At 71.1% G+C, this 56,929-nt stretch carries 50 protein-coding genes, 1 tRNA gene and 1 pseudogene (1 of these 52 running past the window's edge); 36 read left to right on the top strand and 16 right to left on the bottom strand.

Annotated elements, in window-relative coordinates; translation table 11 throughout:
• Positions 1-13 precede the first annotated feature (13 nt).
• From dnaN to FOF48_RS27940, 8 genes and pseudogenes are all read left to right on the top strand, one after another.
• Positions 14-1,120 carry a DNA polymerase III subunit beta gene (gene dnaN / locus FOF48_RS27975; RefSeq protein ID WP_143906410.1) on the top strand — a complete coding sequence of 369 codons (1,107 nt, stop codon included), beginning with the start codon at positions 14-16 and terminating at the stop codon, positions 1,118-1,120.
• Positions 1,121-1,231: 111 nt separating this feature from the next.
• Positions 1,232-2,425, top strand: a complete 1,194-nt coding sequence (locus FOF48_RS27970) for a hypothetical protein (RefSeq protein ID WP_255442752.1) — start codon at positions 1,232-1,234, stop codon at positions 2,423-2,425.
• Positions 2,426-2,504: 79 nt separating this feature from the next.
• Positions 2,505-3,248 (top strand): hypothetical protein, encoded by a 744-nt coding sequence (locus FOF48_RS27965; protein ID WP_143906406.1) that lies wholly within the window; start codon positions 2,505-2,507, stop codon positions 3,246-3,248.
• Entirely contained in the window at positions 3,241-4,308 is a 1,068-nt protein-coding gene (locus FOF48_RS27960) for a site-2 protease family protein (RefSeq protein WP_143906404.1), read from the top strand. The genes FOF48_RS27965 and FOF48_RS27960 overlap by 8 nt, the downstream gene beginning before the upstream one ends.
• Positions 4,309-4,508: 200 nt before the next feature.
• A pseudogene (locus FOF48_RS27955) lies at positions 4,509-5,905 on the top strand (hypothetical protein).
• A gap of 10 nt (positions 5,906-5,915) precedes the next feature.
• Positions 5,916-7,403, top strand: a complete 1,488-nt coding sequence (locus FOF48_RS37605; protein ID WP_143906402.1) for a hypothetical protein — start codon at positions 5,916-5,918, stop codon at positions 7,401-7,403.
• A 14-nt stretch (positions 7,404-7,417) separates the two neighbouring features.
• Positions 7,418-7,885 (top strand): hypothetical protein, encoded by a 468-nt coding sequence (locus FOF48_RS27945; protein WP_143906400.1) that lies wholly within the window; start codon positions 7,418-7,420, stop codon positions 7,883-7,885.
• 125 nt (positions 7,886-8,010) lie between these two features.
• Positions 8,011-9,141, top strand: a complete 1,131-nt coding sequence (locus tag FOF48_RS27940) for a DNA replication/repair protein RecF (RefSeq protein ID WP_143906398.1) — start codon at positions 8,011-8,013, stop codon at positions 9,139-9,141.
• Here the strand turns inward: FOF48_RS27940 and FOF48_RS27935 are convergent, their stop codons facing one another.
• Positions 9,142-9,486 (bottom strand): hypothetical protein, encoded by a 345-nt coding sequence (locus tag FOF48_RS27935; protein WP_328700843.1) that lies wholly within the window; start codon positions 9,484-9,486, stop codon positions 9,142-9,144.
• Positions 9,487-9,887: 401 nt separating this feature from the next.
• Here FOF48_RS27935 and FOF48_RS27930 point away from each other — a divergent pair, with 401 nt between their 5' ends.
• From FOF48_RS27930 to FOF48_RS27875, 12 genes are all read left to right on the top strand, one after another.
• Complete coding sequence (locus tag FOF48_RS27930) at positions 9,888-10,397, top strand: hypothetical protein (protein WP_143906395.1); 510 nt, start codon at positions 9,888-9,890, stop codon at positions 10,395-10,397.
• A complete protein-coding gene (locus tag FOF48_RS27925) occupies positions 10,394-11,185 on the top strand; it encodes an ABC transporter permease (protein ID WP_143906393.1) in 792 nt (263 codons plus the stop codon). The genes FOF48_RS27930 and FOF48_RS27925 overlap by 4 nt, the downstream gene beginning before the upstream one ends.
• A gap of 14 nt (positions 11,186-11,199) precedes the next feature.
• On the top strand, positions 11,200-12,030 hold the full coding sequence (locus FOF48_RS27920; protein WP_143906392.1) for an ABC transporter ATP-binding protein: 831 nt from the start codon (positions 11,200-11,202) through the stop codon (positions 12,028-12,030).
• Positions 12,027-13,226, top strand: coding sequence for an MlaD family protein (locus FOF48_RS27915; RefSeq protein ID WP_143906390.1), 1,200 nt, complete (start codon positions 12,027-12,029; stop codon positions 13,224-13,226). The genes FOF48_RS27920 and FOF48_RS27915 overlap by 4 nt, the downstream gene beginning before the upstream one ends.
• Positions 13,227-13,423: 197 nt before the next feature.
• Entirely contained in the window at positions 13,424-14,323 is a 900-nt protein-coding gene (locus FOF48_RS27910) for a zinc metalloprotease (protein ID WP_143906388.1), read from the top strand.
• Positions 14,324-14,513: 190 nt separating this feature from the next.
• Positions 14,514-15,413, top strand: coding sequence for a zinc metalloprotease (locus FOF48_RS27905; protein ID WP_143906386.1), 900 nt, complete (start codon positions 14,514-14,516; stop codon positions 15,411-15,413).
• A gap of 184 nt (positions 15,414-15,597) precedes the next feature.
• Positions 15,598-16,758: an alanine--glyoxylate aminotransferase family protein gene (locus FOF48_RS27900; RefSeq protein WP_143906384.1), complete on the top strand. Its 1,161-nt coding sequence runs from the start codon at positions 15,598-15,600 to the stop codon at positions 16,756-16,758.
• A gap of 254 nt (positions 16,759-17,012) precedes the next feature.
• Positions 17,013-17,642, top strand: a complete 630-nt coding sequence (locus FOF48_RS27895; RefSeq protein WP_143906382.1) for a TIGR02265 family protein — start codon at positions 17,013-17,015, stop codon at positions 17,640-17,642.
• 288 nt (positions 17,643-17,930) lie between these two features.
• Positions 17,931-19,559 (top strand): ATP-binding protein, encoded by a 1,629-nt coding sequence (locus tag FOF48_RS27890; RefSeq protein ID WP_143906380.1) that lies wholly within the window; start codon positions 17,931-17,933, stop codon positions 19,557-19,559.
• Positions 19,556-19,933 (top strand): response regulator, encoded by a 378-nt coding sequence (locus FOF48_RS27885; RefSeq protein ID WP_143906378.1) that lies wholly within the window; start codon positions 19,556-19,558, stop codon positions 19,931-19,933. Before FOF48_RS27890 ends, FOF48_RS27885 begins: the two co-directional genes overlap by 4 nt.
• A gap of 107 nt (positions 19,934-20,040) precedes the next feature.
• Entirely contained in the window at positions 20,041-22,200 is a 2,160-nt protein-coding gene (locus FOF48_RS27880) for a cation:proton antiporter (protein ID WP_143906376.1), read from the top strand.
• Positions 22,201-22,205: 5 nt separating this feature from the next.
• Positions 22,206-23,024, top strand: a complete 819-nt coding sequence (locus FOF48_RS27875) for a helix-turn-helix domain-containing protein (protein ID WP_143906374.1) — start codon at positions 22,206-22,208, stop codon at positions 23,022-23,024.
• A 458-nt stretch (positions 23,025-23,482) separates the two neighbouring features.
• Here FOF48_RS27875 and FOF48_RS27870 read toward each other — a convergent pair whose 3' ends face one another.
• The gene (locus FOF48_RS27870; protein WP_143906372.1) at positions 23,483-24,235 is read right to left on the bottom strand and encodes a GNAT family N-acetyltransferase; all 753 of its coding nucleotides are present in this window, start codon (positions 24,233-24,235) and stop codon (positions 23,483-23,485) included.
• A gap of 106 nt (positions 24,236-24,341) precedes the next feature.
• Between FOF48_RS27870 and FOF48_RS27865 the strand changes: the two genes are divergently transcribed.
• Together FOF48_RS27865 and gyrB are read left to right on the top strand one after the other, a co-directional pair.
• Positions 24,342-24,797 (top strand): hypothetical protein, encoded by a 456-nt coding sequence (locus tag FOF48_RS27865; protein WP_143906370.1) that lies wholly within the window; start codon positions 24,342-24,344, stop codon positions 24,795-24,797.
• 121 nt (positions 24,798-24,918) lie between these two features.
• The gene (gyrB, locus tag FOF48_RS27860) at positions 24,919-27,372 is read left to right on the top strand and encodes a DNA topoisomerase (ATP-hydrolyzing) subunit B (RefSeq protein ID WP_143906368.1); all 2,454 of its coding nucleotides are present in this window, start codon (positions 24,919-24,921) and stop codon (positions 27,370-27,372) included.
• A gap of 142 nt (positions 27,373-27,514) precedes the next feature.
• Here gyrB and FOF48_RS27855 read toward each other — a convergent pair whose 3' ends face one another.
• The gene (locus FOF48_RS27855) at positions 27,515-28,072 is read right to left on the bottom strand and encodes a hypothetical protein (RefSeq protein WP_143906366.1); all 558 of its coding nucleotides are present in this window, start codon (positions 28,070-28,072) and stop codon (positions 27,515-27,517) included.
• A 162-nt stretch (positions 28,073-28,234) separates the two neighbouring features.
• Entirely contained in the window at positions 28,235-31,078 is a 2,844-nt protein-coding gene (locus FOF48_RS27850; RefSeq protein ID WP_143906364.1) for a serine/threonine-protein kinase, read from the bottom strand.
• 299 nt (positions 31,079-31,377) lie between these two features.
• On the opposite strand from FOF48_RS27850, the gene FOF48_RS27845 reads away from it, so the two are divergent.
• From FOF48_RS27845 to FOF48_RS27835, 3 genes are all read left to right on the top strand, one after another.
• Complete coding sequence (locus FOF48_RS27845) at positions 31,378-32,787, top strand: hypothetical protein (RefSeq protein WP_255442750.1); 1,410 nt, start codon at positions 31,378-31,380, stop codon at positions 32,785-32,787.
• On the top strand, positions 32,784-33,905 hold the full coding sequence (locus tag FOF48_RS27840; RefSeq protein ID WP_255442749.1) for a metallophosphoesterase: 1,122 nt from the start codon (positions 32,784-32,786) through the stop codon (positions 33,903-33,905). The genes FOF48_RS27845 and FOF48_RS27840 overlap by 4 nt, the downstream gene beginning before the upstream one ends.
• A 122-nt stretch (positions 33,906-34,027) precedes the next feature.
• Positions 34,028-34,525, top strand: a complete 498-nt coding sequence (locus FOF48_RS27835; protein WP_143906362.1) for a hypothetical protein — start codon at positions 34,028-34,030, stop codon at positions 34,523-34,525.
• Positions 34,526-34,714: 189 nt separating this feature from the next.
• Here the strand turns inward: FOF48_RS27835 and FOF48_RS27830 are convergent, their stop codons facing one another.
• Both FOF48_RS27830 and FOF48_RS27825 read right to left on the bottom strand, forming a co-directional pair.
• Positions 34,715-35,932, bottom strand: a complete 1,218-nt coding sequence (locus FOF48_RS27830) for a glycosyltransferase family 87 protein (protein ID WP_186002099.1) — start codon at positions 35,930-35,932, stop codon at positions 34,715-34,717.
• Between the two features lie 61 nt (positions 35,933-35,993).
• Positions 35,994-37,385, bottom strand: coding sequence for an NAD(P)/FAD-dependent oxidoreductase (locus tag FOF48_RS27825; RefSeq protein WP_143906360.1), 1,392 nt, complete (start codon positions 37,383-37,385; stop codon positions 35,994-35,996).
• Between the two features lie 455 nt (positions 37,386-37,840).
• Here FOF48_RS27825 and FOF48_RS27820 point away from each other — a divergent pair, with 455 nt between their 5' ends.
• The 5 genes from FOF48_RS27820 (at position 37,841) to FOF48_RS27800 (ending at position 41,320) form a co-directional block, all read left to right on the top strand.
• A complete protein-coding gene (locus tag FOF48_RS27820) occupies positions 37,841-38,260 on the top strand; it encodes a ribosome-binding factor A (protein WP_143906358.1) in 420 nt (139 codons plus the stop codon).
• Positions 38,257-39,414 carry an RtcB family protein gene (locus FOF48_RS27815; RefSeq protein ID WP_143906356.1) on the top strand — a complete coding sequence of 386 codons (1,158 nt, stop codon included), beginning with the start codon at positions 38,257-38,259 and terminating at the stop codon, positions 39,412-39,414. The genes FOF48_RS27820 and FOF48_RS27815 overlap by 4 nt, the downstream gene beginning before the upstream one ends.
• 168 nt (positions 39,415-39,582) lie before the next feature.
• Positions 39,583-39,656: transfer RNA gene (locus FOF48_RS27810), tRNA-Gln, on the top strand.
• Between the two features lie 56 nt (positions 39,657-39,712).
• Positions 39,713-40,243 (top strand): non-proteolytic archaemetzincin-like protein, encoded by a 531-nt coding sequence (locus FOF48_RS27805; RefSeq protein ID WP_143906354.1) that lies wholly within the window; start codon positions 39,713-39,715, stop codon positions 40,241-40,243.
• A gap of 120 nt (positions 40,244-40,363) precedes the next feature.
• Entirely contained in the window at positions 40,364-41,320 is a 957-nt protein-coding gene (locus FOF48_RS27800; protein WP_328700846.1) for a hypothetical protein, read from the top strand.
• A 110-nt stretch (positions 41,321-41,430) separates the two neighbouring features.
• On the opposite strand, the gene FOF48_RS27795 is transcribed toward FOF48_RS27800, so the two are convergent.
• The 3 genes from FOF48_RS27795 to FOF48_RS27785 all read right to left on the bottom strand — a co-directional run bounded on the left by FOF48_RS27795 (position 41,431) and on the right by FOF48_RS27785 (position 42,971).
• A complete protein-coding gene (locus tag FOF48_RS27795) occupies positions 41,431-41,862 on the bottom strand; it encodes a DUF3592 domain-containing protein (protein WP_143906350.1) in 432 nt (143 codons plus the stop codon).
• Positions 41,863-41,941: 79 nt separating this feature from the next.
• Positions 41,942-42,493, bottom strand: a complete 552-nt coding sequence (locus FOF48_RS27790; protein ID WP_143906349.1) for a DUF3592 domain-containing protein — start codon at positions 42,491-42,493, stop codon at positions 41,942-41,944.
• 7 nt (positions 42,494-42,500) lie between these two features.
• On the bottom strand, positions 42,501-42,971 hold the full coding sequence (locus tag FOF48_RS27785) for a DUF3592 domain-containing protein (RefSeq protein WP_143906347.1): 471 nt from the start codon (positions 42,969-42,971) through the stop codon (positions 42,501-42,503).
• A gap of 165 nt (positions 42,972-43,136) precedes the next feature.
• Here FOF48_RS27785 and FOF48_RS27780 point away from each other — a divergent pair, with 165 nt between their 5' ends.
• Entirely contained in the window at positions 43,137-43,616 is a 480-nt protein-coding gene (locus FOF48_RS27780; protein WP_186002103.1) for an ankyrin repeat domain-containing protein, read from the top strand.
• 88 nt (positions 43,617-43,704) lie between these two features.
• Here FOF48_RS27780 and FOF48_RS27775 read toward each other — a convergent pair whose 3' ends face one another.
• Positions 43,705-45,915: a (Fe-S)-binding protein gene (locus FOF48_RS27775; RefSeq protein WP_143906343.1), complete on the bottom strand. Its 2,211-nt coding sequence runs from the start codon at positions 45,913-45,915 to the stop codon at positions 43,705-43,707.
• A gap of 475 nt (positions 45,916-46,390) precedes the next feature.
• Here FOF48_RS27775 and FOF48_RS36595 point away from each other — a divergent pair, with 475 nt between their 5' ends.
• From FOF48_RS36595 to FOF48_RS27760, 4 genes are all read left to right on the top strand, one after another.
• Positions 46,391-46,555 (top strand): hypothetical protein, encoded by a 165-nt coding sequence (locus FOF48_RS36595; RefSeq protein WP_161664823.1) that lies wholly within the window; start codon positions 46,391-46,393, stop codon positions 46,553-46,555.
• Positions 46,556-47,036: 481 nt separating this feature from the next.
• Positions 47,037-48,392 (top strand): VWA domain-containing protein, encoded by a 1,356-nt coding sequence (locus tag FOF48_RS27770; protein WP_143906341.1) that lies wholly within the window; start codon positions 47,037-47,039, stop codon positions 48,390-48,392.
• A 164-nt stretch (positions 48,393-48,556) separates the two neighbouring features.
• Complete coding sequence (locus FOF48_RS27765) at positions 48,557-50,872, top strand: protein-disulfide reductase DsbD (protein ID WP_143906338.1); 2,316 nt, start codon at positions 48,557-48,559, stop codon at positions 50,870-50,872.
• A gap of 64 nt (positions 50,873-50,936) precedes the next feature.
• Positions 50,937-51,524 carry a thioredoxin family protein gene (locus tag FOF48_RS27760; RefSeq protein WP_143906336.1) on the top strand — a complete coding sequence of 196 codons (588 nt, stop codon included), beginning with the start codon at positions 50,937-50,939 and terminating at the stop codon, positions 51,522-51,524.
• Positions 51,525-51,583: 59 nt separating this feature from the next.
• On the opposite strand, the gene FOF48_RS27755 is transcribed toward FOF48_RS27760, so the two are convergent.
• Complete coding sequence (locus tag FOF48_RS27755; RefSeq protein ID WP_143906334.1) at positions 51,584-52,576, bottom strand: oxygenase MpaB family protein; 993 nt, start codon at positions 52,574-52,576, stop codon at positions 51,584-51,586.
• A 190-nt stretch (positions 52,577-52,766) separates the two neighbouring features.
• Here FOF48_RS27755 and FOF48_RS27750 point away from each other — a divergent pair, with 190 nt between their 5' ends.
• Positions 52,767-53,003: a hypothetical protein gene (locus FOF48_RS27750; protein WP_143906332.1), complete on the top strand. Its 237-nt coding sequence runs from the start codon at positions 52,767-52,769 to the stop codon at positions 53,001-53,003.
• Positions 53,004-53,119: 116 nt separating this feature from the next.
• On the opposite strand, the gene FOF48_RS27745 is transcribed toward FOF48_RS27750, so the two are convergent.
• The 5 genes from FOF48_RS27745 to FOF48_RS27725 all read right to left on the bottom strand — a co-directional run.
• Positions 53,120-53,845, bottom strand: coding sequence for a phytanoyl-CoA dioxygenase family protein (locus FOF48_RS27745; protein ID WP_255442748.1), 726 nt, complete (start codon positions 53,843-53,845; stop codon positions 53,120-53,122).
• Between the two features lie 81 nt (positions 53,846-53,926).
• Entirely contained in the window at positions 53,927-54,841 is a 915-nt protein-coding gene (locus tag FOF48_RS27740; protein ID WP_143906329.1) for a S1C family serine protease, read from the bottom strand.
• A 12-nt stretch (positions 54,842-54,853) separates the two neighbouring features.
• Positions 54,854-55,744 carry a S1C family serine protease gene (locus FOF48_RS27735; protein ID WP_143906327.1) on the bottom strand — a complete coding sequence of 297 codons (891 nt, stop codon included), beginning with the start codon at positions 55,742-55,744 and terminating at the stop codon, positions 54,854-54,856.
• Positions 55,745-55,881: 137 nt separating this feature from the next.
• Positions 55,882-56,736 carry an ROK family protein gene (locus tag FOF48_RS27730; RefSeq protein ID WP_143906326.1) on the bottom strand — a complete coding sequence of 285 codons (855 nt, stop codon included), beginning with the start codon at positions 56,734-56,736 and terminating at the stop codon, positions 55,882-55,884.
• On the bottom strand, positions 56,733-56,929 hold the final stretch of the coding sequence (locus tag FOF48_RS27725; RefSeq protein ID WP_143906324.1) for a glycosyltransferase. It continues 997 nt past the right edge of the window; 197 of the gene's 1,194 nt are visible here — the last part of the coding sequence; its start codon lies off the right edge, out of view; the stop codon is at positions 56,733-56,735. Before FOF48_RS27725 ends, FOF48_RS27730 begins: the two co-directional genes overlap by 4 nt.

Here is a 56,929-nt window from a genome sequence, read left to right as displayed (position 1 = left end):
AAGGACGCCCACGATGGAATTCCGCATCGCCTCCGACGAGCTGAAGAAGGCCCTCTATCGCGCCCAGGGCATCGTGGAGCGCAAGACGACGATGCCCATCCTCGCCAACGTGCTCCTCACGGCGAACAAGGGCAGCATCACGGTCACGGCCTTCGACCTGGACATCGGCATCGTGTCCGAGCACTCGGCGGACGTGTCCAAGCCGGGCGCGGTCACCCTGAGCGCGAAGTACGTCTTCGACATCGTGCAGAACCTCCCGGACGCGGAGGTGACGCTCAAGAAGCTGGCGAACAACTACGTCGACATCTCCTCCGGCTCCGCGCACTTCAAGATCGTCGGCATGGCCGCCGAGGAGTACCCGAAGCTGCCCAAGGAGGAGAACGCGCCGCTGGTGCAGATCTCCGGCAACACGCTGCTGGAGATGATCAAGAAGACCCAGTTCGCCATCTCCAGCGACGAGACGCGCTACATCCTCAACGGCGTCTTCTTCGAGCCCCAGGCCAGCGGCAAGGTGCGCATGGTGGCCACGGACGGTCACCGGCTGTCGCTCATCGAGCGGGAGATGAACGGCGACTTCAAGTTGAAGAGCGGCGTCATCATCCCGCGCAAGGGCCTGATGGAGCTCAAGCGCCTGCTGGACGAGGCCCCGGACGCCGAGTGCCATCTGGGCTTCGCGGAGAACTCGGCGCTGTTCAAGAAGCCGGGCCTCACCATGGTGATGCGCCTCATCGACGGGCAGTTCCCGGAGTACCAGCGCGTCATCCCCAAGGAGGGCGAGAAGGTCGTCCTCGTGCCCAAGGTGCGCCTGCTGGAGGGCCTCAAGCGCATCGCGCTCTTGTCCGCGGACAAGAGCAACGCCATCCGCATCGGGCTGGAGAAGGGCAAGCTGCTCATCACCGCCAGCAACCCGGACCTGGGCGAGGCGCGCGACGCGCTGGACGTGGACTACAAGGGCAACGACATCACCATCGGCTTCAACGCCCGCTACCTGATGGACGTGCTGGGCGTCACCGACACGGACGAGGTCAGCTTCGAGCTGGGGGACGAGCACAGCCCGGGCGTGCTGCATGGCCCCGGCGACCGCAGCTTCACCGCCGTGGTCATGCCCATGCGCGTCTGAGCCGGACCTCCGTCCACCTTCCCACGCCGCACCTGAAGCACCGTTCCACGTTCGACGCTCCGCGCCATGGGGAGGCCTGCGCCCGGCGCGGGGTCTCCCTATGATGGGGGCGTGGCCACCCGTCCAGACGACCTGAGAGCGCGGCTGGAGGACCGGGCGGACCTCCTGGAGGCCACGCGCCTGCGCTACCGCGCGCTCAAGGGCGTGCTGGAGTCCTTCTTCTGGAAGGACCGGCTGCGCAACCACTTCGAATTGTTGCGGGAGGTGGCGGCGTCCCAGCCGGAGGTGGACGCGACGCTGAGCGCGCTGAAGCGCCGCGCGGAGGCGGAGGCCTGGCCGCGCGACGCCGGGCCCGTCCGGTTGATGAACGAGGTGGCGCGCCTGCGCGAGGCGGTGGCGCGCGCGGCGGAGCGGCGGCTGTCCATGCAGGAGGCCGTCCCGGCCACGCTGGGGGAGGTGTTGCTGCGCCTGGAGACGGAGGTGCTGGACGCGGCGCCGCTGCTGGGCGGAAGGGTCTGGGCCCAGGCGGTGGAGCTGTTGCCGCGCAACCTGCCGGAGCTGCGGGCCGCGTGCGCGGCGGGCGAGGTGTTCGAGCGGGTGTTCAAGCGGCCCGTGGCGGAAGGGGCGCCGGCCTTCTCCGAGGACGAGGCGCGGGAGCTGGCCCGGGCGCTGCCGCTGGGCGCCGCGGCGCTGGTGTCGCTGTGGGAGCGGCTGGAGCGCTATGACACGCGGGGCCGGGTGAAGGACTTCCTCCAGCGGCGCATGCGCCGTGCGCCGACGCGGGTGGCGCGCAGCGGGCCGGAGCTGCTGTTGCACGCGGCCTTCTGGCACGACGTGGCGCGGGTGCGCGTGCGCGCGGTGCTGGAGGCGGAGCTGGCGCCGGTGGTGCCTCGCGAGGCGGAGCTGCCGGCGCTCCTGTCGTGGCGGGCCGCGCGCACGGAGGACCCGGCGCTGCGCCTGGCGGCGAGGGACGTCTTCACGGAGGGTCGCGCGGGGCTGGTGGAGGCCGCGGAGGCGCTGGCGGCGCTGTCGCGCGAGAGGCCCCGGGGCGCCTGGAGCGAGGAGATGGCGTGGGCGCGGCTGGAGCAGGCGGCGCTGCGGGCCCGCACGGAGGAGGGGCCGGAGGCGGAGGCCCTGCGCGACGCCCTGCGCCTCTTCGTGTTGCTGCGCGGACAGGCGAGCACGCCCGCGCGGCTGTTCTCTCCGGAGCACGCGAAGCCGGCCGGGGGGGACGTGGCTCGGGCTGGGGACCTGGTCGCGCTGGTCCAGGCGGCGCGTCACGCGGCCCTGCGGAATGGTGGCTAAAACCAAACGTTGATTTGGGGCGGGTGGAAGGCTTCTGTTAGGTTGATTTGCGATTCACTTCCCGTCGCGAATCCAGCCTATGACCTCACCTGTTCCTCCATCCGCCTCCGACGCGGCTCCGCTGCAGTTCGACCAGGCGGAGTTCACCGAAGCGCCGCCGGTGACGAAGTGCACCGTCTGCCAGCGCGTCATCAAGAGCCTCTACTACGAGGTGAACCAGCGCCTGCTGTGCCCGTCGTGCCGCGAAGACGTGCTGGCGTCGCTGGAGGGCGGCTCGAAGCTGAAGCGCTTCATGAAGGCGTCGGTGTTTGGCTTTGGCGCGGCGCTCGCGGGGGCGCTCGTCTACTACCTGGTGAGCCTGAGCGGATACAACATTGGCCTCATCGCCATCCTGGTGGGGTGGATGGTGGGCACGGCGGTGTTCAAGGGCTCCGAGTCGCGGGGGGGCCGGTTCTACCAGCTGCTCGCCGTGGTGCTGACGTACTTCGCGGTGGCCGCCTCGCTCGCGCCGGATGTCTACAAGGAGGTCTCGGAGCAGCCAGTGGCGGAGGCGGGGGCGGAGTCTCCCGCCGAGGACGATGAGCCTCCCTCGCAGGCGGTCAAGGTCGTCCTCGCGGGGGTGATCTCCGTGGCGGCGCCGGTGCTCGTGGGGGTGAACAGTCCCATCTCGGGGCTCATCTATGGCTTCGCGTTGTTCGAGGCCTGGCGCCGCACGCGGCGCACGGAGCTGAACATCGCGGGTCCGTTCAAGCTGGCGGACGCGTCCGGGGCGCCGGCCTCGGAAGACGCGGCGCCCGTGCCGGAGGAGCGCACCGTTGGCTGAAGCGCTCGCGGCGGAGTCCACCCAGCGCTGCGAAGGGTGTGGTTCGGAGCTCGCGCCCCGGCTGCTCACCTGTCCTTCGTGCCGGAAGCTGGTGCATGGAGCGCGCTTGAAGCAGCTGGCGGCGGACGCGCAGGCGGCGTCGGTGCGGGGTGCGCCGGCGGAGGCGCTGGTGTTGTGGCGGGAGGCGCTGGAGCTGCTGCCGCCGGGGACGGGGCAGCACGCGCAGGTGACGGCGCGCGTGACGGCGCTGAGCCAGGAGGTGGACGCGCGGGGGCTGTCGGTGCCCATCGCGGAGGCGGAGCGCAAGCGTTCGGGCATGCCGAAGGTGCTCGCCGGCATGGGCGCGGTGGGCCTGACGCTGTGGAAGTTCAAGTTCGTGCTGGCGCTGCTCCTGGGCAAGGGGAAGCTGTTGCTGCTCGGGCTCACGCAGGCGAGCACGCTGTTCTCCATGTTGCTGGCGTTGGGCGTGTATTGGACGGCGTGGGGCTGGCGCTTCGCGCTGGGGTTGGTGGCGTGCATCTACGTGCATGAGATGGGGCACGTGGCGTCGCTGCGCCGCTTTGGCATGAAGGCGAGCGCGCCCATGTTCATCCCGGGGCTGGGGGCGTTCGTGCGCCTGAAGCAGTCGCCGGTGGATGGGCGCGAGGACGCGCGGGTGGGGTTGGCGGGGCCCATCTGGGGCAGCGCGGCGGCGGTGGTGGTGCTGGTCGCGGCGCTGGTGACGGAGTGGAAGGCGCTGGGCGCCATCGCGCACGCGGCGGCGTGGCTCAACCTGTTCAACCTGCTGCCGCTGTGGTCGTTGGATGGGGGGCGGGGCTTCAGGGCGCTGGCGCGCAAGCAGCGGTGGGTGGCGGCGGCGGTGCTGGGCGCGACGTGGTTCCTCACGGGGGAGAACCTGTTCCTGCTCATCGGGCTGGCGGCGGTGTTCCAGGCGTCCATGGCGAGCGCGCCCGAGGAGGGCGATGCGCGCACGCTGGTGGAGTACAGCGCGCTGGTGGTGGGGCTGGGCGCGCTGGGCTGGGCCGCGAACCACTGGACGGGGGCGACGGCGGCGCTGTGACGGGGCGGGACGGAGGCGGTTCACCGGTTGTCATTGCGCGTGATCCCGCTCGACAAGCTGCCCTTCATGAGATGAACCCCAGCGGGTCTTCAGCCTCCGCGCCGCCTCCCTCCGTCCCAGGTCGTCAAGTCAGCCTGCCCTGATAGTCCCTGTCGCGCATGGCCATGCGGAGGCTTCGCGGCTGGCGAGGGGGACTGTCCATGAGCGGAAGGTGGGTTGTGGTGCTGTGCCTCCTGTCGTGGGCATGGTCCGGCCGAGCAGTTGCTCAGGGGCGGTCGTTGGATGAGACCGTCAACGAACGGTCCTCCGCCTCTCGGCCAGCGAACAGCGCTCCCCTCCTTCGCGACCCAGAGCTGGACTCGCCCGTGACACCGGAGGAATGGCACTTCCTGACCCGGCTCGATGTTTCGGGCCTGGCCCTGCTGCCTCGCGGCGACGGCGGAACACGCGAGGGTCTCGTCCAGGTCGTTCCCACCCTGATGCTGGATGGTGGCGCGGAGTTCGGTGTCAACCTGGAGGCTCCGGTGAGGCTGCGCCTGTGGGGCGGCGAGCGGTACGCGGGCGTCATTCACCAGGAGGATTGGGACAGCCTGTCGGACTGGGGCCAGGTGATTCGGGCCCTCAAGCTGGGGTCGAACGAGGCGCCCCTGGCGTTGTGGATGGGGGCGCTGGACAGCTACAGCCTGCTGTCCGGGCACCTGGTGCGGCGCTACTCCAACCGCATCAACCCCGACTACCACCCGGCAGGAGGCTTCCTCACCGGGACGCTCGGCCCGCTCTACGTGGAGGCCTTCGCCTCGGACGTCCTTGGCGCGCGTCTCTTCGGAGCGGAGGCCGAGGTGGACCTGGAGCACGTCCTCTTCGGTCGGTGCAAGCGGGGCGGTACACGCTGGCCGTGTCCGCGGTGCACGAGGGAGGCAGGGGGGAGGGGACCTCGCCTGAAATCACGCTGGCCCACCTGGACGGGACCGCGGTGGTGTGGGCGCGCTCGAGCTTCGAACTGCATCTTCTGGCTGGCTGGGGAGGTCGTCCCGGGACGGGTGGTGCCTGGGGCGCGGTGGCTGGGGTGGGCGCGGACGCGGAGACACCGAGTTTGAACGCGCGGCTGCGCCTGGAGGCGCGGCGGCAGCATGGAGGCTTTCGCCAAGGCGCCTTCGGTCCGGATTACGAGCTGGCGCGCTTTCGCGCTGCGGGAGCTTCCAGACAGCCCCTGGCGGAGGCGTCCTTTCCGGAGGGTGCCTCTGTCTACGCTGAAACAGACGTGGGTTGGGACGCGGAGCGGTTGGTGGGGAGGATGCAGCGGCACCTGTCCTTTTCCTGGGCGGTGGAGGTCTTCACCTCGCGACGCGTGGACACGGACGGACGAATCGCCCTCCAGCTCTTCGATCGGAACCTGGAACTCGCCCTGAGCGTGCTGGGAGTGGGGCTGGGACGGCCGGGGGCCCGCTACCTCGTGGCTGGAGAGCTGCGCTGGCGCTTCGCGAGCAGGCTGTACGCGCTGGGGCGAGGAGGGACGCTGTTGTTCCCACAGACGGATGGTTCGCTGCGCCCGGGTGCCCAGGCCTCGCTGGGAGTGGGGGTGGACAATGCGCGTTGAGGTGTTGCTGTTGAGCGCGATCCTGCTCGTCACGGGCTGTGTCTCCGCAAGGCCACCGTTCGGTCACCCCAACGTCCTGAAGCAAGGCTCGGGTGCCGTGCCGTCCACGTCCTCCATCGAGCCGCTGAGAGGGACCTCACGGCTGCGCCGCCATCACTCCGAGCGCTCCCTGGACACGCAAGCCGCGCGGAGCACACGGGCCCAGGTCGCCGAGCAGGCCGCCATCCACGGCACCGCGGAGGCAGATGCCTTCGAGCGCTTGCTGGTGCTCGCGGGACTGGACCCCTGGGACGAGCTGCCCTTGCGTGCGTCCGCGCTGACGCCGACGCAGGCGGCGCGAATGCTGTCGGTATTGCTGAAGAAGCCCGTGACCCTGGGCAACCTCCCGCCTCGCATGGGCGCGAGCCTGCTGCTGCGCGAGGTGCTGGCGGGTGATGCTGCCTCACGGGAAGACCTCCTGCGCCGGATGACCCGCCTCGAACGGCTCGCGGTGTTGAGGCCCGATGGCTATCTCGCGTGGGTCATCAATGGACGCACGCAGCAGCGTGTGGGTCAGGTGGAGTGGAAGGACGGAGCGTTCGTTGCGCTGGGCTTCGAGTTGGGGCGCTTCTACGTCAACACCGGTGGTGTGTTCCGGCCGACAGATGAGCAGCTCCATCCCGTGTTCAATGGATTCGTCGTGGAGGTGTACGACGACGCGGACATCCTCGGCCGCTCGCTGGACGGCGCCGAGGACGCGTTCTTCGAACTGGCCATGTCCATCGGGAGGTTCTTCACCTCCCCAACGGACAGCCTCCTGTCACTTCAACATCTACCCGAGGGTATCGCCGCCCTCGTTGCTTCCTCGCCCGAGTACCTGGAGCGCTTCTCCTCCATGACGCGAGGAGAGCAGGTGAGAGCCGTCGCGAAGCTGTTGACGACGCTCTATGCCGGAGGGGGTGTCGTCAAGGGCTCCACGGGCGCTCTGACCTCGGTGATGGGAGGAGCGGGGACCCTGCTCCCAGTGCTGTCCCTCACTGGCGAGGGTGCGCTGGTGATGGAGCGCGTCGCGGTGCCAGTCGGGCGGATGGCCTACGCGGTGGGGACTGGTGTTGGAGGACTCTACGTCCTTGCCTCGGCGGACCCAGGGGGCGGCGGAAGTGGCTTGAAGGTCGCGCCACCGGAGCGTGTGGTGAACGACCTCAAGGACTTCTCGGGGAAGCGATTCCAGGCGGGCTCCGAGACATTCCTGCTCGACAAGAAAGGGCTCCAGCACATCCTCGAGCGGCACCATCCCCGGTACTGGAATGGGACGACGAAAGCGGCTCAGAGTTTCTTTGGCGCGAAGATGAACTTCGAGGACGTGATCCGTTCCATCGAAGCGGTCCTTCAGCAGAACCGGGAGCGAATGGTCGGGCGAGGGACGCGAGGGATGTACCAACTGACGGGTGTCGTTGATGGGGTAGAATACATCTTGGGGCTCAATCAGGGCCGGGTCGGCCAGTTCTACCCTCGATAGGTGAAGCAAGACGCATGATCACGCTCGCCACATACTTCCGGCAAGGAGAAGACTTCGTGCCAGTCGATGCCTTCGTCGGTCCAATCCCTGACGAGGACTACATCGAGGGCGCCATGGAGTTCTCCATTGACGGGCGTTCGATGCTGACCCGCAAGGAGTGGGACTACATCGATCAGCTCTGGGCCTATCTTGTTGGAGGCATGGCCGAGCTTCAGCGGGGTGAGAAGTTCCAGATCTTCTTCCCCGATCAGCCCATCGAACTGAGCGCCACACCCGATGAGGTGGGGGGACGTGCCACGGTCCGTGTCGTGATGGGGGGGGACGTTCGCGAAGCATCGGTCGAACGCGCCGTCCTGGTCGCCGAGGTCCTGAAGGAGGCCAGGCACTTCTTCGAGCGGATTCAGAAGGTGCTGCCCCGCGAGGGCTACGCACAGACGCTCCAGGAGATTTCCACGCTGGAGCGAGCGCAAGGCTCAGCCTGAGTTGGAGGGGGATGTGCCTGTTGAACCGGCACCCGCGCCCACCGACCAGGCGGTCCACGCGGAAACCCGCGCCCCGCCCGCCGCCGCATCTGTAGTACGAAGGGCGGCCCCTTCACGGTGACGCTGTGCGCCTCCTCTCGCTCCAGGTTCAGGACTTCCGCAACCTCCCGACGGTGCAGCTCGCACCCAGCGTCCACGCGACCATCGCCGTGGGACAGAACGGGCAGGGGAAGACCAACCTCCTGGAGGCGCTCTACTTCCTCGCCACCCTCAAGCCCCTGCGCGCCGGACGCCTGTCCGAGCTCGTCCGCTGGGGCGCCTCCGCCGCCCGCGTCACCGGCCGCTTCCTCCTCAAGGGCGCCGAGCGCGAGATCTCCGTGGAGGTCGGCGGCGGCACCCGCCAGGCCCTCGTGGACGGCAAGAAGGCCTCCAGCCTGGAGGACTACTTCGGCGGCGTCTCCGTCGTCGCCTTCACTCCCGACGACCTGGAGGTCATCAAGGGCGGCCCCGACGCGCGCCGCGCCTTCCTCGACCGCGCCGTGTTCAACCGCTTCCCTGCCTTCCTCAAGGAAAGCCGCGAGTACGCCCGCGCCCTCAAGAACCGCAACCGCCTGCTCCGCGACGGCGCCACCGTGGATGCCGCATACCTCGACGCCTACGATGAAACACTCGCCCGCTCGGGCGCCCGCCTCTACGCCCGCCGCCGCGCGCTGATGGCCGAGCTCGCCCCGCGCGCCCAGGCCACCTTCGCCTCCATTGGCCGCACCGCCGACCCCGCCGTCTACGGCTACCACCCCGCGCACCTCGGCGCCGACTTCGCCCAGGCCGACGAGGCCGCCCTCGCCGCCGCCCTCCGGGAAGCCCTCTCCGCGCGGCTGCGCCGCGACCTGGACCGCGGCTTCACCTCCGTGGGCCCCCACGTGGACGACGTCTCCGTCACGCTGGGGGGCCGCAGCGCCCGCGCCTACGCGAGCCAGGGGCAGCAGCGCGCCCTGGTGCTGGGATGGAAGATCGCCGAAATCGAGAACCTGGAGGGGGCCATGGGCTTCCTCCCCCTGCTCCTCCTGGATGACGTCTCCAGCGAGCTGGACCCCGAGCGCAATGCCTACCTCATGGGCTACCTGGCCCGGAGCGGCGCGCAGGTCTTCCTCACCACCACCGACGCGGGGCTCGTGAGAGCCGCCGCCGCCGATGACTCCCTCTGGCTCACCGTCCACGCGGGACAGGTGGCCACCGACGCACCGTCACGACCCTAGTCAGGGCACCCGCCGCCGCTGCCAGGGCCAGTGCACCGGCCCCCGGCGCGCGTGGTGCGGCAACTCCTGTCGCGTCACGTGGCCGAAGTATTCGAAGCGGAACTCCGCCCACAGCAGCCCGAACGCCATCGTGAACAGGAACATCGCCAGCGACAGCCACCACACCGTGCCTGTCGCCAACGAGACGATGAACAACACCCCCAGGGCCGCCGCCACCCACAGCGGCACCTCCCGCAGGCGCTTCGACTCGCTGAAGGCCATGCCCATCGTCAGCATGGAGATGGCCAACACCGGCCACGCCAACCAGTGCGCGCTGCGCGCGTACAGATTGGCAATCGATAACATGAACAGCCCGAACCCAAGTATCGCCAGCCCGCCGTCCATTGAATCCTCCTCGTGAGAATCCCCCCGGCTCCTCCGCGAACATGCGTCTCACCCACGCCCGCATGCACGCCCCCGGAGGCCCTGCCTCCCCAAGTCCGACCGGAGACGCGGCGGGTGAGCAACCCCCACCACCCCCGCGGAATACGCCGCCGTGACACGCGGTCCACCGCGCGTCCCCACGCCCATGCGCCTGGCCGCGCCCGGTGTCCTTCCGGGACGCCGGGCCCTCGCCCAGGGCGCGAGCCGTGAATGGGCCCGGAAGTCGACGTTCTTCCTGACGAAGTTCTTGCGGACCCGCCGGGCGTGCACCATGACGGGCAGGCCGTCCCACCGGGAGAACCCGGGACGAACGAAATGGTGCCATGTCGCGGATGCTGCTGACGCTCGTGCTGTCCGGCCTGCTCGCGGGGTGCCACCACCGTGCGACGTTCGAGGAATCGGTGCTCCGCAAGTCCGACGTGGAGTACCGCGTGGGGCCCCTCTCCAGCGACATCTGGGAGCGCAAGGGCTTCAACGACAACGACCTCGCCTTCGTGGAGAGGGGTGACACCGGACGCGTCATCGCCGCCAACTCCACCTGCAAGGACCACGACGACCCGCCCCTGCCCATCCTCACGAAGCACCTGCTCATGGGCTTCACCGAGCGCCAGGACCTGGGCCAGCAGACCTTCATGTTGGACGGCCGCGAGGCCCTCCGGAGCCGCTACGTCGCGAAGCTCGACGGCGTCCCCGTGTCGCTGGACCTCGTCGTCGTCAAGAAGGACAACTGCGTCTTCGACTTCAGCTACATCGCGCCCGTGGGCGCGGCCGACGCGCGCATGGCCGACTTCGACGGACTGGTCGCGGGCTTCCGTTCGGAGCGCCGGCGATGATGCCCGGCGCCAAGGTCTCCGGCGGCCCGTCCCTCAAGGAGCGCCTCCGCGAGCGGATGGAGTCCCTGGGCGCCCTGTCCGTGATGACCGGCCAGGTGTTCAGCCGCGCCGTGCGCCCTCCCTACGACTGGACCAGCCTCATCTTCCACACCGAGTCCCTGGGCGTGCGCTCGCTGCCCATCGCGCTGCTCACCGCGACGTTCGCGGGGCTCGTCATCTCCTTGCAGTTCGGCTACTTCCTCGCCCGCTTCGGCGTGCAGTACACCGTGGGCCGCGTCGTCATCCTCACGCTGTTCCGCGAGCTGGCCCCCGTGCTCACCGCCCTCACCGTGGGCGCGCGCATCGGCTCTGGCATCGCCGCGGAGCTGGGCTCCATGACCGTGACGGAGCAGGTGGACGCCATCCGCGCGCTGGGCGCGGACCCCTTGCGCAAGCTGGTGGTGCCGCGCGTGTTCGCGTGCCTCATCGTCATGCCGGTGCTGACCGTGTTCTCGGACGTGGTGGGCCTGGTGGGCGGCGCGCTGGTGGTGAAGTCCCAGTACGGCATCGCCCTGGATCAATTCTTCCAAGGCGCGCTGGGCGCGGTGCTGATGGGCGACTTCGTCTCCGGCGTCATCAAGGGCGCCGTGTTCGGGCTCATCATCGGGCTGGTGGGCTGCTTCAAGGGGCTGGCGGTGGAGGGCGGCACGGAGGGCGTGGGCCGCGCCACCACGCAGACGGTGGCCATCACCTCCGTCTCCGTGTGCCTCGCGGACTTCTTCATCACGAAAATCACGCTCTACTTCTGAAGCCGCCCGCACCCATGCGCAAGGCCCCGCCCCAGCACGTCGACCCGTCCGCCCCGTTCGAGTTCCGCAAGCCCACGCCGGGCGAGGAGCTCATCCGCTACGAAGGGCTGATGAAGCAGTTCGGTCCCAAGCGCGTCTACGACGGCGTGGACCTGGACGTGCGCGCCGGGGAGACGCTCGTGGTGCTGGGAGGGTCGGGCGCGGGCAAGAGCGTGCTGCTCAAGTGCCTCATCGGCCTGATGCACCCGGACGGCGGCAGCATCTTCTTCGAAGGCCATGACCTGGCCCACTTCACCGAGGAGCAGTTCCTGGAGGTCCGCAAGCACGTGGCCATGGTGTTCCAGGGCGCGGCCCTCTTCGACTCGCTCAGCGTGGGGGAGAACGTGGCGTACCCGCTGCGCGAGCACTTCCCCACCCTGTCGCGCGCGGAGATCCAGAAGCGCGTGGCGGAGAAGCTGGAGCTGGTGGACCTGCCCAACACGGAGAAGCTGATGCCGTCGGACCTGTCCGGCGGCATGCGCAAGCGCGTGGGACTGGCGCGCGCCATCGCCACCGACCCGGAGGTCATCCTCTGGGACGAGCCCACCACGGGCCTGGATCCTGTCACCACGCAGACCATCAACGAGTTGATTCAGTCCATGAAGCAGCGGCTGGGCGCGACCTCCATTGTCGTCACGCATGACATGGTGAGCGCCTTCGTGCTGGCGGACCGGATGGCCATGCTGGCCAACCGGAAGATCGTCCAGGTGGGCACCCCGGAGGAGATGCGCCGCTCCCAGGTGCCGGAGGTGCGCGCCTTCATGGACGCGCGCCGCCTGGAGTTGAACCCCCGGGGAACACCATGAGTCTCTTCACCTCGACCTCGAAGGAGAAGCGCCTGGCGGTGAGGGCGGGCCTCTTCGTCGCCATGGGCCTCGCCGTGGCCGGCATCGTCGTCTTCTTCATCGGCCAGGAGTCCCACCTCTTCAAGCGGCAGGTCATCTTCCACGCGTACTTCGACAGCGTGGATGGCCTGAGCGACCAGTCCCCCGTCTGGATTGGGGGCCTGAAGGTGGGCCGCGTCAACGGCGTCAGCTTCTCCGAGGACTTGAAGGACACCCGCCTGGATGTGGAGTTCCAGGTGGTCAGCGCCTACGCGGATCGCGTCCGCGCGGACTCCGTCGCCAAGCTCACCAGCATGGGCGTCCTGGGCGACAAGGCGGTGGACATCTCCCTGGGCAGCGCGAACCAGCCGGCCGTGGAGCACGGCGGCGTCGTCAAATCCGTCAGCGGCGGGGACCTGACCAAGCTCGTGAGCAGCGCCAGCCGCGTGATGGACAACTCCGTCGCCATCAGCGAGTCCCTCAAGGACGCCGTGAAGCTCTACGCGGACCCGGCGCTGTCGCGCGACCTGGCCAAGAGCATCTCCTCCCTGCGCGCCATCATGGAAGAGGTGGAGAAGGGCAACGGCGCGCTGCACGCCCTCATCTACGACCCGCGCACGGGCCAGGAGATCAACACCCTGCTCGCCAACGCGTCCGGCGCCGCGCGGCGCCTGGACGGCGCGCTGGGCCACGTGGAGGCCCTCCTGGGCGAGGTCCGCCAGGGCGACGGCACCGCGCACGCGCTCATCTACGGCCAGGACGGCGCGGTCGCCCTGCGCGAACTGGGCGCTGCCGCCGGCCAGCTCGCCGGCCTGCTGGAGGACGCGAAGAAGAGCCCCAATGGCGCCGTGCACCAGCTGGTCTATGGCGACGCGAAGGGCATGTTCGCCGACCTGGGCAGCGCCGCCGCGGACATCAAGCAGATCACCGCCACCGTGGCCCGGGGCGACGGCACGCTGGGCGCCCTCGTCGCGGACCCCTCCGTCTATGACGACCTGCGCGAGGTGCTGGGCAACGTGAAGCGCAACCGCATCCTCCGCGCGCTGGTGCGCTTCTCCGTCAGCAACCGCGGGGCCCTGGAACATGTGGGCGCACCCCAGACGGCGCCCACGCCGCTCACCCCCGCCGCCGCCACCCCGACCCCCGCACCGCCCCCGCCCGCCGCGCCGACGCACTGAGCCACCTCGCCGCGTCAGGGATTGCCGTGGTGCGAAACATCCGCTGGGGGTGAGACATGTGTCATGGCTCACCCAGTGGGATGTTGTGCGAGCCCATAAAATTATTCAGGTGTTTCAAACGGCTGTCTGTGCATTGACTTCAACGGCCCGGAAGCAGTATTCCCAGCTCCCCCTTATTTTTCCGAGGAGCTGGGAAAATGCTTCGTAGCGTCGCGCAGCGCGGTGGCCGTGTCGCGGTGGTCCTTGGCACGCTGATGTCCCTGGCGGGTTGCAGCAGCAGCGCTCCGGCTCCGGAGCAGCAGCCGCCGGCGGAGGAGACCACCCCCACCCAGCAGGAGCTGCCGCACCGCGGCTGCGCCACCGTCGAGCCGTCCGCCGATGAGAAGCTGGAGATCGAGGCCGCGATCGCGGGCCGCGTGCAGGCGAAGCGCGCGGTGGGCTCGGTGAACGTGCCGGTCTACTTCCACGTCATCAACAAGGGCACGGGCGTCGCGAACGGCGACGTTCCGGACTCGCAGATCACCGCGCAGATGAACGTGCTGAACGCGGCGTACTCGGGCACGCCGTTCAAGTTCACGCTGGCCGGCACGGACCGCACGACGAACGCGTCCTGGTTCGCCCTGGCCCAGGGCAGCACCAACGAGAAGAACATGAAGAACGCCCTGCGCAAGGGCGGCAAGGAGTCGCTGAACATCTACACGGCGAACCTCAGCGGCGGCCTGCTGGGCTGGGCGACCTTCCCCTCCAGCTACACCAGCCAGCCGAAGATGGACGGCGTGGTCATGCTCTTCAGCAGCGTCCCCGGCGGCACCGCGTCTCCCTACAACGAGGGCGACACGGCCACGCACGAGGTCGGTCACTGGGTGGGCCTGTACCACACGTTCCAGGGCGGCTGCTCTGGCGCGGGTGACTCCGTCGCCGACACGGCCCCGGAGGCCTCGCCTGCCTATGGCTGCCCGGCTGGCCGTGACACCTGCTCCGGTGGCGGCGTGGACCCCATCTACAACTTCATGGACTACACCGACGACAACTGCATGAACTCCTTCACCCCCGGCCAGAGCACGCGCGCGGACAGCCTGACGGCGACGTACCGCTAGTCATCGCCCGCGGCCCTGAATGGGTCTGGACGCCGGTGTCTCCCATTACCCGGGAGGCGCCGGCGTTTGTGTTTCACCCATTCCCAGACGTGTATTTGTTTTATTGTTGTTTCAACTTTACAGCGCTCGTTGACGCTTGATGACTAAGCGGAGTATTTTCGACTCCCCCATTTTCCGTGGAGTCGGGCACATGCTTCGTAGCGTCGCGCAGCGCGGTGGCCGTGTCGCGGTGGTCCTTGGCACGCTGATGTCCCTGGCGGGTTGCAGCAGCAGCGCTCCGGCTCCGGAGCAGCAGCCGCCGGCGGAAGACACCGCGACCACCCAGCAGTCGCTGCCGCACCGGGGCTGCGCCACCGTCGAGCCGTCCGCCGACGAGAAGCTGGAGATTGAGGCGGCGCTGGCCCACCGCGTGATGGCCAAGCGCGCGGTCCACTCCGTGAACGTGCCAGTCTACTTCCACGTCATCAACAAGGGCGCGGGCCTGGCCAACGGCGACATCCCGGACTCGCAGATCACCGCGCAGATGGACGTGCTGAACGCGGCGTACGCGAACACGCCGTTCTACTTCACGCTGGCGGGCACGGACCGGACCACGAACGCCGCCGCGTTCGACCTGGGCGAGGGCACCCAGGCGGAGAAGAAGATGAAGCGGCAGCTGCGTCAGGGAGGGCCGGAGGCGCTGAACATCTACACGGCCAACCTCCAGGACGGCCTGCTGGGCTGGGCGACCTTCCCCTCCAGCTACGCCAACAAGCCGAGGCTGGACGGCGTGGTCATGCTCTACACCAGCCTCCCCGGCGGCACCGCGGCCCCCTACAACGAGGGCGACACGGCCACGCACGAGGTCGGCCACTGGCTGGGCCTGTACCACACGTTCCAGGGCGGCTGCTCCGCCAAGGGTGACTCCGTCAGCGACACGCCCCCGGAGAAGTCGCCCGCGTTCGGCTGCCCCGTGGGCCGCGACACCTGCGCGGGTGGCGGCGTGGACCCCATCTACAACTTCATGGACTACACGGACGACAGCTGCATGAACGAGTTCACGCCGGGCCAGGTCGCCCTCGCGGACAGCCTGACGGCGCTGTACCGCTAGGCTCGTTCGTCCCGGCTGCTTCCGACGCCGGAGTCTCCCCGCGCCATGCGGGGGGCTCCGGCGTCTTCGTTTCCTTCGCCTGGGGAGTCTGGCGCCAGCCGGGCGTGGACAAGCAGGGCCCGCGCTGGCCACAGTGGGGGACCCCCTCCGCTGCCCGGAGGGGGCTCCAGGAGGATGTGGCGCCGTGAGAGACCTGTTGATGATTCCCGGGCCGGTGGACGTGGACGCGGAGGTGCTGCAGGCGCTGTCCGCGCCGGTGCCGGGGCACCTGGACGCGGGCTTCATCGCCACCTTCGGCCGGGCCCTGAAGCGCCTGCGGGAGGTGTCGCTGGCCCCCGGCGCGCAGCCCTTCGTCGTCTCCGGCAGCGGCACGCTGGCCATGGAGCTCGCCGTGGCCAACCTCATCGAGCCGGGCGACGCCGCGCTGGTGGTGAACACCGGCTACTTCAGCGACCGCATGGCCCACATCCTGGAGCGCCACGGCGCGAAGGTGACGCACGTGCGCGCGCCCCCGGGTGGCGCTCCGGACGCGGCCCAGGTGGACGCGGAGCTGCGCAAGGCCCGCTTCAAGCTGATGACCGTCACCCACGTGGACACGTCCACCGCGGTCCTGGCCCCCGTGGAGTCATTGGTGAAGGCCGCGCGCGAGCACGACGTCCTCGCCGTGGTGGACGGCGTGTGCGCCACCGCCGGCGAGGCCTTCCACCAGGACGCGTGGGGCGCGGACGTGTACCTCACCGCCAGCCAGAAGGCGGTGGGCGTGCCGCCGGGCCTGGCGCTCCTCACGGTGAGCCCCCGCGCGCTGGACGCGTGGCGGCGGCGCAAGGCGCCCGTGGCCAGCGTGTACTCGGACTGGGCGGAGTGGCTGCCGGTGATGGAGGCCTACGAGGCCGGCAAGCCCGCCTACTTCGCCACGCCGCCCACGTCGCTGGTGTGCGCGCTGGACGTGAGCCTGGGGCAGATCCTCGCGGAGGGCATGGAGGCCCGCTTCGAGCGCCACCGCCGCATGGCCCGCGCCTTCCGCGCCGCCTGGAGCGCGCTGGGCCTGCGCCTGGTGCCCACCTCCGAAGCCCTGGCCGCCAACACCCTGAGCGCCGTGTACTACCCGGACGGCGTGGACGCGTCGCTCGTGGGCCGCGTGAAGGCCCAGGGGGTGGCCATCGCCGGCGGCCTCCACCCCGAGCTGAAGACGCGCTACTTCCGCGTGGGCCACATGAACCGCGTCTCCGCCGCGGACGTGCTCGTCACCGTGGGCGCCATCGAAAGGGCCCTGCGCGCCTCCGGCCACCGCGCCAGCGCCTCCGGCACGGGCGTCTCCGCCGCCCAGGCCGCCCTCTCCGACTGACGCCTTTCACCCACTCACTTTCTCGTGATTCGAGAATTCTTCTGTCCCCACATTAGATTTGTGTACGTTCCCAGATAATTTCAGGTACTTCTGGGCTTACTTGAATTTCTTGTAGGTGCGGTAGAAATATGTGAATGGGCTGCACGGTGTGGGCGGGGCGAGTGCCCCGGCACCTGTGAGGGGGAAGGCCGCGCTGGCGGAAAGGACCCGAAGTCGGGGGGGGCCGGTTCCAGCGCTAGAAGGAGGAGGTCGGAATGGATCGCGGACCGGTCGTGGGTTCGACGCGGGTTGCGGGTGGTGCGGATGAGAGCGCGGCGTGGCACTTGCGGGAGCGGTGCCTGGCCGCCACGCCAGAGGATGGCGCTCGGGGGATGTTCTTCCAGGGAGTGGTGGGCGTGGTGGGCTTTCTCCAGGGAGAAGCGGCGGGGGCGCGCTGTCTGGAGGCGTCCGGCCTGGAGAACCTGAACGCCGCGGAGCTGTACCCGGTGACGCGCTTCCTGGCGATGGCGTCGGAGGCCACGCGGCTCCTGCGCCCGCAGCTGGGGGACTGGGCGCAGTCGCTGCGCTACATCGGGACGCAGGCCACGGTGGACTTCCTGGCCTCCATGTTCGGCCGGGAGCTGATGCAGGCGGCCCGCCGCAACCCGCGGCTGCTCCTGCAGCACCTGGCGGACGGCTACCGCACGGCGGTGAGCTACGGTGATCGCAGCGTGCTCTGGACGGGGGACCACAGCGCGCGCTTCGTGATGCGCCGGGACTTCATGCCCGCGCCCTACCACGAGGGCGTCCTGGTGGGCGCGCTGGAGGCCGTGGGCGCCACGGACATCCAGGTGCACGGGCGGCAGCTGTCCCTGCTCGACACCGAATACGACGTTTCCTGGTAGTTCTGGCTCACCCCACCTGAAGCGTGGGGTGGGCCGCGGGACGTTCACCAGCCAGCGCTCGGTGATGAACGTCCACCATTTCTCCCGCTGGCGTGACAGGCAGGGCCACTAGCATGCGCGCAACAGGCCCACCGCCGGAAGGACGCACCGTCCGGCCCACCCCAGGGGAGGAGTCACGCGAATGGATGCGGCACAAGGCTCCCGGCCCGTGGGGCGGTGGGCCCCGGGTTGGAGCCGGAGCGCCCCGCGAGGCCCTGTCCCACCCCGGGTGACGGCTGGAGCGTGGGCATGACGCCCATCCGGCTGTTGCTGGTGGAGGACAGCGCCAACGACGCGGCGCTGGTGACGGCGGAGCTGGAGCTTGCGGGCTATCTGCCGACGGCCCGGCGCGTGGAGACGCTCGACGGGCTGCGCGCGGCGCTGGCCACGGAGCCGTGGGACCTGGTGCTGTGCGACTACCGGCTGCCGCGCTTCACCGCGCTGGAGGCGCTGGGGGAGCTCCGCGCGCGGGAGCGGGACGTGCCGCTCATCGTCCTGTCCAGCCAGCTGAGCGAGGAGCAGGCCGTCACGCTGATGAAGGCGGGCGCGCGCGACTGCTTCTCCAAGGACCGGCTGGCCCGGCTGGGCCCGGCGGTGGCGCGCGAGCTGGAGGAGACGCGGGTGCGGCGCGAGCGCGCCCGCGCGGAGGAGGACCGCGACATCCTGGCGAAGGCCAGCGAGCTGCTCACCGCGTCCCTGGAGCAGGAGGCGCGCCTGGACCAGCTGGTGCAACTGGTGGTGCCCCGGGTGGCGGACTGGAGCGCCTTCTTCCTCCAGGACGCGGGCCGGGGGGCGCTCCGGCTGGTGGCGCTGGCGCACCCGGACCTGGAGCGGCGCGCGCAGGCGTGGAGGCTGGACCAGCGCTTCCCCTTGGATCCGCGGGCCGCCGCGGGCCCGTCCTGGGTCGTGCGCACCGGCCAGCCGGAGTTCGTGCCGGACGTGCGCGAGCGCCCCGAACCCATCACCCAGGACCCGGCGCACCAGCGCGCCATCGACGGGTTCGGGCTGCGCTCGGTGGTGAACGTGCCCCTTCCCGGCCGAGAGGGCGTGCTGGGCGTGCTGTCCGTGGGCACGCTGGGGGAGCGCACGCTGGGGCCGGTGGACCTGGCGCTGGCGCAGGAGCTGGCGCGCAGGACGGGGCTGGTCCTGGAGAACGCCCGGCTCTTCCAGGAGGCGCGCGAAGCGGTGCGCCTGCGCGACGAGTTCCTCACCGTGGCCGCGCACGAGCTGCGCACGCCGCTCACCACGCTGAGGCTCCAGCTGGGCACGCTGCTCCAGCGCTCGGACGCGCACCACCTGGAGCCGGACGTGGTGACGCGCCTGGAGCGCAGCGTGCGGCAGGTGCGCCGGCTGGGCACGCTGGTGGAGGGCCTGCTGGACGTGTCGCAGCTGTCGAGCGGCGAGCTGTCGCTGATGCCGGAGCGCTTCGACCTGGAGGAGCTGGTGGCGGAGGTGCTGGAGCGCCACCAGGCGGAGGCCCGGGCGGCCGGCTGCGAGCTGCGCCAGTCCGCGCGCCGCGGGCTCTGGGGGACATGGGACCGGCTGCGGGTGGACCAGGCGGTGGGGGCGTTGATATCCAACGCGCTCAAGTTCGGTCCGGGCCGGCCGGTGGAGGTGGACGTGGGGCGGGAAGGGGGCTTCGCGCGCATCCAGGTGCGCGACCGGGGCATCGGCGTGCCCGTGGATCAGGTCGAGCGCATCTTCGAGCGCTTCGGCCGCGCCGTCAGTTCGCATTCGTATGGAGGCCTGGGCCTGGGCCTGTACCTGGCGCGCCGCGCGGCGGAAGCGCACGGCGGCCGGGCCTGGGCGGAGCCGGGGACCGCAGAGGGCGCGCGCTTCACGCTGGAGCTGCCGCTGGAGAAGGAGACGCGCGAGTGAGCCGGCCGCTGTTGGTGGTGGATGACGACACGGACCTGCGGGAGGCGCTGGAGGAGGTCCTGCGCGACGCGGGCTACACCGTGCTGGGGGCGAGCAACGGCCTGCAGGCGCTGGAGGTGCTGCGGCGGCAGGAGCCGGCCCCCGCGCTGGTGCTGCTGGACATGATGATGCCGGTGATGGACGGCGCGACCTTCGGCCGCCAGATGCGGGAGGTGGACGGGTGGCGCGACATCCCGGTGCTCGTCTTCTCCGCGTCCGCCAACGCCCGCCAGGTGGCCGAGGAGATGGGCGCCTGCGGCTACCTGCGCAAGCCCGTGGACGTGGACACGCTGCTCAAGGCGGTGGCGGCCAACAAGGCGCCTGAAGCCTCCTGAGCCTGGCCGGGTGTCCTCGGGCGGCGGCTCACCGCGCACGCGCGTTGACGCTGCGCGCGAGGGGCTGATAAGCGACTCCTTAACAGCTTTCCAGCGAGGCCCGTCCGATGAACACCCACATGCTCGCCCAGCTCCTGGTCCAACTCATCGTCATCATCGGCGTGTCCCGGTTGATTGGCCGGGGGGCGCGGTGGTTGGGCCAACCCCTGGTCATCGCGGAGGTGGTGGCGGGCATCGCGCTGGGCCCGTCCCTGCTGGGGTGGTTGGCCCCGGACGCGATGCACTGGCTGTTCCCGGCGGACTCCATGCCATTCCTGAAGATGCTGGCCGAGGTGGGGCTGGTGCTCTTCATGTTCCTCATCGGCCTGGAGCTGGACCCCAAGCTCTTGAAGGGGCGGGGCCACGCGTCGGTGGTCATCAGCCACTCGAGCATCATCGTGCCCTTCGGGCTGGGGGCGGTGGCGGGGGCGCTGTGGCTGTACCGGACGCTGTCGGACCCGTCCGTGCCGTTCTCGTCGTTCGTGCTGTTCATGGGCGTGTCCATGAGCATCACGGCCTTCCCGGTGCTGGCGCGCATCCTCACGGAGCGCGGGCTGCTCCAGTCGAAGCTGGGGGCCATCGCCATCGCGTGCGCGGCGGTGGACGACGTGACGGCGTGGTGTCTGCTGGCGTTCGTGGTGTCGCTGGTGCGCGCGTCGAACCTGGCGCAGGCGGGGCTCACCACGGTGTTCGCGCTGCTCTACATCGCGTTCATGCTGGTGCTGGTGCGGCCGTTCCTGGCCCGGCTGGGCGCGCGCGTGGCCAGCCGTGAGGGCCTGACGCAGAACGTGGTGGCGGGCACGCTGCTGCTGCTGCTCGCGTCCGCGTGGACCACGGAGCGCATCGGCATCCACGCGCTGTTCGGCGCGTTCCTCTTCGGCGCGGTGATTCCGAAGGAGGGCGGGCTGGCCGCGGCGCTGGTGGAGAAGCTGGAGGACGTGGCGGTGGTGCTGCTGTTGCCGGTGTTCTTCGCCTTCAGCGGCCTGCGCACGCAGGTGGGCCTGCTGGACAGCGTGCAGGCGTGGATGACGTGCGGGGCCATCATCCTGCTGGCGTGCCTGGGCAAGTTCGGCGGCAGCGCGGTGGCGGCGCGGGTGACGGGCCTGCGGTGGCGGGAGGCGGGCGCCATCGGCATCCTGATGAACACGCGCGGGCTGATGGAGCTCATCGTGCTCAACCTGGGCCTGGACCTGGGCGTCATCTCCCCCACGCTCTTCACGATGATGGTCATCATGGCGCTGGTGACCACCTTCATCACCACGCCGCTGCTGCGCTGGATGTATCCGCCGGAGGAGCTGGCGCGCGACCAGGTGGCGCCGGCGCCGGACGTGGCGCTGGCCTCGGCGTCGTACACGGTGCTGCTGTGCGTGTCGCACGGGCAGGCCGGGCCGGGCATGGCGGTGCTGTCGCGCGCGCTGTCGGGCGAGCGCAACGAGGCGAACCTCTACGCGCTGCACCTCCTGTCGCCGGACCGGGTGCTGCGCACGCGCGGGGACGAGCCCGCGGACCTCACCGGCGGCGCGCTGGCGCCGCTGATGGGCCGGGCGGAGAAGCTGGGGCTGTCGGTGCGCACGCTGTCGTTCGTGTCGTCGGAGCCGGCGCGGGACATCTGCCGCACGGCGCAGGCCAAGCGCGCGGACCTGGTGTTGCTGGGCTGGCACAAGCCGCTCTTCAGTCAGACGGTGCTGGGCGGCACGGTGCACGAGGTGATGCAGGAGGCCGGCGGCACGGTGGCGGTCCTGGTGGACCGGGGCCTGTCGCAGGTGCGGCGGGTGCTGGTGCCCTTCGTGGGCAGCCGGCACGACCGGGCGGCGCTGGGGCTGGCGCGGCGCCTGTTCAAGCAGGCGGGGGCGGAGGTGACGGTGCTGCACGTGACGTCGCCGGAGGGCGGCGGCGCGGGGCGGGCGCAGGTGGACGAGCTGTTCCCCTCCGAGGAGAGCGCCGCCGTGAAGTTCAAGGTGGTGCGGCACGCCTCTCCGGAAGAGGCGGCGCTGGAAGAGGCGAAGGCGGGGTACGACCTCGTGGTGGTGGGCCTGGGGGCCGAATGGGGCCTGGAAGACCGGTTGTTTGGCGTGCAACGCGAGCGCATCGTGCGCGACGCGCCCGCGTCGCTGCTCCTCGTGAGGCATCCCGAGGGCTCGACGGTGCTGGCGGCGACTCCGGAGAAGGCCCAGGCGCCGCGGGGCGAGGCATCGGACGTGACTCAGCCGCTCGGCGCGCGGAGCTGAGCGCCGTGCACCTGGGAGCCACACTGCGCCTCTTGCGCGTCGACGCGGGCCTGTCCCTGCGCGACCTGGCGCGTCGCATTGGCGTGTCGAGCGCGTACCTGAGCCGGGTGGAGAACGGCGTGGACGCGCCGCCCACGCAGGAGCGGCTGACGGCCATCGCCCGGGAGCTGGACGTACCCCCGGCGCTGCTGATGGACGTGGCCAACCGGGTGAGCCCGTACGTCGCGGGCTACCTGGAGGACGTGCCCGCCGCGGGGACGCTGCTGTTGGACATCGCGCGACGGAAGCTCACCGGCGCGCAGCTGGCGCGCGTGCGGGCCTTCCTGGACGCGGAGTTCCCCCTGCGCGAGGTGCGCGGCGACGAACCCGTGCCGCCCCTGGGACCGCTGCTGTGCGCGGAGCGGGTGGTGGTGCAGCTGAGTTGCGGGGACTACGAGGACGCGCTCGACGTGGCGGCTGGCCGGCTGGCGTCGGCGTTGCCAGGGGTGGACGCGGCGGCGCTCGCGGAGGGCCTGCGGCAGCGCGAGGGCGAGGCCCCCTCCCAGGTGGGCAACGGCGTGGCGGTGCCTCACGCGTTCGTGGCCGGCGCGGCCCCGGTGGCGGCGCTGGTGACGCTGGCCCGGCCCCTGAAAGTGGACGCCCCGGACGGCCAGCCCCTGCGGCTGGTGGTGGCGCTGGTGGACGGCCACGTGGGCCGCGCCAGGCTGATGCGGCTGGCGCACGTGGCCCGGCTCGCGGGGCGCGGGCTGGCGGACCGGCTCCACGGCGCGGAGGAGCCCCAACGGGTGCTGGAGACGCTGGAGGAGCTGGAAGCGCTGCGCTGAGATGCTGGAAGAGCCTCGGCGCGAGTGCTGGAAGAGCCTCAGCGCAAGTGCTGGAGGCGCCTCGGCGCGCGAGGGCCGGAGGAGCCTTGGCGCGTGAGGGCTGGAGGCGCCTCGGAGCGAGAGTGCTGGAGGCGCCTCGGCGCGAGAGTGCTGGAGGCGCCTCGGCGCGAGAGAGCCGGAGGAGCCTCGGCGCGTGAGTGCTGGAAGAGCCTCGGCGCGAGGGCCGGAGGCGCCTCGGAGCGAGAGTGCTGGAGGCGCCTCGGCGCGAGTGCTGGGAGAGCCTCAGCGCGAGTGCTGGAGGCGCCAGACGCGCCGCGCTGGGCGGCTGGAGGACCGCCCCAGCGGGTGCCGGATCCGCTGGTGGGGCCCCAGCGGGTGCCCGAGCTCCTGGAGGATCCAGAAGCGCCGCGCCGGGCGGAACACAGGTCGCGCCCGGGCGGGAGTCAGGCGGTGGTGGCTCAGCGCCCCGGGGGTACCCAGTGCTCCCAGAGCCCGATGTCTCGGTAGCCCAGGTTCCGGTAGACGTGCAGGCCCGCCGGGGTGGACTGGAGCACCGTCGCGGTGCACCCGCGCCCGCGCGCCCCGGAGATGAGCCCGCGCATCACCGCGGACGCCAGCCCCAGGCCCCGCGCCTCCGGATGGGTGGCCACCAGATACACGCCCGCCGTGTCCGCCACGTCCACCGCCAGCCCGCAGGACAGGGCCCTGCCGGCCTCGCGCGCCACCACCGTGTGCACCGGCAGCCGGGGGGGCCGCTGCCACACGGAGAGGATGTCCCGCCACTCCGGGCCGTAGGCCTGGACGTTGATCTCCACCAGGTCGTCCAGGCCGTCCGCGGACTCCACCGGCACCCCGGGCTCCGCGTCTGGCAGCTCCTGCAGCCAGGCGCCCATGGCCACCACGGTGAAGTCCGGACGGTAGCCCGCGGCGCCCAGCACCCGCGTCGCGTCCCGCTGCCCTGGCGTCAGGGTGACGCGCCAGCGCGACAGGCCCAGGCCCCGGTAGAAGTCCGTGATGGCGGGCAGCGCCTGGGCCAGCGCGTCCTCGTGGGCGAAGAGGACCTGCTGGAAGTGCGCGTCCTGGTAGGCCGGCAGCGCGAACGCGTCCACGCCGGGGAGCCGCAGGTGGCGCAGCGAGTCGCGCTCGGCCTGCAGGCGCTTGAAGGTGATGAGGTTGGTGTGCAATCGCGAGGTGAGTTCGGCATCCGTCATGCGGGCCGGCAGCCTAGACGCGGGGGCGACAGCCAAAGAACAGCCTCGGAGGAAAGGGCGCGCGTACCGGACGCCAGGGGGTTAGGTTTCCACCCCACGCCTGCTTATGACCCCGCGCTTCTTTTCGTTCGATCCGCGTCCCACCCGAATCGCCCTCTTCCTGGGCGCGTGCCTCCTGGCGGTCCTCACCGCCTGGGCCCTGGCGGACTTCCGGGGCGGCGGGGGGCTGGTCGCCATGGCGCGGGCCGGCATCAGCGCCGGCCTGATGCTGACCTTCCTGGTGTCCCGCCACCGCCTCCGCCCTCGCGCGGAGTGGGGCGTCACCCTGGACAGCACGGGCGTGCGAGTGGCCCGGCCCTTCAGCGGTCAGCCGCTGGAGCTGCACTGGGGACAGATTGATTCCGTCCGCCGGGTCGGCCGCAAGGGGAGCGTGCTGGGCCTGTTCCTCAAGGAAGAGGGAAGGGTGCTCGTCACACGACATCTTTTCGCCCGCAAGGCTGTTTATGAAGAGTTGATCGCGGCGCTGGAGGACCGCCTCCCGCCCTCGCGTTTCGACGCCTGATTCTTGAATCTTTCCGCAGCCTTGCGCGGGCTCCCGGACCTTGTTCGGGATGCCCGGTGGTGGTAGGCACAACAGGCTCAGCCCTGTCGCAACGGCAGCCTTTCCCAAGGACACGCTTCACATGGAAAAGACCCCCGCTACCGGCGCCGCGCTGGCCGCGCCGCCCGCCGAGTATGGGACGGACAGCATCACCAAGCTCGAAGGGCTGGAGGCCGTCCGCAAGCGCCCTGGCATGTACATCGGCGACACGATGACCTACGGCCTGCACAAGCTGGTCTACGAGGTCGTCGACAACTCGGTGGACGAGGCCCTGGCCGGCCACTGCACGGACATCGACGTCATCATCCACGTGGACGGCTCGCTCAGCGTCCAGGACAACGGCCGCGGTATCCCCGTGGGCCCGCACCCCGACCCCAAGTTCAAGGGCAAGGACACGCTGGAGGTCGTGCTCACGGAGCTGCACGCCGGCAGCAAGTTCGGCAACGGCGCGTACAAGGTGTCCGGCGGCCTGCACGGCGTGGGCGTCACGTGCGTGAACTTCCTGTCGGAGTGGTTCAAGGTCCGCGTCCAGCGCGCCGGCAAGGTCTACGAGCAGTCGTACGCGCGCGGCGTCGCCAACGGGTCTCCGCAGGAGGTGGGCGTCACCGACAAGCCCGGGACGTTGATCCACTTCAAGCCGGACACCCAGGTGATGGAGACGGTGGACTTCAACTTCGAGACGCTCAGCCAGCGCCTGCGCGAGCTGGCGTTCCTCAACGCGGGCCTGCACATCACCATCCGCGACGAGCGCACCCAGAAGGAGCACGACTTCAAGTTCGACGGCGGCATCTCCTCCTTCGTGGAGTACCTCAACAAGGCGAAGGAAGCGCTGCACGACAAGCCCGTCTACATCAAGTCGGAGCGCGAGGGCGTGTCGCTGGAGATCGCCATGCAGTGGAACGATGGCTACGACGAGCGCATCTTCACCTTCGCCAACAACATCAACACCCACGAGGGTGGCAGCCACCTGTCCGGCTTCAAGGCCGCGCTCACGCGCACGCTCAACAGCTACGCGGAGAAGGGCGGCCTCTGGAAGGACCTGAAGGAGACGCCCACCGGCGAGGACGCGCGCGAAGGCCTGTCCGCGGTCATCTCCGTGAAGCTCTCCAACCCCCAGTTCGAGGGCCAGACGAAGACGAAGCTGGGCAACAGCGAGGTGAAGGGCCTGGTCGAGCAGATGGTGAACGACCAGCTCGCCACCTTCCTGGAGGAGAACCCGCCGCTCGCGAAGAAGGTCGTCGTGAAGATTGGCGACGCGTGCCGCGCGCGCATCGCGGCCCGCAAGGCCCGTGAGACGGTGCGCCGCAAGGGCGTGCTCGACGGCGGCGGTCTGCCCGGCAAGCTCGCGGACTGCCAGAGCCGCGACCCGCATGAGAGCGAGCTGTACATCGTGGAGGGCGACTCCGCAGGTGGCTCCGCCAAGCAGGGCCGGGACCGGCGCAACCAGGCCATCCTCCCCTTGCGCGGGAAGATCCTGAACGTGGAGAAGGCGCGCTTCGAGAAGATGCTGACCAGCGCCGAAATCGTCACGCTCATCACCGCGCTGGGCACGGGCATCGGGGCGGAGGACTACGACCCGGAGAAGGCGCGCTACCACCGCATCATCCTGATGACGGACGCGGACGTGGACGGCAGCCACATCCGCACGCTGCTGCTCACGTTCTTCTACCGGCAGATGCGCGAGCTCATCGACCGGGGCTACGTCTACATCGCGCAGCCGCCGCTCTACAAAGTCACGCGCAACAAGAAGGACAGCTACGTCAAGGACGAGCGCGCGCTCAATGAGTACCTGCTGCGCATCGCCGCGGAGCACTGCCGGGTGAAGACGCCCGCCGGTGAGCTGGGCGGCGCGGAGTTCAAGGCGCTCCTGGAGAAGGTCATCACCTACGAGGAGCGGCTGGAGAAGCAGGCCAAGCGCCGCGACGCGCGCATCGTGGACGCGCTGGTGCAGGCGACGAACCTGCGCGCGGCGTCGCTGGTGGACGACTCGGCGGTGGAGGTGGAGCTGACGGCGATGCGCGAGTACTGCCAGCGGCGCATGCCGGAGGTGGTGGGCCGGCTGGCCACGCGGCTGGAGCAGGACGCGGAGAACCAGGCCCGGCGGCTGGTCGTCACCACGGACGTGAACGGCTCCATGCGCGAGTCCGTCTTCGACCACGCGTACCTGTCGTCGCCGGAGTACCTGGAGCTCGTCTCCCTGCGGGAGGCCTTTCACTCGCTGGGCCGGGCGCCCTACCGCGTGCAGGTGGACGCGGGCGAGGTGACGGCGTTCTCCGTGCAGGAGGTGCTGGCCGCGGTCCGCAAGGACGCGCAGAAGGGCCTGGGCCTGCAGCGCTACAAGGGTCTGGGAGAGATGAACCCGGAGCAGCTCTGGGAGACCACCATGAACCCCACCACGCGCACGCTGCTCCAGGTGCGGGTGGAGGACGCGGTGGAGAGCGACGACATCTTCTCGCTGCTGATGGGCGAGGCGGTGGAGCCCCGCCGCGAGTTCATCGAGCGCAACGCGCTGGACGTGCAGAACCTGGACATCTGAGGTCCACCGCGCGCCCCTGAAGTCCCACGCCGGGCCCCGGGTCAAAGACCCGTGGGCCCGGTGCCGTTTTCCGGCTCCGCGCCCACGTGCCCTTCCCATCCTTGTCGAGCCGGGCCGCGCGAGCGGCGGCCCCCGTGAGCCCTTACGGAAGGAACCTGGAGACCCCCGCCCAGCGCCACGAGCTGCCCGCGCGCATGTTCAGCAAGGCGGTGACGCCGATGACGCCCGCCAGGGTGAAGAGGTTCACGACGCCGCCCACGTCCAGCGCCTGCATCGTCCGCGCGGCCTTCTCCGGTGTGCGCACCGTGGGCTTCAGCCCCGTCTCCACGGGGACGGCGCCCTCGGGGGCCTGCTTCGCCAGGGAGGCCCCACCGAGGATGTTGGCCGCGCCCAGCGCCACGGTGGCGCCCAGCAGCAGGTCCTTGGCGAGCACCAGCCGGCGCGTGGTGCCGTCAATCTCCCGGCCCGTCAGCCGCGAGCGGCCCACCAGCCAGGTGAGGGCCGCCACCCCCACCGACGCCGCGTTGATGACGTTGAAGCCGTTCCAGGCGGCGTTCACCACCCGGCCCCGCTCCTCCTGCGAGCCCACCCCCCGCACCGCGGGGTTGAGGGCCAGCTTCCCGAAGAGCGAGCCACCGAACCCGGCCGCGAGCCCCAGGTTGTGCAGCACCAGGCCGGTGGACGACAGCACAGGCGTCATGGACGGACTCCGTGAAGAAGAAGTGGATGTCCGTGAGGGTAGCCACTGCCCATGCCCGCGGGAGCAGCGCGTCAGGGTGACGCCCGGTGTGGGGCGGGGGCTCGCCTGCCCGTCAGTCCTCCGGAGGGAGTCTGGGAGGCCCGGCCGCCGCCGCGCGGGCGTCTACCGTTCGGAGCTTCGGGCGCCGCGCAGCGCCTCCGCGCGCTCCTTGCGGGACATGTTCGTCACGTCGACGATGTCGAAGTCGAGCGCGCCCTGGTTGTCCCCCAGGTGCAGGTCCGGGAAGACGCAGCGCAGGTCGTTCACGCCCGTCACCTGGTAGCGCTTGCCCGTCTCGAACAGGCGGTGCGTGCTGCGCACGGACTCCGCCTTGGGGCCCTTCTCCACGCACAGCACCGTGTGCACGCGGCCCAGGGCGCCGGGCCGCACCTCGGCGAAGTCGTCGCGCACGGTGAAGAGGTAGGTGGACTTGGGGTTGAGGCCGCGCAGCAGCATCTGGTGCCGCGGCTTCACCTGGAGGGCGTTCTTCTCCGGCTCGAACAGCACCGAGCGCGGCGGGATGTACGCGGACTGCCGCAGGTGCACGCGGATGGCGCCGCGGTTGTCCTCGGGGCCGGTGTCATCCAGCGCGAAGAAGTGGAGCTTCTTCGCGCCCTTGATGGTGCGAGGGGAGCTGTTGATGAAGCCCACAGCGGCGTCGGCCGCGACGTCCCCTTCCGCGTAGTAGACGAGCGTGCCGGACGTGGTGCCGTCGCCGTCCGCCAGCGCCGCGCTGCCGTCGGTCCACACCGAATAGGCGGCCCCGGGCGACACGTCGATGGTGGCCGTCGGGTACTCCGACAGCGGCAGCGCGTTGTACATGGGCCGCAGCACCAGCAGGCGCGTGGGGTAGTCCACGATCCGCATCGCGTGGTCCGCGTCGCTCTCCGCCGGCTCCGTCCCGGCGCCCGCGTCGCCCTGCGCCTCGGCGCTCGCGACGGCGGCGCTGCCGCCGTCGTCCTGGGGCCCGGCGGTGCCCGCGTCGTCCCCGGGCACGCCCGCGGCGGCGACGGCGGCGCTCCCCGAGTCCGCGGCCGGCGCTCCGGCGTCGACGGCGGTGGTGGGGATCTCCGACGCCATCTGGGTGGTGCCGGGCGCCACCTCCAGCTCCGCCTTGAGGTGCACCTCTGGCTGGTTGGGCGTGAAGCGCCGCGTCCAGGCGCGGTAGCCCGGCTTGGTGATGACGATGGTATGGGACGTCTTCTGCTCCGCGCCGATGACGCGGCTGGGCGTGTTCCCCACGGGCCGGCCGTTGACGACGATGGAGGCCCCTTCCGGCTTGGAGGTGAGCCACAGGACGACGGGCTCTCCCTCGCCCTCGACGACCTCCGGCGGGGACAGGAAGTGCACCAGCAGGCCGATCAGCACGACCACGGCGGTGACGCTGAACACGACCATGCTCAGCAGGCGCACCTGCTTCAGGCGCTTGCGCTCGCGCTCGGCGGCCTCGGCGGCCAGCTTGTCGCGGGCGTCGTCCGCGGAGGTGCGCGCCCGGGGGGCCTCGCGCTCCGGCGGCGCTGGCGGCTCCGGCGCGACGGCTGTCTCCACCGGCGTGTCACGCGGGGCCGCGAACGTGGGCAGCGCCCGCGGCATCGCCGTGGGCTCCGTCCCGGAGTCGGTGTCCGGCTCCGGGGGCAGCTCGGGGGGCAGGGGGCGCTTGCCGGTGCCGGTGGTCTCCCGGGTACCGCCCGCCGTCACCCGGCGCACGCCGGTGGTGCTGCGGCGCACCGTGGTGGCCTGGTTGGAGCTGGAAGTGGAGGAGCGGCGCGCGCCGCCTTCGCTCGCGGGGCGCTGGCCGGCATCGCTGCCAGGGGCGCGCACGCCGGGGCTGGACGGGCGGGAGACGCCGGGGCTGGACGGACGGGTCACGCCAGGGCTGGAGGGGCGGACCACGCCGGGGCTGGAGGGGCGGCCGTTGCTGGAAGGCAGGCGCGCGCGGCCCTGGGACGGCTCCGACGACGGCGTCTGCCACGCGGCCAGCTGATCCTTGAAGGTGGGCGGCAGCTCCACCTTGCGTCCCTCGCCAGCCAGCTCCTCCGCGAAGAGGTACGTCATGAGCTGGCTCAGCATCGTGGGCGTGAAGCGCGGCGTGTCGCGGTAGAGCATCTCCACCAGCGACTCGCTCAGGTCCTTCGCCGTCTGGTAGCGCGCCTCGCGGTCCACCGCCATCGCGTGCGCGACGATGCTCTCCAGGTCCTCGCCAATGGACGGGTTGATGGCGGACGGCGGCAGGCAGTCGCCCTGGATGATGCGGGGCAGCACCGTGACGAACTCGCCCTCGAAGGGGCGCCGGCCGCACAGCATCTCGTAGAGGACGATGCCCGCGGCGTACACGTCCGTGCGCGCGTCCAGGTCCTGCCGCCCCTGGGCCTGCTCCGGGGAGAAGTACGGGTACTTGCCCTTGAGCGTGCCCGGCGACGTCTTGGCCTCCACCGCGCTCGTGGCCTTGGCGATGCCGAAGTCGATGACCTTGACCTCGCCCTCGTAGGAGATGAGGACGTTGTCGGGGGACACGTCGCGGTGGACCAGGCCCAGCGTCTGGCCGTCCTCGCCCACGTGGCGGTGCGCGTAGTCCAGGCCCTCGCACAGCTTGCTGGCGATGTGCAGCGCCAGCGGCTGGGGCAGGAAGCCCACCCCGGCGCGCGCCGCGCGGCGCAGCACCTTCGACAGGGGCTGGCCATGCACCAGCTCCATGGCGATGAAGTACTGCCCCTCCACCTCACCGAAGTCGAAGATCTGCGCGATGTTGCCGTGCGTGAGGCCGGCCGCGACGCGCGCTTCGCTGATGAACATCTCCACGAAGTCGTGGTCGTCCACGAAGTGCGGGAGGATCTGCTTGATGACGCATGGCTTGGTGACGCCAGCGGCACCCGTGAGGCGTGCGCGGTACGTGACGGCCATGCCCCCAGCGGCAATCTTGGAGACGAGGACGTACTTGCCGAATTGCTGGGGACTGGGTTCTGCCACGGGCGGGGAGGCGTGCCGGTAAAGGGGAAAGCCCGAGCATACTCGCCTTCCATCGAAAGTCCCGGACGCGCTCGCATGGCATGCGAAGATTTCGCTCCGGGTGCTGTCCCGGTGTGGCAGGCAGCCTGGTGGGTCAGGAAGACCCTCGGAATGGACACGACGCCCAGGGTCTCGGCGCGGCGGGTGTGAGGGGGACTGCTGGGGCGGTTCACACTTCTTCACGCGGGTTCGTGACGTGCGTACGGGGGGCGGCGTTATCACCTGCGCCATTCCGGGCCTCGGGCCGTGGGATGGGGGTGGTGGAAGGCCGCTCCCAGGGAAGCGAGACGACGGCCATGGGGCATGGGCGCCCGGTGTGGAGTGCGCGGGCCACCTTCGCGGTGGTGCTGGGGCTGGTGCTGGCCTCGGGGGCCGCGTGGGCGCAGGACGGGGACGGGTGGCCGTCCGCGTTCGACCTGCTGGCGAGCGGTCCCGAGCTGGGCGGCGGTGACGTGCCCCGCGCCGCGCCGCCGCGCCGGGGCGCGAACGCCTCCGGGGTGCCGCCGGAGGTGATGGCCCGGGTGCTGACGGAGGAGGGGCCACGGCCGGTGCCCATGGCGTCCGCGGCGGAGTCCGGTCCGGTGGTGGCGCCGGACGCGGAGACGGACGACGCGCCGGGGCCCGCGGGGCGCCGCGTGTCGGCTCCCCGGACGCGGCTGGTGGAGGACGCGCCGAGGCCGCCGTTCAAGGCGGTGCCGGTGGTGGTGGCGGTGGTGCCCGGGTTGGTGCTGCACGGGCTGGGGGCGTGGACGGCGGGGGATGGTCAGACGGCGCGGGGCCTCTTCGTGGCGGAGGCCACGGGGCTGGGGTTGCTGGCGGCGGGGGTGGTGCCCCTGGCGCTGACGGGCGCGTCGCGCAGGACGGTGGGGCCGCTGTACGCGGTGGCGCTGACGGGCGCGGGGGTGTTCTCGCTGTCGATGCTGGCGAACCTGTACGCGGTCATCTCCCCCGCGTTCGACCCCGGGCAGGTGCCGGACACGCTGCCGCCGTTGGAGTTCGACCTGGGCTACCAGTACGTGCACGACGTGTCGGCGGACTACCGGAACTTCTTCGCGCTGGGCGCGGTGGCGCGGCTGTCGGCGGTGCGGCTGGAGGCGTCCGCGCGGCTGGCGCCGGACGATGGCAACACGCTGATCCGCGCGGGCGCGGCGTACCGGCTGTGGGGCGCGCCGGAGCGGACGCCGGGGCTGGGGGATGGGACCGCGCTGGAGGTGGAGGGCTTCGCGACGTACCACCGCTACCCGACGGAGGGCTTCACGCTGGGCGGCGGGGAGGTGGCGCTCCGGGGCCGCTACGCGATGGAGCGCTTCGGTCCCAGGTTCATGGGCTCGTTCGTGGAGGGGAGCGTGGGCCTGTCGCTCCAGGGCTACAGCTATCCGGGGCGCGTGGACGACGACAACCTGTACGGGCAGCTGCTCTACACGTTCGGCTATGGCGTGTGGCTGGGGCGCGGCGGGCCGCTGAAGGGCGAGGCGGTGCTCTTCTACGACCACCGCAAGGACGGGCTGGTGGGCGGCATGCGCGGCCGGGGCGGCGGCGTGGTGGGCTCGTTCGGCGCGAGGGGCCGCGTGCTGCTGACGGAGCGCTGGGGCGTGGCGGCGGAGGCGCAGGTGGGCGGCGCGCTGATGGGGCGGGTGTCGTTGTTGTACGCGGTGGGAGGTGACACGTGAGCGGCGGGGTTCGTGCGCTGGGCGCGGTGGGACTGGCGGCGGCGCTGCTGTCTTCGGGCTGCATGCGGCCCGGCGAGGACCGCGCGGTGCGAGACACGCGCGTGGGCCAGGCCGAGGGCGACGCGCTGACGGTGGAGGTGGAGGGCGGGCTCGCGTCGGTGCGGACGCTGGCGTCGGGGACGCTGGAGCTGTGGGGACAGGCGCCGGTGTTCACGGTGCGCGTCAACGCGGGCGCGCAGGCGCGCGCGGACTGGCTGTTCACGGTGCACAACGCGATGCCGGGTGCGCTGCTGGAGGCGGTGGACGCGTCGGGCACGCCCCTGGCGGTGGTGGCCCTGCCGGACGCGCACCCCACGGTGAAGGCGTGGCGGGTGGCGCTCGCGCCGGGGACGTCCGCCCGGCTGACGGTGGCGCCGCCGGACTGGGACACGCGCGAGCCGTTCCGCTTCGCCGCGCTGGCGGACGTGCAGGAGGCGCTGTCGAAGGTGGGGGACATCTACGCGCGGCTGAACGAGGACCCCACGCTGCGCTTCATCTTCTTCGCGGGCGACCTGACGGAGTACGGGACGCGGGAGCAGCTGGAGGAGTTCCAGCAGCGGCTGGAGGCGGACTCGCGCATCCCGCTGTACGCCACGCTGGGCAACCACGAGACCTTCACCGACGACGCGCGCGAGTACCAGCGGCTGGTGGGGCGGGGCAGCCAGCACTTCGTCTTCCGGGGCGTGCACTTCAGCCTGGTGGACTCCGGCAGCAGCACGGTGGATCCGCTGGCGGAGGAGGCGCTGGACGGGTGGCTGGAGGAGGCGCGCGACGCGGTGCACGTGGTGGCGATGCACATCCCGCCCCTGGATCCGATCGGCGTCCGGGGCGGCGGCTTCGCCGTGCGCAACGAGGCGGCGGGGCTGGTGGGGAAGATGGCGAGAGCGGGCGTGGACCTGACGCTCTACGGCCACATCCACTCCTACTATTCGTTCTCCAACGCGGGCATCCCGGCGTTCATCTCCGGAGGGGGCGGGGCGATCCCGGAGCGCTTCGACGGGGTGGGCCGGCACTTCCTGGCGGTGGACGTGGATCCATCGGTGGGGGTGCGCGAGGTGGGGCTGGTGCGGGTGGATTGATCCGCGCGGGTCTTGACGATGCAGGCGGGGCCGACTTTCCGGCCCGCGCGAGGACCCCCTTGAAAGACCACTGAACATCTGGGCAGATAGGCGGCCTCAACGCCTTGTGAGGAGGCCTGCCCATGTTCGATTCCCCCGAGAACGATTCCATCTCCCCCGCGCTGCGCGCGCTGCTCGAGCTGTTCGCCACGGACCTGGCGGACGTGAAGTTCCCGGACGTGGACACGGCGGTGCTGGGAGAGGCCGCCGCGCATGTGCGGGAGAAGGCGGAGGCGGTGGCCCGGGCGCAGGCGGCGCTGGACGCGGCGAGGCAGGCGCTGAACGAGAGCCAGGAGTCGCTGCTCCAGAAGGGCCAGCGGGCGCTGGCGTACGCGAAGGTGTTCGCGGAGGACGACGCGGAGCTGGGCGGGAAGCTGGAGGCCATCCACCTGCCGCGTCCGGTGCGCAAGTCGGGGCCGTCCGCGGTGGAGCCCCTGGGCGCGACGGCGGGCAACGACGACAACGCCCCGCGCCGCCGTGGCCGTCCCCCCAAGCTGCGCCCGGTGGCCTCGCTCTTCACGGAGGGCGGCAACACCTCGGACGCCGCGCAGGAAGAGGCGTCCGCGGGCTTCCCGTCCTAGGCCCGCAAGAAGAAGACCGCGTGCCCCCGGTACGGCGACCGGGAGCACGCGGTCCGCGCTCTCCGAGTGGCTAGTCCTTCGGGAGCGCTGTCGAACGTCTCGAACACGACGGGGCCGCATATAGCGACGCCACGTGTCGCGAAGGTTCAGTTGCCGTGACACTTCGCCCCCGGCCGAGTCTTGATGGGGTCACGAACCGCGGGCGTCCCGCAGTCCACGCGGCAGGTGCGTCAGGGCTCCGTCGGAAAGCAGGGCCGTGGGCGCTCCCCGACGCCGCGTCTGCGACAACAGGATGATCAGCAGCGCCGAATACACGACCGCGAACGGCCGGAAGAGCAGCACCCGCCGGGTCAGCTCCGCACCCAGGACCGTGTCCGAGACGACCATGCCGATGAGCGCCACCGCGGCCACGCCCACCATGCCCCCGCGGGAGCGCCCCTCCAGCGCGCAGCGGATCACCGGCCACGCGAGCAGGTAGTTCGCGCGCCACGCCAGCGGTGACAGGAGCGTCACGCCCAGGCAGCAGAACGCGAGCAGCTCCACGGGGCCGGGTCGCGCCCACAGGAGCGCCGCGACGAACAGCCCCAGCGCCACCGCCTGCGCCAGCGTCATCGCGCCCGCGGGGGGCAGCGACTCCGCGGGCAGCGCCAGCGACAGCAGCAGCGTGGGCAGGCCCTGGGGGTTGTGCCCCAGCGCCCACGGGGGCGTGGTGCGGGCCAGGATGTCCGTCCAGTCACGCACCTGTGACACGGTGCCCGCCCACCCGTAGCGGCCCAGCGTGGGGAGGACCAGGAGGACGCCGAGGAGGGCGGTGGTCCCCACCACGCGCCAGTGCCTGCGCGCCAGGAAGAACAGGCCCAGCAGCGCGGCCGGAGGCTTGAGCAGGCACGCGACGGCGAAGGCGGCGCCCGGGCCCCACGCGCGGCCGCGCTCCGCGCCCACGGCGGCGAAGACCAGCAGCCCCAGCAGCACGGCGTCCACCTGGCCGTAGAAGATCTCGAAGGAGAACGCGGGCAGCAGGGCGGCGGTGGCCAGCACGGGCGCCCAGGGCCACGGCGCGGCCTCTCCGGGCGCGGGCGCGGCGCGGCGGGTGAGCACGGACACGGCGGCCAGCGCGAGCACGGAGCCCAGGTTCCACAGCGCCACGGCGGCGCGCGGGGGCAGGGCGGTGAAGGGCAGGAAGAGGGGCGCGGTGACGGGCGCGTACTTGAACGGCATGGTGCCGTCCTCGGCGCGGTAGAGGTCGGAGCCCTCGCGGAAGCGCTCGGCGGCGGTGAGGTAGACGCGGAAGTCCGCGCCGCGCCGGGGGTGCTGTCCCACGGCCACGGCCGCCACGGCGAGCACCGCCAACAGGGCCCACTCCACCTTCCGGGACGCGCGGTGGAGCGGCAGGTCAGCGGTGCTCATTCACGGTCAGCGGGTGCGGGGTGGGGCGCGCACCATTCCACGCGGGGGCGCCCCGCCGCAATCACAGGCCGTAGGCTTCGAGCAGCCGCAGCCACACCTCGCTCATGGTGGGGTACGACGGCACCGCGTGCCAGAGCGTGTCCAGCGGCACCTCGCCCGCGACGGCGACGGTGGCCGCGTGGAGCATCTCCCCCACGCCCGGGCCGGTGAACGTGGCGCCCACGATGACCCGGCGCTTCTCGTCCACCACCAGCTTCGCGGTGCCCTTGAAGTCCTCGCCCATCACGGCCGTGCCGGCCACGTCCCCCAGCTCGTACTGCACCGTCTTCACCGGCACGCCCTCCTTGCGGGCCTTCTCCTCGGTGAGGCCCACGCTGGCCACCTGCGGGTGCGTGAAGACGACCTGCGGCGTGGCCCGGGTGTCCGCCCACGTCTTCGCGGGCTTGCCCAGGAGGATGTCGCCCACCTGTCGCGCCTGGTACTTGCCCATGTGCGTGAGCATGTTGCGGCCGTTCACGTCGCCGCAGGCGTACAGCCAGTCGCCGTCCACGCCCTTCGCGCGCAGCTGCTCATCCACTTCGATGGTCGCGCCGGGCTTGAGGCCCACCGTCTCCACGCCCAGGTCGTCCGTGCGCGCGGTGCGGCCCATGGCCACGAGCAGCGCGTCCGCGCGCAGCGTGTCGCCGCCCGTCAGCGTCACGGTGAACTCGCCCTTCTCGCCGGAGCGCTGCACCTTGGTCGCCTGCGTCTCCAGCAGCACGCGCACGCCGGAGTCGCGCAGCGCCTGCGCCACCTGCTCGCCCACGAAGGGCTCGAAGCGCTTGAGCAGCCGGGGCCCGCGCTGCACCAGCGTCACCTCCGAGCCCAGCTCGCGCCACGCCTGCGCCAGCTCCACCGCCTCCACGCCACCGCCCAGCACCACCAGCCGGCCCGGGACCGCCTTGGCGCCGGTGCCCTCGCGGTTGTCCCAGGGCTTGGACTCCCTCAGGCCCGCGGTCTCCGGCAGGCGCGGCTTGCTGCCCGTGGCGACCACGACGGCCCGCTTCGCCTCCAGCTCGCGCACCTTCCCGTCCTTGCCCGTCACGCTCACCTTGCGCGGGCCGGTGAGCCGGCCATGGCCGCGCATCACGTGGAGCTTCGCCCCCTCCGCCCACTTCACCTGGGACTTGTCGTCGTAGCCGGACACCATCTTGTCGCGGTGCTTGAGCACCGCCTCCGCCTTGAGCGGGCCCTGGATGAGCTCGCGCAAGCCGGGCGTGTGCTGTGCCATCCACAGCGTCTCGCTGGGGTGCAGCAGCGCCTTGCTGGGCATGCAGGCCCAGTAGGAACACTCGCCGCCCACGAGCTCGTGCTCCACCAGCGCGACCTTCAAGCCCCCCGCCGCGGCACGCGCACCCGCGTTCTCCCCCGTAGGACCTGCCCCGATCACCACCACGTCGAAAGTCTCGGCCATGAAGCCTCCCGCCTCCTGCTTGGTCACGGAAGGGCCCGCCGCCAATCGCACTGGCCGCCCGAGTCGGCTGGTGGAAAGAGCGGCTGGTCACAAGAGGACAGCCCCCGCTGTCAGGGCCCGGAGGCCCCCGCCGTCGGGGCACGGCCGGATGCGTGGGGTGTCGAGCGTCCGGACGAGCGGTCCGCGCGGAGAACGCGCGGCGGGAGGTGTGCCATGGGACGTGTCGCCAAGGGTGTCTCGGTTCGCTCCGCGCGGTCGCGCGTCTAGCCTCACCGGCAGTGTCCCATCCCCGCCCGAAGGCGGCGCCATCTGGAGCGCCGCCGTGGAAGCGTGGGGACAGCCTGTCGTGAATCGCTGACGGCGTGTCCGCGCGGCGGCTCCCGCGTGCACATCCCGGCCAGGTCCCGGCTCCTCGCGAGCACGTGGACGCGGCCGACAGGAATCCGTCTTCGCTCATGTCCTCATCCAGGCATCGCCGTTCCCGCGCGCCGTCCCGGCGTTCGGGCTCCTCGCTGTTCCACTCCGAAGCGCCCTCCGCGCGTCACCTGCGCGTCCAATCCACCCTCTCCGAAGAAGTCTCCCTGCTCTTCCGTGGCGAGCTGTCCGACCCACGGCTCGAAGGCGTCGCGCTCACGTCGTTCGAGCTGTCCCCCGAAGGCCGCATCGCGCGCATCGGCTACACGCTGTCGCACGATGCCGCCGCACCCGCCGACGTGAAGGAGGCGCTGCTCCGCGCGGAGGGCTACCTGCGCTCGCGGCTCGCGCAGCACCTGAACCTCAAGCGCACCCCGCACCTGCGCTTCGTGCTCATGGGCACCGCCCCGCGCATGGAGCCCGAGCCCGAGGACGGGGACGGGGATGGGGGTGACGCATGATGCCCCGCATCCTCGAAGCCCCACCGGGCGCCGTGCCCCTCCTCGCCTGGGCCCGCGCGGTTCCCCTGGCGGCGCTGAAGCAGCTCCAGCGGCTCGCCGCGCAGCCCTACGTCACGGAGCACGTGGCGGTGATGCCGGACGTGCACCTGGCGTCGGGCGTGGCGGTGGGCACCGTCTTCGCCACGCAAGCCCACGTCGTCCCCGGCGCGTTGGGCAATGACCTGGGCTGCGGCGTGAGCGCGCACCGCTTCGCCTTCCCCGCCGCGTCGCTGTCGCGCGCGGACCTGGAGCGGCTGCTCTCCCAGCTCTCCCGGGTCATCCCGGTGGGGGACGCGGTGCACCGGGGCCGGGGCCTGCCACCACCGCCCGGACTGGAAGCCCCGCCGCTGTCCACCCAGAAGCTCGTCCATGTCTGGGAGCGGCTGGCCCCGCGACACCTGGGCACGCTCGGGGGCGGCAACCACTTCCTGGAGCTGGACCGGGACGGGGCGGGCGACCTCTGGCTGCTCATCCACTCCGGATCGCGGGGCGTGGGGGCCGCCGTGGGCGAGCACCACCAGCGCGTGGCGGAGGCGCTCGGCGAGGGCACTCCGCCCGCCCTTCACACCGACACCGAGGCGGGCCAGGCCTGCGTGAACGACATGGAGTGGGCCTGCCGCTTCGCCCGCGCCAACCGGGACGCGCTCGCCGCCCGGGCGCTGGCCGTGCTGGGGGACCTGCTGGGCGTGTCCCCGGACACGGAGAGCACCGTGGACGTGCACCACAACCACGTCGCCTCCGAGCCGCACTTCGGCCGGGTGCTCTGGGTGCACCGCAAAGGAGCGGTGGGGCTGGACGCGGGGGCCCGGGGGCTCATCCCCGGCTCCATGGGCACGGCCTCCTCCCTCGTCGAGGGCCGGGGCGAACCGCGCGCCTTCCGCTCCTGCTCGCATGGCGCGGGCCGGGTGCTCACCCGCACCGAGGCGCGGACCCGCATCCGCCCGGAGGCGCTGGTCCACGCCCTGCGTCGCGTGGTCTTCGACCCGGGCCGGACCCGGGCCCTGGTGGAGGAGGCCCCCACCGCCTACCGGGACCTCACCGAGGTGCTGGAGGACCAGGCGGACCTCGTGACGCCCCGCGTCCGGCTCACGCCCCTGGCCGTGCTGAAGGGCTGAGGGGTGGGGCCTGTCGGGTGGATGACAGCCGGTCCCCCGGCCGGACCCCCGCCTGGGTGGCGGTGATCCACCCCGCACTCCACGGCGAACGGGGCCCATCGTCAGAGTGGGTTCCCGCGCACGTCGAGATGCCGTAGTATCGGCCCACGAGTACGCGTGCGAACCTGCTGGGGCGTCGTCTAATGGCAGGACGTCAGACTTTGACTCTGATTATCAAGGTTCGAATCCTTGCGCCCCAGCCACTCCGCTCCGGGGGGACGCGGTCAACGTCCGTCCGGAGGTAGAAGGCGGTGGGCTGATGCCGCAGAAGACGCTCCTGCTGGTCACCGTGGGCGGTCCGCCGTCCGCGCTCGTGAACGCCGTGCAGGAACCGCTGGCGACGCACCTGGGCGTCAGCGCGGTCGTGAGCAGGACGGTGCTGTCGTCCCCTGCCTACGCCTTCAACAAGGACCGGAGCCAGTACCACTGCAACGCCATCATGCGGCGGCTGGGAACGGTGCTGGAGGACGCGCCCCAGGACCTGGTGATGGGCGTGACGGACGCGGACCTGTTCGAACCGGACTCGCCCTTCGTCTTTGGCCAGGCGGACCGGGAGTCGAACGTCGCGGTGCTGAGCGTGTACCGGCTGCGCCAGGGCGCGGAGGGTGAGGCGCTGCGCCGCCGCGTGCAGGTGGAGGCGGTGCACCAGGTGGGACACCTCATCGGCCTGTCCTACTGCGAGGACTCCCGGTGCGTGATGTTCTTCCCGCAGGCTCCGCAGGACATCGACCGCAAGTCGCTGGGCCCCTGCAATGTCTGTCGCAACGAGCTGAACCGGCTCAACCGCTGAGGCGCGTGAGGGGGCGCGTGAATGCCTCCTCGCGCGTTGACGTCCTGTCCAGCGCGCCCTGTAGTCTGCGGGCCGAAGCGTGTGACAGGGCCGGCACGGCGGGAGACAGTGATGATGGGCATGCGGCGATGGCTCGGTGGCGTGGTGGCGGTGGGGATGTTGGGGGCGTGCCAGCCCCTGGATGACGCGGGTGGCGGTGGCACCACGGGCGACGTCCTCTTCAACCAGGGCTTCGCCTTCGTGCGCGACGACCGGAACGTCTACGTGGTGGACGACGACGGCGACCCCAACAGCCCGCAGCGGCTGACGACGGGCGGCGGCGCTTACACGCCCTCGATTTCGAAGAACGGCAACAGCATCGTGTTCGTGCGGCGCTCGGGCAACGTGTCCTCGCTCCAGACGGTGCCCACCTCGGGCGGGCCGGTGGCCACGCTGCTGAGCACCAACGACGCGGCGTGCGGCAGCTGCACCAACTTCCGCGGGCCCACGTTCAGCCCGGATGGCCGCACCATCGTCTTCGCGTTCGACCGGACATCCGGATCGCTGGGCTCGCTGGCGCGCATCGGGGTGGATGGCAGTGGCTTCACGGAGCTGACGCCCAACGCGGGCATCGCCTTCGGGTCGCCGTCCTTCTTCCCCAACGGCAACACGGTGCTGGCGCCCGCGGGCACCGTCGCGTCCCAGCTCAACCAGCTCGCGTTCGTGCCGGTGGGCGGTGGCACCACGCGCTTCGTGTCGCTGGGCAACGAGGTGCTGGCCATCGCGAACCGCGCGGTGGTGTCTCCGGACGGGCAGCAGGTGGCGCTGGACGGGCGGCTGTCCTCCGGCAGCACGCGCATCTTCGTGGGCAACGTGACGGCCACCGGCCTCAACGGCGTCCTGCGGCGGTTGACGGACTACACGGCGAGCACGGTGCAGGAGAGCTTCCCCAGTTGGGCGGGCAGCACGGGGCTGGGCTTCCTCTTCAACGACTCCGGCGGCGACCCGAGCATCTACCGCGCCCCGGTGTCCTCGACGGCCAGCTCCGTCACCCTCGCGGTGCCCGTCGCGAACGAGCCCTTCTACGGGCCCAACTGATATCCGCGCGGGGGCCGCTGCTCCCCGGCGAGCGGCGGCTTCGGGGGTTCTCCCGGGTAAGGGCTGGAGCAGGGGGCATGAGGCGATGGCCTCCATGGCGCTCCCTGCTCCTACCGGGTGTCCCCGGTCAGCGACCAGGCTTGCAGCAGCCCGAGGACACCGACGGCCGCGAACAGCAGCAGGAAGACGGTTCCCCGGATGACGTCACGGCGCTCGACGCCTGTCCCCGGCCGCATGTTGTGGTGGGGCGCATCCGCCAGATAGACGATGTCGACGGTGGAGCCCGGTGGACGCTCCCCGTCGTCCGCCGCTTCCCGGAAGTTGCCGTACATCCGCGACCCATCCGGCAGCGCGAAGCAATGGAAGACATGCTGCTGGCGGCCGCGGGCATACCGCGTGACGCTGACGACCTCCGCGCGCACGCGCACCCCCTCCTGCCGCAACCGCACGGTGATGCCGCGGTACTTCAGGAGCAGCCGCAGCAACAGCAGGGGGGCGCCTGCGAACACGACGAGGAGGATGATCAGGGTCGTGAAGGGCATGGCACCGTCAGGACTCGGGGGGAGCGGGTGAACTCGCGCCGACGCAGCAGGGACAGCAGGGGGAAGACCCTTTCAGGGATCATGGGGCGACGTCCTCCCGTGCCGCCTCCTGCCGCTGCTGCTTCTGCTGGGCAGGAGGCCGCGGAGGCGCATCCAGTTGGCGCCAGCTTTGGGGGACGGTGGGGTGCCGAGAGCTCCGCGCCCGGACCCTCATGGGGTCGGGCATCATCATCAGGTACACGGTCACGACCATGAGGAACACCATGACGGTCACCATGGGCACGAGCGTGAGCAGCCCGACTTCCGTCTCCTCGCACTGATTCTGTCGGGGGTCCTCCGGGAGGTAGAGGACTTCGAGCACGTCCCCCACGGATGGGTGCGACCGCAGCACGCGCTTCTTCTGGGAGAACTCGTCTTGGAACCGCGAGCCGTCCTGCAGTTGGAAGACGTACTCCACCACCACGGTGTTCAGCACGTAGCTCCGGCGCAGGTTGACCACCTCGCCCAGGGAGCGCAGTCCCTGCGCTCGCAGCTTCCGGGTGAGCCGGTGCTGGCGCAGCAGCCGCACCGCGGTGAACAGGCATGTCCCCAGGAGGATCGCCCCGATCAGGAGCCTGAAGAGAGAGAGCATGGTTCCTTCAGGATGGGGGTGCGAGGGATGTGGAGGCAACCTGGGTCGGGTCTGTCTCGGCCCTCGCCAGCAGGGCCACCGCGCCAATGAGGACGAGGCCCACGAGCACGAAGCTGAAGTAGAGGGCGAGCCCCAGTGACATCACCCCGTGGCCCTCGGGGAAGCCGCGGCGCGGGTCGTTCGCGTCATAGAGCACCTGGATGCGGTCCCCGGGGCGCAGGCGCTTCCACAGGTCCTGGGAGATGTGGCGTTGGTGCTCGCGCCGCGTGCCGTCCGGTGGCGTGAAGGCGTAGTGGAGCACGTAGTCCGTGTCGTCCGCGGCGGCGAGCCGCTCCTTCTTGAGCACCGTGCCTTCCGCGTGGACCCCCTCGCGCACGATGCGCGTGTCCCGTTGGTACGACTCCCAGGTCAGCACCAGCATGGACACGCCCAGCACCACGAACGATGCGCCCAGCGCCCGCGCCGCGATGACGGCCACCCGTGCCTCCTTCCTCGCTGCCTGCCGCCCCTCTAAGCAGGCGACAGGCGACGCGAAACGGCAATCCTCCTCCGTGCCCCGCCGTACACCCGGGCGCGGGGCCTGCCCTGGTTTCGCGTCCGCCGACACGCGATGCTCCCGCGCGTCCTGCCGGAGGTGCACACCGTGTCCCTGTTCGATGCCGTCACCGCGGGAGACCGCGCCGCCCTCAGCGCCCAGCTCGACGCGGGCGCCGACCCCAACCCCTTCGACGCCGAAGGGCGCACGCCCCTGATGGTGGCCGCGCGCGTGGGCCGCGACGACCTGGTGCGGGCGCTCCTCGCGGCGGGCGCGGACCCGTCCCTGCCCGACAACCTGGGGGAGACGCCCTTCGTCACCGCCGCCGCCTACGGCCACCTCGCCGTGTGCGCGCTCCTGTCGTCCAAGGCCACCGACGACGAGAAGGACCTGGCGCGCACGCTCCTGAAGAACCAGGGCCTCTCCGAGCTGCCCTCGCGCCCCTCGGAGGTCGCCCCGGACGCCTTCCGCCGCAAGCTCGCCTCCGCGGGCGCCTACGTCGCCGGCAAGCTGGGGGATGACGGCGCCACGAAGCGCCTGGAGCGCGTGCTGCGCTCGGAGGGCAACGCCCCCAAGGGCCGCAAGTAGTCCCGGCACGCCGTGGAAGGACGAAGGGCCCGGCCGCTCCCGCATCGGGGAGCCACCGGGCCCTCGTCACTTCATCCGTGGGGGCGCGCTACTCCGGCTTGGCGCTGATGACCGGGCTGGGCGCCACGGTGCCGCCCTTGCTGCTCGTCTCGAGCGCGTCCGCGACCAGCTCCGTGATGTCCTTGACCTGGATCTGCTCGCGGCCGGTGTCGTTCTTCGCGTCGTTGAGCATCGTGGAGCAGAACGGGCAGGCCACCGCGACGATGCCCTTGCCACCCTGCTCCTTGTAGTCGCCCACCATGCCGGGCTTCTTCTTGTCCGCGGCGTCGGGGAAGGGCGTGGACGGGTCCTCCGCGTGCTTGAGCGTGAGGGCCACCTCGTTCATGCGGTTGTGGTTGATGCGCGTGCCGATGTGCTCCTCCATCCACATCCGGCCGCCACCCGCGCCGCAGCAGAAGCCCTCGCGCTGGCTGCGCTGCATCTCCACCACCTCCAGGCCCGGGATGCTCTTGAGCACTTCACGGGGCGCGTCGTACACGCCGTTGTGCCGGCCCAGGTAGCAGGGGTCGTGGTAGGTCAGCTTCGTTCCGGCGTTCATCACCGAGGACAGCTTGATGCGCTTGTCCTTGAGCAGCTCGTTGATGAGCTGCGTGTGGTTGATGACGCGGTACTCGCCGCCGAACTCCGGGTACTCGTTCTTGATGGTGTTGAAGCAGTGCGGGCACTGGGTGATGACCGCCTTCACGCCCATCGCGTTCCAGGACTCGACGTTCGTCTTGGCCAGCGTCTGGTACAGGTACTCGTTGCCCATGCGGCGCGCGGAGTCGCCGTTGCACATCTCCTGCTTGGACAGCGTCGCGAAGGACACGCCCGCCTCGCGCATGATCTTCACCAGCGCGCGGCTCACCTTCTTCTGCTTGTCATCGTAGCTGCCCGCGCAGCCCACGAAGAAGAGGTACTCGTATTCGCCGCCGTCACCCCAGGTGGGCAGCGCCAGGTCCTCCGCCCACTCGTCGCGCCGGTCCTGGCCCAGGCCCCAGGGGTTGCCCTGGCGCTCCATGCCCTCGAACACGCGCTGGATCTCCGGCGGGAACTCCGCCTTCACCTGCACCTGGTAGCGGCGCATGTCGATGAGGCGCGGGACGTTCTCGATGAACACCGGGCAGGCCTGCTCGCACCAGCCGCAGCTGGTGCACGCCCACACCGTCTCCGCCTTCAGCGCGCTGCCGACGATCTCCGGCAGGGGCTCCTTCACGCCGTGGGGGCCGTAGCCCTCCTCCACCCAGCGCTCGTTGTCCCAGAGCCAGTGCTTCAGGTCCTGGTTCACGGCCTTGTGCGTGAGCGGCTTGCCCGTGATGTACGTGGGACAGTGCGTCTGGCACCGGCCGCACTCCGTACAGGAGTACAGGTCCAGGCCGTTCTTCCAGGTGAGGTCCTTCACCGTGGCGGCGCCGAACTCCTCCTTCTCCAGGTTCGGCGTGGACAGCTTGCCGGTGGAGTGCGTGCGCTGGAAGAAGACGTTGGGCAGGCCCGTGATGATGTGGAAGTGCTTGCCCAGCGGCAGGAAGTTCAGGAACGCCAGGATGATGGTCAGGTGGGTGAAGAATCCCGCCACGCCCACCACGTGCGCCGCCGTGGGGCCCAGCGGCATCATCAGCAGGCCGGTCAGGCTGGTGATGGGCTCCCACCACAGCAGCGAGGCCGGCGCCGTCGGCACGTGCGAGGCGCCCATGGACACCTGCTGCGCGGCGGCGTGCGCGGCCACGAGGTGGCTGCCGCCGAAGAGGAACTCGGTGATCATCAGGCCCGCGATGAAGCCCAGGATGAGGTACGCCTCCCACGACTGGGACATGCGGTCCGGCTTCACCTTCCAGCGCGTCCACACGAAGTACGCCACGCCCAGCAGCGCCAGCGCCGCCACCGCGTCCTTCACCAGCAGGTAGACCTTGTAGAGCGCGAGCAGCGGCGGCGCGGCGTCCCACGCCGGGTGGCTCATGTCGGTGAGCACGTCCAGCGCGTTGGACGAGAAGCCCATCACGAACAGCATGATGGTGCGCACCGCCAGCACCATGAACGCCGCGTAGATGAAGATGTGGAACAGGCCCGGCGTGAACTCCTCCGGATCCACCATGCGCTTCTGCCCCAACCCGAAGCGCACCAGCTGCGCCACGCGGTAGGGGATGTGGTCCAGCCGGTTCTCCTTCTTCATCGCGAGCAGCACGCCCACGCGGCCGGACATCGTGATGACGAAGATGGAGACAGCGCCTGCGAGCAGCAGGCCAGTGATGATGGGGTTCATGGAACCTCGGAAACCTCTGGGGCCGCACGGCGAAGAACGCCGGGTTGCCGCGTTGCGGCAATTCTGGAGTGGCTGTCAACCCTAGCAGGGGTGATTCGCGAATCAAGCACCGAGCGGAAACCCGTGCCTGGTGACAGGCCACCCCGCGATTCCGCACCGGTTTCCGGGCCGGTGTCCAACGGGGCCGCGCACCCCTGTCCAATGCTGGAAACCCGGCCGGGAGCACGGCCGGAACCCCCGCCGGGCCTGTTGGATGGCAGGCGGGCGGACGTGCCCTGAACGACGTCCGCGAAACTTTGGGGGCCCGAGGGCTTTACAAAACCGAGGCGGCGCCCCAAAATGTTCGTAAATCGGTCAAGAAGTGCTTGTAAAGGGCCCGCATGGGGCAGGCCCGGGTGACCGACGCAGGGCGTCCAAGGGGACGCGAGCCGTCAAGGCCGTACACCCCGTGAACGGAGCGCCCAGGGAGCCGGACATGAGCCACGACGAGAGCACGTATCTGGACGAGGGGCGGGACTACCTGGACCTGGGCGACGAAGGTGAGAGTGGACGGGCGGTGCTGCCCCTGCAGCCCACCGAGGACCGGCGCTGGGGGCACCTGGACGAAGAGGCCTGGGGCGGCTGGAGCGTGGTGGAGTGAGCCGGGGCCCCCGCGGCCGGTGGACTGCGCGGGGGCATTCGTTGAGAGGTCCGGGGGGCGGCTTGCACTCCCGGAAGTTGATGCAGTGCGCTGACGCAGCGGCGCTCCCCGCCTCCGGGCCGGGTCGAGCCCCTGGCGCGTGACCCCGGGATGCGCGGTCCTGAATCCCTCATGAAGTAAATCCGTAAAGCGTTGAACGGTTCTGTTGAGCGCTGGGCTCGCGGGGGTGACCCAGGGCCTCTCCAGGCGCTCCGGGCGGGTTGCGCGGGGGTGATCGCTGGCCACGCCGGGGCGCGGAACCGTGGGGACGTGGTCGGGCAGGACACGTTGCTTTCACGACCGGAAACCCGACATCCTGCCGAAGCAAGCGGCAGGACCTCCGGGACGGACGTGGGCCTTGGGCCCGGGAGTTCGGGGCCTGGGAGCGTCTTCGCGACGGATTCGCGGCAGGATGGGCCCCACCCACCATGCGGGAGTGCGGATGAAGCAGACGGCCTGGGCGGTGGAGCGCGACGCGGAGAGCGGCCGCGAAGTGCTGCTGCTCGTGACCCTGGAGGCCGAAGCGGAGACGCCTCGGGCCCCGGTGGCGGTGAACCTGGTCATCGATCGCAGCGCGTCCATGCGGGGCGCGCCCCTGGCGGCGGCGGTGGAGGCGGCGCGCGCGCTGGTGGAGCGCGCGGGCCCGCGCGACTACGTGGGGCTGCTCACCTTCGACGCGGACGCCGAGCAGGTGCTGCCCGTGCGCGCCATGGACGCGAGCGCCAAGGCGTCCTTCCTGAAGACGCTGTCGCGCCTGGAGTCGGGTGAAGGCACCGCGCTGCACGAGGCCGTGGAGCGCGGCGCGGAGGCCGTGCGGCGCGTGCTGGTGCCGGGGGCCCGGCCGCAGCTGCTGATGCTCACGGACGGCGAGCCCTCCGTGGGGCCCACCGCCCTGGGCGAGTTCAAGGTGCTGGGCCAGCGGGTGTCGGACTCCGGCGTGGCGCTGCACGCGCTGGGGCTGGGGCGGCACTACCTGCCCGAGATCCTGGAGGCGCTCACGGGCCCGTCCGGCACGGGCTTCACGCACGTGGACGACGCGGAGGGGCTGCCGCTGGCGGTGGGCGCGCTGGGCGCGGAGCTGTTCGGCGAGGTGGTGTCCGACGCGCGCGTGTACGTGCTGCCCACGGGGTTCGCGGACCTGCGTTGCCGCCACCGCTACCCGTCGCGCGTGGAAGGGGACGCGATGAGCGCCGCGCTGGGGGCGGTGTCGCACGCGTTCCCGCGCCGGGTCCTCTTCGCGGGCGTGCTGGAGAAGGGGGACTGGAACCTCACCGTCACCGCCTCGTACACGGAGAACAACGACACCCGCCGGCTGTCCGTGCCTGTGACACGCCTGTTGCCGGACAGTGACGAGGGCCGCTTCGTGCGCGCCGTGTCCGCGGAGCTGGAGCTGGTCTCCTTCGAGGCCGCCGCGTGGAAGGCGCTCGCCCGCAGACAGCAGGACGCGGCGGAGCGGGCGCTCGAGGGCGCGGACAAGGGGCTCTACAAGCTCGCTCGCCTGGGCTCGTCGGACGTCCCCGCGCAGCGGCACGTGGACCGGCTGGCGGACCTGAGACGGGCGGTGGAGCGACGGGCGGCCCAGCCGTCCGCGCTGGGCGTGCGCCGGGCCCAGTCCGAAGTGTCGCGCATCACCATGAGCCGCATCGGGCCGGCGTTCCCGGTCGCCGCCCAGGGGGTCCCTCCGCCTCCGGCGGCGCGCGCGGCCCTGCCCGCGGTGGCGAGTGGCGGTGCCCCTCCGGCGGCGACGCTGGACAGCGGGGCGCTGCTGCCCTGGAAGACGGGTGGCGGAGAGTCGTAACCCGGCGGGCCTCCGGTGCGTACGAGGGTGCGTGGGGTCCTCACAGGCCCCCGGCGCCGGGCGTGCGGGTGTGCGGAATGCCTGTCCGCCTGGAAGGTTGAGTGCACCCCGCGGGGACGCATCCCAGGTAGCACGGCGTTTCCAGGTGAATTAACGGGAGTCGCATGACGCATCCGTGGAGCAAGAGGTCTGGAAGCCGGCTCGGTGGGCTGGGAGTGGCGGGCGTGTTGCTGCTGGCGACGGTGGCCCAGGCCGCGCTGCCGTCGACCGCCGTGGGCAGCACCGCACCCGACGAGGGCGACCCGCGCCTGGAGGGAGCGCTGCTCCTGGATGCCACGCAGGTGAAGGCGGGCGGCGACTTTCGCGTGGGAGTGCGCCTCAAGCTGGACCCGGAGTGGCACGTCTACTGGAAGAACCCGGGAGACTCGGGGCTGGCCACGGAGGTGTCGTGGGATGCGCCGGGCGTCCAGGTGGGTGACCTGCGCTGGCCCTTCCCCAGCACGTTCCGCACGCCGGACGGCTTCATCACCACGCACGGCTACCACGACGAGGTGCTGCTGTTCGCGCCCGCGCACGTGTCGGAGCAGGCCCAGGGCACGCTGACGGTGTCCGCGGCGGTGGATGCGCTCGCGTGCAAGGTGCACTGCATCCCCGCGCAGCTGGTGCTGTCGCGCACGCTGCCGGTGGGGCCGGAGACGGTGACGGACGCGGAGTTCGCGCCGCTGTTCGACGCCTCGCAGGCCCAGGTGCCCGCGCCGGTGGGCGGCCAGGGCGCGCCGCGCGTGGCCCTGGCGCTGGATGGCACGACGCTCACCGCGGGCAAGCCCTTCACGGGCACGCTCACCGTGACGGCGGCGGACGGCAAGCCGTTCGCGGGCGGCGTGGAGGGTGACTTCTTCGTGCCTGGCCGCATCGCGGGCGTGGACCGCGTGGCGTTGAAGCAGAAGGCGCCGGGGACGTTCGCGCTGGAGGGGCAGGCGTCGTCGGTGGTGCCCAAGGGCGAGCCCCGGCTCACCGGTGCGCTGCGCCTGGGCACGCGGGCCACGGGCTTCACGGCGGTGGACGTGGACACGGCGCTCGCGCCGGTGGTGGCGGATGGGGCGGTGGCGGAAGCTGCGCCGTTGAAGCTGCCGTCGATGAAGGACGCGGTGGGCAAGGTGAAGCCGGCGGCGGCCGCGCCGGTCGCGGCGGAGTCGTCCATGGGGTTGGGGCTCGCGCTGCTGTTCGCGTTCCTGGGCGGCGCGCTGCTCAACCTGATGCCGTGCGTGTTCCCGGTGCTGGCCATCAAGGCGTATGGCTTCGCGCGGCTGGTGCAGGAGGAGAAGGGGAAGGTGGTGCCGCACGCCCTGGCGTACGCGGGTGGCATCGTGGCGACGATGCTGCTCCTGGCGGGCGCGGTGCTGGCGGTGCGCGCGGGCGGCAGCAGCGTGGGCTGGGGCTTCCAGTTCCAGGAGCCGCTGTTCGTCGCGGGCGTGAGCGCGGTGGTGGTGGCGTTCGCGCTGAACCTCTTCGGGGTCTACACGCTGGGCGCGGACGGCACGGCGCTGGCGGGCAAGGTGGACCAGAGCCACGGCCTGCTGCGCAGCGCGGGTGAAGGCGTGCTGGCGGTGGTGCTGGCCACGCCGTGTTCGGCGCCGCTGTTGGGCACGGCGGTGGGCTTCGCCTTCGCGGCGGGCGCGGCCACGGTGGTGGCGGTGTTCCTGGCGCTGGGGTTGGGGCTGGCGCTGCCCTTCTGTGTGCTGGTGCTGGTGCCGGGCCTGGCGAAGCGGCTGCCGAAGCCGGGCATGTGGATGGAGCGCGGCAAGCAGTTCCTGGGCTTCGCGCTCCTGGGCACGACGGTGTGGCTGGTGTGGGTGATGGGCGGTCTGGCGGGGGTGGATGGCATGGCGCGGCTGCTCGCGTTCCTCATCGCGGTGGGCCTGGGCACGTGGCTGTACGGCCAGTCGCAGGGGCTGGAGGGGGGACGCCGGGGCGTGACGGTGGCGTTGGCGGTGCTGGTGCTGGTGGGCTCGGGCGCGGTGGCGCTGCGCTTCGACGAGGCGCAGGCGTCGCTGGAGACGCGCGGGGCGGTGGCGTCGTCGCACGGCGGGGCGCAGCCCTGGGACGAGGCGGCGGTGTCCGCGGCGCTGGCGGCGGGGCAGCCGGTGTTCGTGGACTTCACGGCGGACTGGTGCCTCACGTGCAAGTTCAACGAGCGCACCGTGCTGTCGCGCGACGACGTGCGGCAGGCGTTCCTGAAGCACAACGTGGCCTTCTTCGTGGCGGACTGGACGCGGCGGGACGCGCGCATCACGACGAAGCTGGCGGAGCATGGCCGCGCGGGCGTGCCGATGTATCTGGTCCTGAGCCCGGGTGCGCCGGACGCGCCCGAGGTGCTCAACGAGCTGCTCACCGCCGACAGCGTGATTCAGGCGGTGCAGCGCGCGGCGGAGTGCGGGTCGCCGCTGAAGGGTGGCTCGGTGGTGTGTGCCCGGCACTGAGTCGGGAAGTGAAGTGGCAGCGCCGGTGTTGGTTCGCAGCTTTCAACTCTCTGGAGGTCCCGTCATGAAGCAGGTCTTCAAGGCACTCGCGCTTACCGTTGCGTTCGTGGGCACCCCCGTCCTGGCCGCGGACTCCGCGGAGGTGGGCAAGCCCGCTCCGGCGTTCACGCTCAAGGACGAGGCGGGCAAGGCCCACTCGCTGTCGGAGTACAAGGGCAAGGTCGTGGTCCTCGAGTGGACGAACCCGGAGTGTCCGTTCGTGAAGCGGCACTACGAGGCCAAGACGATGCAGACGACGCAGAAGGGCTTCGATGCGAAGAAGGTGGTGTGGCTGACGGTGGATTCGTCCTCCACGCACTCCGCGAAGACCGCGGCGGACTGGAAGAAGAAGGAGGGCTTCAGCCAGCCGGTGCTGCTCGACACGGACGGTGCGGTGGGCAAGAGCTACGCGGCGAAGACGACGCCGCACATGTACGTCATCGACGGTGAGGGCGTGGTCCGCTACGCAGGCGCCATCGACGATGATCCGCGCGGCAAGAACACCGCGAAGGTCAACTACGTGAAGACGGCGGTGGACGCGCTCCTCACCGGCCAGCAGGTGCCGACCGCGACCTCCGAGCCGTACGGCTGCTCCGTGAAGTACAAGAGCTGAAGCACCGTTCGCCTCCGAGCGGTGGAAGGCCCGTGTCCCCCTGGAGGACGCGGGCTTTTTCATTTCGGCTCGCGGTGGGCGTACTTCGGGCCCAGGCCTTCGATGCGGTAGGTGTTGCCGGGGTAGGTTCGGTTGATGCTGGTCTCGACGGTGGATGGGTAGCGCTCCAGCGAGACGAAGCGTTTGACGTGCTTGCGCACCTTGAGGGCCGCGCGCGTCAGGCCCGTGACCCAGGACGGAGGGGGCTCGAACTGGATGGCGGGCAGCAGCCGCGGCGGCACCAGGCCCAGGCTGATGGGGGCCACCAGGGGGCGCAGCGGACGCGGTACCCAGCCGGCCAGGATGTCCACGGTGGACTGGGCGACGCGGTGGCTGGCCTCATCGGGGACGAACTCGCGCGCCTCGTAGTCGCGGATGAAGGCGTCGTACGCGGGCTTGTCCTCCGGGAGGTCCTTCAGGCCCATGCGCCCGCCGATTTCGCGCCAGTAATGGAACCAGGCCTCGCGCTCGTGAGCGGTGAAGGGTCGCCAGCCGAAGTCCACCATCCATTGGATGGGGAAGTCGATGAAGGTCCACAGCACGAAGAGGAAGTCCTCGTTCGGGATGCGGAAGAAGGAGTGGATGTGATTCATCTGCTCCAGGGAACGGCGCCCGGCCTCGCCCTCCCAGCCGCACTCCATGAACCGCGCGATGAGCAGCCGGGTGTCGTCGTAGCGCTTCTGACCGTGCTGGTTGAATTCACCGGTGCGGTCCAGCAGCCGGGAGACGGAGCGGCTGCCATAGGTGTGGAAGAGCGCGATCTCCGTCGACCGCACGATGTCGAACGGGAACTCGTAGTTGGTCAGCAGGTGCACGATGCGCTGGCAGTCACGCCTCGCGTCCAGGGACTCGATTTCACGGCGCACGTCGGGCAGGCGCGGGCGCCAGAACGGCTTGCGGTAGACGGGCCCGGGCACGTGGGTGCCGTGAACCTGCCCGGTGCCCCCTGAGAAGGGACAGCCCGAAGGAGCGGTGTCCTCCGGTGCGCGTGCGTGGGATGCCGGGTCGTTCATGAAGGGCAGGCTCCGGGAGGCGAGGCGCGGCGATGCTAGCCCGGGCCACGACGGACTGCCGTACCCCGAAGGGTGAGGGGGCTGCCGGATGGGCGATGCGTCGCGCGCAGGCCGTGGGGTGGCCTTGTCGTGGGCGCGAGCGCGCCGGACCTTGTCTGGGAGGGCATGAGCCCCGGACAGGAGACGCAACATGGCCAGCAACAAGGGCACGCCGAAGACCGAGAGCGAGCGCGCCGACACCCAGAGCGCCGAGTCGCTGGAGCGTGAAGCTCGCCACCAGCGCCCAGGGACGGGGCGGGGAGATGTCACCGACGAGGACGTGGGCGAGGACCGCATCCTCCAGAAAGGCATTGGCGGCTACGGCGCGCAGAAGGGCACGGAGCCCGCCAGGGAAGCACCACCGCTCAGCGACGACGGCGAGCGGTAGCACTCACCGGTTCACGCGGTGCCGCTGGGGGGCATGACGCCAGGGGGCCGCTTCCTGGTGTGCCGCCGTGGCTTCGCTTCCACTCGACGTGTGCGTCCCTCGCGGTGCCATGGGCTTCAGACGCGGGCGTGCCATTCCAGGCCGCCGGGCAAGGGGCTCGCCGCGAACTCCAGGTGGATGACCCGGCGATGCGCGGGGGCGCGGGCAGGTGACGAGGCGTGCAACAGCAGGGGCCGCATTACCAGCAGGCCGCACCGGGGCACGAGACAGTCCTGGGGTGCCGTCCGTTCAATCCAATCCGGGATGCTGGCGGCGGGCAGGCGTCCTTCGCGGTGCGAGCCCGCGAGGACTCGCACGGGGCCGTTGTCCTCCCCGCAGTCGTCCAGGTGCACGCGCACGGCGATCATGTCCTCCAGGATGGCCGTGGGTGGCTGCACGCAGGGCACGTCAGCCTTCTCCGACCAGGGGCCGAAGCCCGCCGCGTCGCGGCGCTCACGCACGGCGATGGTGAGGTCCTGGTGCCAGATGACCTTCCAGTTCGCGTCCGGGGTCTTGTCGAACAACAAGCCCCGCACCGCGAAGCAGTGGGGGCCCAGGATGGACTCGGCGGCTTCGCGCACGGGGCCCGCGCGGGCCAGTTCACGGACGGCGGGCACGGTCTCCAGCAGGTTGCGCACGCCTCCGCGCCGCTGGGGGGGCGCCGCGTCGCTCAAGACGTGCAGGGCCTGGAGCAGGGCGTCCGCGGTCCCTGGCGTGATGCCCTTCGCGAGGATGGCGAAGCCCTCGCGCTCGATGCGTGCGGGCAGCTCCGGGGGCATGGCGTGGGCCTTCGATGAGGACATAGCGGCGCGCATCATGAACCGGCCGCGCCCGGGCGGCTCCGGTTTCCACGGGGGTGGCTCCCCCGTGGAGCCGGAGAAGGCTCAGGCCGCCACGGGCTCCACGCGCTTCCGGGCCCTGGCGGAGACGCCCCTGCGGCGCCCCTTGCGCAGCACGTCCAGGTGCACGGCGTCCTCGGTGGCGAGCGCCATCAGGCGTTGCAGGTCGTCCACGCTGCTGACCGGCCGGCTGTTGATGCCGAGCAGCAGGTCGTCGACCTGGAGGCCCGCGTCTTCGGCGGGTGTGCCCTCCTGCACCTTCAGCACCCTCACGGCGCGGAGCTGGCCGGTGTCTCGCGCGAGCGCGGGCTCCAGGTTCACCGCCGTCGCGGCGATGCCCAGGAACTTCCGGTCCACCCGGCCGCGCTGGATGAGCAGGCTCGCGACCCAGGCCGCTGTCGTGGCGCTCACCGCGAAGCCGATGCCCTGCGCGAACGGCAGCACCAACGTGTTGAGCCCCACCACGCGCCCGCGCGTGTCGAGCAAGGGCCCGCCAGAGTTGCCCGGGTTGATGGCCGCGTCCGTCTGGAGCATCCCTTCCAGGATGACGCCGTCCGGCAGCGTGATGGAGCGGTTGATGGCGCTCACCACGCCCAGCGACACCGACTGCTCCAGGCGGAAGGGATTGCCAATGGCCATCACCAACTGCCCCACCCGGACGGACTCTGGATCCGCGAGCGGCAGCGTGGGGAAGTCGTCGCCCTCCGCGCGCACCACCGCGAGGTCGGTGGGGGCATCCGCGCCCACCAGGGTGCCCCGGCGCTCCTCGCCGTTGTGGAGCTGCACGGTGAGGCGCTTCTGCGTGCGCATCACCACGTGCCGGTTGGTGAGCACGTAGCCGTCCGGCGTGAGGAACAGGCCGGTGCCATGTCCTCGCGCGTGCTCCACGCCCACCACCGCCGGCGCCGCTCCGGCGACGAGTCCTTCCAGATCATCGGAAAGCTGCTGCAACAGTTTCATGGCCGGCTCCTTTCATGAACGCTTGCCCACGGTGATGGGCACCTCGCGCAGGTCGCCCGCGCGCAGCACCTTCGCTTGGATGGACGCGCCCACCTTCTCGCCGCCCAGGTAGCCCAGCAGGTCCTCCACTCCGTGCAGGGGCTGGCCGCCCAGGCTCACCAGCACGTCACCCAGCAGCAGCCCGGCCTTCTGTGCCGGTCCGTCTGGATCCACGGAGAGCAGGATGAGCCCCGCCTTCGTGCCGTCGATTTCACGTGGCAGGCGCACCGGGTAGGCGCCCACGCCCAGGTAGCCGCGGCGGATGCCGCCGTGCTCGCGCAGCGCGTTCGCCACGCGCGTCAACGTGCCGCCAGGGAGGATGACCGCGGCGGTGCGCGAGAAGGCCGCCGTGGGGATGCCGAGGAAGCGGCCCTGCGCATCCACCAGCGCGCCGCCGGAGAAGCCAGGAGGGAGGTCCGCGTCCGTCTCCAGGTAGCGGTCCACCTGCCCGCCCGCATGCGTGCGCCAGTCGCCGCCGAACGCGCTGACGATGCCCAGCGTGGCGCGAGCGGTGCGGCCCGGGCGGCCCAGGGCCAGCACCACGTTGCCCACCCTCACGTCGTCGAGCGGCGCGGGCGCGAGCGCGGTCAGCCCGGTGGCGTCGGCCTTGAGGAGGGCGAGGTCGGTGCTCGGGTCGCGGCCGATGAGCTCCGCGGAGACCGAGCGGCCATCCGCGAGGCCCACCTGGATGGAGCCTTCATGTTCGACGGCATGGCTGGTGGTGAGGATGTGGCCGTCGGCATCCCAGACGACGCCGCTCGCGCCCCGGCGGCGGCGGGCCTCGACGCGGACGAGGGAGGGAGCGATGCGCTCGACGACAGTGGAGATGGATTGGGAGAGGGACTGGAGGGTGTCGGTGGACATGATGTGTTCCTTTCGAGCCAGAAACTAAAGGGCTCGAAAGCGCGCCACATCGGCGGACCGGGCAGGACGCGGACCTACCCGTTCGGGCAGGACACCTGACCTTCTGGAGAGGTGCCCGACGCTTCGGGCAGGGTGTCTCAGCCCCGGTCGAGCAGTGCGCCTCCCGGGCCGAAGCCCAGGGACATGCACAGCACTCGCTGGCCCTTCACCCGGGCATCGCGCCGCGCGGACTCAGCCGCCAGCTCCGCGTCGTTGAGCACGAACACCGGGCCCCCGGTCTCCGGTAGCTCCGCCAGCGCGAGGATGTCCGCGACGAGGGACGCCGCGCCTTCAAAGCCATAGGTACAACCGCCGGGCATCAGGTCCTCATCCAGCGGACAGGGCAACGCGAGGCACACCGCGTCCGGGACCCCGCTCGCGTCCTCCGCGAGGAAGGTCCTCAACGCACTCGCGATGAACGCCACCGTGTCCCGGATGTGATGGCCATCGTCGGGGCGCGGTTGCCCGATGAACAGCGGCGGGAGCGTGGACAGGTTTCGTTCAAACACCCGAATGACTCCAGGGCTCGCGCACTTGATGCTCGTCTGGCCCACGTCCACCGCGACGGGGCTTCTCGCGTCCTGTGCCTCCAGCATCCGCAGGCCCGCACGCACGGGGGCGAAGCGCGGCGCGGGCGCGATGTGCACCGGACAGTGCAGGGCGGCCGTGGCTTCCTTCAGCGCGGCGGGGAAGCCCTCCAGCTCCGCCAGCCCTCCGCTCAGATACGCCGCATCGGGAGCATGCCGCCCCACCAGCAGCTGGAGCGCCGCGGCCAGCGGAGGCATCACGCGCCCCGTGAGCGTGGTGCCGGGCACTCCCGCGCGCCGGTCGTCCTCCACCCACGGTGAGCCCAACAACTCCCACAGCTCGCGTCCCAGCACCGGCAGGTTCCACACCTCCAGCGGCGTGACGCCCTCCGGATGATGACGGCGCGGCTTCCAGGCGCGACTCACGCCACGAGTCCCGCGATGCGTTCGGCGGCCGTCCTCGCGCCGTCGTGCGCGCGGTAGGAGCGGGAGATCTCCGACACGCGCTCGCGCATCCTCGACTCCGGCGAGAGGAGCTGGGCGATGGCTTCACGGCAGGACTCCACCGTGAGCGTCCGTGGGTCCCTCGCGAGTCCCGCGCCGGACTTCTCCAGGAAGT

Source organism: Corallococcus sp. Z5C101001, assembly GCF_007352635.1.
GTDB classification, from domain to species: Bacteria; Myxococcota; Myxococcia; order Myxococcales; family Myxococcaceae; genus Corallococcus; species Corallococcus silvisoli.
The sequence above is the reverse complement of the archived record's forward strand: the minus strand, read 5'-3'. Positions and strand labels throughout refer to the sequence as shown.

Bases quoted from the DNA above. Each gene is read 5' to 3' on its own strand.
- dnaN (WP_143906410.1), top strand. From the start codon at position 14: ATGGAATTCCGCATCGCCTCCGACGAGCTGAAGAAGGCCCTCTATCGC.
- FOF48_RS27965 (WP_143906406.1), top strand. From the start codon at position 2,505: ATGACCTCACCTGTTCCTCCATCCGCCTCCGACGCGGCTCCGCTGCAG.
- FOF48_RS27945 (WP_143906400.1), top strand. From the start codon at position 7,418: ATGATCACGCTCGCCACATACTTCCGGCAAGGAGAAGACTTCGTGCCA.
- FOF48_RS27935 (WP_328700843.1), bottom strand. From the start codon at position 9,486: ATGTTATCGATTGCCAATCTGTACGCGCGCAGCGCGCACTGGTTGGCG.
- FOF48_RS27930 (WP_143906395.1), top strand. From the start codon at position 9,888: ATGTCGCGGATGCTGCTGACGCTCGTGCTGTCCGGCCTGCTCGCGGGG.
- FOF48_RS27925 (WP_143906393.1), top strand. From the start codon at position 10,394: ATGATGCCCGGCGCCAAGGTCTCCGGCGGCCCGTCCCTCAAGGAGCGC.
- FOF48_RS27920 (WP_143906392.1), top strand. From the start codon at position 11,200: ATGCGCAAGGCCCCGCCCCAGCACGTCGACCCGTCCGCCCCGTTCGAG.
- FOF48_RS27915 (WP_143906390.1), top strand. From the start codon at position 12,027: ATGAGTCTCTTCACCTCGACCTCGAAGGAGAAGCGCCTGGCGGTGAGG.
- FOF48_RS27910 (WP_143906388.1), top strand. From the start codon at position 13,424: ATGCTTCGTAGCGTCGCGCAGCGCGGTGGCCGTGTCGCGGTGGTCCTT.
- FOF48_RS27905 (WP_143906386.1), top strand. From the start codon at position 14,514: ATGCTTCGTAGCGTCGCGCAGCGCGGTGGCCGTGTCGCGGTGGTCCTT.
- FOF48_RS27895 (WP_143906382.1), top strand. From the start codon at position 17,013: ATGGATCGCGGACCGGTCGTGGGTTCGACGCGGGTTGCGGGTGGTGCG.
- FOF48_RS27890 (WP_143906380.1), top strand. From the start codon at position 17,931: ATGACGCCCATCCGGCTGTTGCTGGTGGAGGACAGCGCCAACGACGCG.
- FOF48_RS27880 (WP_143906376.1), top strand. From the start codon at position 20,041: ATGAACACCCACATGCTCGCCCAGCTCCTGGTCCAACTCATCGTCATC.
- FOF48_RS27870 (WP_143906372.1), bottom strand. From the start codon at position 24,235: ATGACGGATGCCGAACTCACCTCGCGATTGCACACCAACCTCATCACC.
- FOF48_RS27865 (WP_143906370.1), top strand. From the start codon at position 24,342: ATGACCCCGCGCTTCTTTTCGTTCGATCCGCGTCCCACCCGAATCGCC.
- gyrB (WP_143906368.1), top strand. From the start codon at position 24,919: ATGGAAAAGACCCCCGCTACCGGCGCCGCGCTGGCCGCGCCGCCCGCC.
- FOF48_RS27855 (WP_143906366.1), bottom strand. From the start codon at position 28,072: ATGACGCCTGTGCTGTCGTCCACCGGCCTGGTGCTGCACAACCTGGGG.
- FOF48_RS27835 (WP_143906362.1), top strand. From the start codon at position 34,028: ATGTTCGATTCCCCCGAGAACGATTCCATCTCCCCCGCGCTGCGCGCG.
- FOF48_RS27830 (WP_186002099.1), bottom strand. From the start codon at position 35,932: ATGAGCACCGCTGACCTGCCGCTCCACCGCGCGTCCCGGAAGGTGGAG.
- FOF48_RS27825 (WP_143906360.1), bottom strand. From the start codon at position 37,385: ATGGCCGAGACTTTCGACGTGGTGGTGATCGGGGCAGGTCCTACGGGG.
- FOF48_RS27820 (WP_143906358.1), top strand. From the start codon at position 37,841: ATGTCCTCATCCAGGCATCGCCGTTCCCGCGCGCCGTCCCGGCGTTCG.
- FOF48_RS27815 (WP_143906356.1), top strand. From the start codon at position 38,257: ATGATGCCCCGCATCCTCGAAGCCCCACCGGGCGCCGTGCCCCTCCTC.
- FOF48_RS27805 (WP_143906354.1), top strand. From the start codon at position 39,713: ATGCCGCAGAAGACGCTCCTGCTGGTCACCGTGGGCGGTCCGCCGTCC.
- FOF48_RS27800 (WP_328700846.1), top strand. From the start codon at position 40,364: ATGCGGCGATGGCTCGGTGGCGTGGTGGCGGTGGGGATGTTGGGGGCG.
- FOF48_RS27795 (WP_143906350.1), bottom strand. From the start codon at position 41,862: ATGCCCTTCACGACCCTGATCATCCTCCTCGTCGTGTTCGCAGGCGCC.
- FOF48_RS27790 (WP_143906349.1), bottom strand. From the start codon at position 42,493: ATGCTCTCTCTCTTCAGGCTCCTGATCGGGGCGATCCTCCTGGGGACA.
- FOF48_RS27775 (WP_143906343.1), bottom strand. From the start codon at position 45,915: ATGAACCCCATCATCACTGGCCTGCTGCTCGCAGGCGCTGTCTCCATC.
- FOF48_RS36595 (WP_161664823.1), top strand. From the start codon at position 46,391: ATGAGCCACGACGAGAGCACGTATCTGGACGAGGGGCGGGACTACCTG.
- FOF48_RS27770 (WP_143906341.1), top strand. From the start codon at position 47,037: ATGAAGCAGACGGCCTGGGCGGTGGAGCGCGACGCGGAGAGCGGCCGC.
- FOF48_RS27765 (WP_143906338.1), top strand. From the start codon at position 48,557: ATGACGCATCCGTGGAGCAAGAGGTCTGGAAGCCGGCTCGGTGGGCTG.
- FOF48_RS27760 (WP_143906336.1), top strand. From the start codon at position 50,937: ATGAAGCAGGTCTTCAAGGCACTCGCGCTTACCGTTGCGTTCGTGGGC.
- FOF48_RS27755 (WP_143906334.1), bottom strand. From the start codon at position 52,576: ATGAACGACCCGGCATCCCACGCACGCGCACCGGAGGACACCGCTCCT.
- FOF48_RS27750 (WP_143906332.1), top strand. From the start codon at position 52,767: ATGGCCAGCAACAAGGGCACGCCGAAGACCGAGAGCGAGCGCGCCGAC.
- FOF48_RS27745 (WP_255442748.1), bottom strand. From the start codon at position 53,845: ATGTCCTCATCGAAGGCCCACGCCATGCCCCCGGAGCTGCCCGCACGC.
- FOF48_RS27740 (WP_143906329.1), bottom strand. From the start codon at position 54,841: ATGAAACTGTTGCAGCAGCTTTCCGATGATCTGGAAGGACTCGTCGCC.
- FOF48_RS27735 (WP_143906327.1), bottom strand. From the start codon at position 55,744: ATGTCCACCGACACCCTCCAGTCCCTCTCCCAATCCATCTCCACTGTC.